General features: G+C 43.6%; 45 protein-coding genes and 1 tRNA gene (1 of these 46 running past the window's edge). 22 read left to right on the plus strand and 24 right to left on the minus strand.

Annotation, left to right across the window (positions count from 1 at the left end):
- Positions 1-212: 212 nt before the first annotated feature.
- Positions 213-779 carry a hypothetical protein gene (locus I3257_RS07575; RefSeq protein ID WP_238049297.1) on the plus strand — a complete coding sequence of 189 codons (567 nt, stop codon included), beginning with the start codon at positions 213-215 and terminating at the stop codon, positions 777-779.
- Between the two features lie 229 nt (positions 780-1,008).
- Here the strand turns inward: I3257_RS07575 and I3257_RS07580 are convergent, their stop codons facing one another.
- The 4 genes from I3257_RS07580 to I3257_RS07595 are packed head-to-tail and all read right to left on the minus strand — an operon-like array spanning position 1,009 to position 3,082.
- A complete protein-coding gene (locus I3257_RS07580) occupies positions 1,009-1,326 on the minus strand; it encodes a hypothetical protein (protein ID WP_238049298.1) in 318 nt (105 codons plus the stop codon).
- Between the two features lie 10 nt (positions 1,327-1,336).
- On the minus strand, positions 1,337-1,630 hold the full coding sequence (locus tag I3257_RS07585; protein ID WP_045454372.1) for a hypothetical protein: 294 nt from the start codon (positions 1,628-1,630) through the stop codon (positions 1,337-1,339).
- Positions 1,627-2,850: a site-specific integrase gene (locus tag I3257_RS07590; RefSeq protein WP_238049299.1), complete on the minus strand. Its 1,224-nt coding sequence runs from the start codon at positions 2,848-2,850 to the stop codon at positions 1,627-1,629. The genes I3257_RS07585 and I3257_RS07590 overlap by 4 nt, the downstream gene beginning before the upstream one ends.
- A gap of 16 nt (positions 2,851-2,866) precedes the next feature.
- Positions 2,867-3,082 carry a hypothetical protein gene (locus I3257_RS07595; protein ID WP_045454368.1) on the minus strand — a complete coding sequence of 72 codons (216 nt, stop codon included), beginning with the start codon at positions 3,080-3,082 and terminating at the stop codon, positions 2,867-2,869.
- A gap of 196 nt (positions 3,083-3,278) precedes the next feature.
- Between I3257_RS07595 and I3257_RS07600 the strand changes: the two genes are divergently transcribed.
- Positions 3,279-3,506 carry a helix-turn-helix transcriptional regulator gene (locus I3257_RS07600; RefSeq protein WP_045454365.1) on the plus strand — a complete coding sequence of 76 codons (228 nt, stop codon included), beginning with the start codon at positions 3,279-3,281 and terminating at the stop codon, positions 3,504-3,506.
- A gap of 428 nt (positions 3,507-3,934) precedes the next feature.
- On the opposite strand, the gene I3257_RS07605 is transcribed toward I3257_RS07600, so the two are convergent.
- Positions 3,935-4,009 (minus strand) — tRNA-Gly (locus tag I3257_RS07605).
- 261 nt (positions 4,010-4,270) lie between these two features.
- Here I3257_RS07605 and I3257_RS07610 point away from each other — a divergent pair.
- The 3 genes from I3257_RS07610 to I3257_RS07620 all read left to right on the plus strand — a co-directional run bounded on the left by I3257_RS07610 (position 4,271) and on the right by I3257_RS07620 (position 8,449).
- Positions 4,271-5,941 (plus strand): thiamine pyrophosphate-binding protein, encoded by a 1,671-nt coding sequence (locus I3257_RS07610; protein ID WP_238049300.1) that lies wholly within the window; start codon positions 4,271-4,273, stop codon positions 5,939-5,941.
- Positions 5,942-6,124: 183 nt separating this feature from the next.
- Positions 6,125-6,460, plus strand: coding sequence for a GlpM family protein (locus I3257_RS07615; RefSeq protein ID WP_227676529.1), 336 nt, complete (start codon positions 6,125-6,127; stop codon positions 6,458-6,460).
- Between the two features lie 213 nt (positions 6,461-6,673).
- The gene (locus tag I3257_RS07620) at positions 6,674-8,449 is read left to right on the plus strand and encodes a potassium/proton antiporter (protein ID WP_087814202.1); all 1,776 of its coding nucleotides are present in this window, start codon (positions 6,674-6,676) and stop codon (positions 8,447-8,449) included.
- A 40-nt stretch (positions 8,450-8,489) separates the two neighbouring features.
- On the opposite strand, the gene I3257_RS07625 is transcribed toward I3257_RS07620, so the two are convergent.
- Positions 8,490-9,389 carry a LysR family transcriptional regulator gene (locus tag I3257_RS07625; RefSeq protein ID WP_201604230.1) on the minus strand — a complete coding sequence of 300 codons (900 nt, stop codon included), beginning with the start codon at positions 9,387-9,389 and terminating at the stop codon, positions 8,490-8,492.
- A gap of 233 nt (positions 9,390-9,622) precedes the next feature.
- On the opposite strand from I3257_RS07625, the gene speB reads away from it, so the two are divergent.
- The 6 genes from speB to I3257_RS07655 all read left to right on the plus strand — a co-directional run bounded on the left by speB (position 9,623) and on the right by I3257_RS07655 (position 18,219).
- The gene (speB, locus tag I3257_RS07630) at positions 9,623-10,591 is read left to right on the plus strand and encodes an agmatinase (protein ID WP_055125012.1); all 969 of its coding nucleotides are present in this window, start codon (positions 9,623-9,625) and stop codon (positions 10,589-10,591) included.
- A 124-nt stretch (positions 10,592-10,715) separates the two neighbouring features.
- On the plus strand, positions 10,716-12,440 hold the full coding sequence (locus I3257_RS07635) for a 5-guanidino-2-oxopentanoate decarboxylase (RefSeq protein ID WP_087814200.1): 1,725 nt from the start codon (positions 10,716-10,718) through the stop codon (positions 12,438-12,440).
- A gap of 50 nt (positions 12,441-12,490) precedes the next feature.
- Positions 12,491-14,302 (plus strand): D-lactate dehydrogenase, encoded by a 1,812-nt coding sequence (gene dld / locus I3257_RS07640; protein ID WP_238049301.1) that lies wholly within the window; start codon positions 12,491-12,493, stop codon positions 14,300-14,302.
- Positions 14,283-15,689, plus strand: coding sequence for a YjiH family protein (locus I3257_RS07645; protein ID WP_238049302.1), 1,407 nt, complete (start codon positions 14,283-14,285; stop codon positions 15,687-15,689). Before dld ends, I3257_RS07645 begins: the two co-directional genes overlap by 20 nt.
- Positions 15,690-15,868: 179 nt before the next feature.
- Complete coding sequence (locus tag I3257_RS07650) at positions 15,869-17,422, plus strand: aldehyde dehydrogenase family protein (RefSeq protein WP_238049303.1); 1,554 nt, start codon at positions 15,869-15,871, stop codon at positions 17,420-17,422.
- Positions 17,423-17,607: 185 nt separating this feature from the next.
- On the plus strand, positions 17,608-18,219 hold the full coding sequence (locus I3257_RS07655) for a TetR/AcrR family transcriptional regulator (RefSeq protein WP_238049304.1): 612 nt from the start codon (positions 17,608-17,610) through the stop codon (positions 18,217-18,219).
- Between the two features lie 197 nt (positions 18,220-18,416).
- On the opposite strand, the gene I3257_RS07660 is transcribed toward I3257_RS07655, so the two are convergent.
- The 10 genes from I3257_RS07660 to I3257_RS07705 form a co-directional block, all read right to left on the minus strand.
- A complete protein-coding gene (locus I3257_RS07660) occupies positions 18,417-19,070 on the minus strand; it encodes a DsbA family oxidoreductase (RefSeq protein ID WP_238049305.1) in 654 nt (217 codons plus the stop codon).
- A gap of 28 nt (positions 19,071-19,098) precedes the next feature.
- The gene (locus tag I3257_RS07665; RefSeq protein WP_238049306.1) at positions 19,099-19,653 is read right to left on the minus strand and encodes a carboxymuconolactone decarboxylase family protein; all 555 of its coding nucleotides are present in this window, start codon (positions 19,651-19,653) and stop codon (positions 19,099-19,101) included.
- Between the two features lie 239 nt (positions 19,654-19,892).
- Positions 19,893-20,702: a sterol desaturase family protein gene (locus tag I3257_RS07670; RefSeq protein ID WP_238049307.1), complete on the minus strand. Its 810-nt coding sequence runs from the start codon at positions 20,700-20,702 to the stop codon at positions 19,893-19,895.
- Between the two features lie 24 nt (positions 20,703-20,726).
- Positions 20,727-21,362 (minus strand): CDP-alcohol phosphatidyltransferase family protein, encoded by a 636-nt coding sequence (locus I3257_RS07675; protein WP_238049308.1) that lies wholly within the window; start codon positions 21,360-21,362, stop codon positions 20,727-20,729.
- A 70-nt stretch (positions 21,363-21,432) separates the two neighbouring features.
- Positions 21,433-22,089, minus strand: coding sequence for an ATP-binding cassette domain-containing protein (locus tag I3257_RS07680; protein WP_238049309.1), 657 nt, complete (start codon positions 22,087-22,089; stop codon positions 21,433-21,435).
- A 99-nt stretch (positions 22,090-22,188) separates the two neighbouring features.
- Positions 22,189-23,976, minus strand: coding sequence for an ABC transporter permease subunit (locus tag I3257_RS07685; RefSeq protein WP_238049310.1), 1,788 nt, complete (start codon positions 23,974-23,976; stop codon positions 22,189-22,191).
- Positions 23,973-25,280 carry an ABC transporter substrate-binding protein gene (locus I3257_RS07690; protein ID WP_238049311.1) on the minus strand — a complete coding sequence of 436 codons (1,308 nt, stop codon included), beginning with the start codon at positions 25,278-25,280 and terminating at the stop codon, positions 23,973-23,975. Before I3257_RS07690 ends, I3257_RS07685 begins: the two co-directional genes overlap by 4 nt.
- Before the next feature lie 51 nt (positions 25,281-25,331).
- A complete protein-coding gene (locus I3257_RS07695; protein ID WP_238049312.1) occupies positions 25,332-27,518 on the minus strand; it encodes a bifunctional TVP38/TMEM64 family protein/FAD-dependent oxidoreductase in 2,187 nt (728 codons plus the stop codon).
- 260 nt (positions 27,519-27,778) lie between these two features.
- Positions 27,779-28,183: a hypothetical protein gene (locus I3257_RS07700; protein WP_055125000.1), complete on the minus strand. Its 405-nt coding sequence runs from the start codon at positions 28,181-28,183 to the stop codon at positions 27,779-27,781.
- A 377-nt stretch (positions 28,184-28,560) separates the two neighbouring features.
- A complete protein-coding gene (locus I3257_RS07705; protein ID WP_238049313.1) occupies positions 28,561-29,094 on the minus strand; it encodes a DUF2058 domain-containing protein in 534 nt (177 codons plus the stop codon).
- A gap of 314 nt (positions 29,095-29,408) precedes the next feature.
- On the opposite strand from I3257_RS07705, the gene I3257_RS07710 reads away from it, so the two are divergent.
- Together I3257_RS07710 and I3257_RS07715 are read left to right on the plus strand one after the other, a co-directional pair.
- Positions 29,409-30,272, plus strand: coding sequence for a universal stress protein (locus I3257_RS07710; RefSeq protein WP_201554036.1), 864 nt, complete (start codon positions 29,409-29,411; stop codon positions 30,270-30,272).
- A gap of 124 nt (positions 30,273-30,396) precedes the next feature.
- Positions 30,397-31,065 (plus strand): cupin domain-containing protein, encoded by a 669-nt coding sequence (locus I3257_RS07715; protein ID WP_238049314.1) that lies wholly within the window; start codon positions 30,397-30,399, stop codon positions 31,063-31,065.
- A gap of 193 nt (positions 31,066-31,258) precedes the next feature.
- On the opposite strand, the gene I3257_RS07720 is transcribed toward I3257_RS07715, so the two are convergent.
- Both I3257_RS07720 and I3257_RS07725 read right to left on the minus strand, forming a co-directional pair.
- Positions 31,259-32,002 (minus strand): siderophore-interacting protein, encoded by a 744-nt coding sequence (locus I3257_RS07720; RefSeq protein ID WP_238049315.1) that lies wholly within the window; start codon positions 32,000-32,002, stop codon positions 31,259-31,261.
- Positions 32,003-32,103: 101 nt separating this feature from the next.
- Positions 32,104-34,317 carry a TonB-dependent siderophore receptor gene (locus tag I3257_RS07725; RefSeq protein WP_238049316.1) on the minus strand — a complete coding sequence of 738 codons (2,214 nt, stop codon included), beginning with the start codon at positions 34,315-34,317 and terminating at the stop codon, positions 32,104-32,106.
- Between the two features lie 355 nt (positions 34,318-34,672).
- Between I3257_RS07725 and I3257_RS07730 the strand changes: the two genes are divergently transcribed.
- Entirely contained in the window at positions 34,673-36,175 is a 1,503-nt protein-coding gene (locus tag I3257_RS07730; protein WP_238049317.1) for a PepSY domain-containing protein, read from the plus strand.
- A gap of 116 nt (positions 36,176-36,291) precedes the next feature.
- On the opposite strand, the gene I3257_RS07735 is transcribed toward I3257_RS07730, so the two are convergent.
- From I3257_RS07735 to I3257_RS07755, 5 genes are all read right to left on the minus strand, one after another.
- Positions 36,292-38,004, minus strand: a complete 1,713-nt coding sequence (locus I3257_RS07735; protein ID WP_238049318.1) for a multidrug ABC transporter permease/ATP-binding protein — start codon at positions 38,002-38,004, stop codon at positions 36,292-36,294.
- Positions 38,005-38,116: 112 nt separating this feature from the next.
- A complete protein-coding gene (locus I3257_RS07740) occupies positions 38,117-40,405 on the minus strand; it encodes a TonB-dependent receptor (protein ID WP_238049319.1) in 2,289 nt (762 codons plus the stop codon).
- Positions 40,406-40,711: 306 nt separating this feature from the next.
- Positions 40,712-41,851 carry a siderophore-interacting protein gene (locus I3257_RS07745; RefSeq protein WP_238049320.1) on the minus strand — a complete coding sequence of 380 codons (1,140 nt, stop codon included), beginning with the start codon at positions 41,849-41,851 and terminating at the stop codon, positions 40,712-40,714.
- A gap of 348 nt (positions 41,852-42,199) precedes the next feature.
- Positions 42,200-43,465, minus strand: a complete 1,266-nt coding sequence (locus I3257_RS07750; RefSeq protein WP_238049321.1) for an HmuY family protein — start codon at positions 43,463-43,465, stop codon at positions 42,200-42,202.
- A gap of 102 nt (positions 43,466-43,567) precedes the next feature.
- Positions 43,568-45,748, minus strand: coding sequence for a TonB-dependent receptor (locus I3257_RS07755; RefSeq protein WP_238049322.1), 2,181 nt, complete (start codon positions 45,746-45,748; stop codon positions 43,568-43,570).
- Positions 45,749-46,228: 480 nt separating this feature from the next.
- Between I3257_RS07755 and I3257_RS07760 the strand changes: the two genes are divergently transcribed.
- The 8 genes from I3257_RS07760 (at position 46,229) to I3257_RS07795 (ending at position 55,954) form a co-directional block, all read left to right on the plus strand.
- The gene (locus I3257_RS07760) at positions 46,229-47,362 is read left to right on the plus strand and encodes a ChuX/HutX family heme-like substrate-binding protein (RefSeq protein WP_238049323.1); all 1,134 of its coding nucleotides are present in this window, start codon (positions 46,229-46,231) and stop codon (positions 47,360-47,362) included.
- A 150-nt stretch (positions 47,363-47,512) separates the two neighbouring features.
- Entirely contained in the window at positions 47,513-48,370 is an 858-nt protein-coding gene (locus I3257_RS07765) for an ABC transporter substrate-binding protein (RefSeq protein WP_238049324.1), read from the plus strand.
- Positions 48,371-48,423: 53 nt separating this feature from the next.
- A complete protein-coding gene (locus I3257_RS07770) occupies positions 48,424-49,410 on the plus strand; it encodes an iron ABC transporter permease (RefSeq protein WP_238049325.1) in 987 nt (328 codons plus the stop codon).
- A gap of 15 nt (positions 49,411-49,425) precedes the next feature.
- Entirely contained in the window at positions 49,426-50,268 is an 843-nt protein-coding gene (locus tag I3257_RS07775) for an ABC transporter ATP-binding protein (protein ID WP_238049326.1), read from the plus strand.
- Between the two features lie 334 nt (positions 50,269-50,602).
- A complete protein-coding gene (locus I3257_RS07780; RefSeq protein ID WP_238049327.1) occupies positions 50,603-51,844 on the plus strand; it encodes an efflux RND transporter periplasmic adaptor subunit in 1,242 nt (413 codons plus the stop codon).
- Positions 51,841-53,115 carry an FtsX-like permease family protein gene (locus tag I3257_RS07785; protein WP_238049328.1) on the plus strand — a complete coding sequence of 425 codons (1,275 nt, stop codon included), beginning with the start codon at positions 51,841-51,843 and terminating at the stop codon, positions 53,113-53,115. Before I3257_RS07780 ends, I3257_RS07785 begins: the two co-directional genes overlap by 4 nt.
- An 88-nt stretch (positions 53,116-53,203) precedes the next feature.
- On the plus strand, positions 53,204-53,911 hold the full coding sequence (locus tag I3257_RS07790) for an ABC transporter ATP-binding protein (RefSeq protein ID WP_238049333.1): 708 nt from the start codon (positions 53,204-53,206) through the stop codon (positions 53,909-53,911).
- A 360-nt stretch (positions 53,912-54,271) separates the two neighbouring features.
- On the plus strand, positions 54,272-55,954 hold the full coding sequence (locus I3257_RS07795; protein ID WP_238049329.1) for an NAD-dependent malic enzyme: 1,683 nt from the start codon (positions 54,272-54,274) through the stop codon (positions 55,952-55,954).
- Positions 55,955-56,516: 562 nt separating this feature from the next.
- On the opposite strand, the gene I3257_RS07800 is transcribed toward I3257_RS07795, so the two are convergent.
- On the minus strand, positions 56,517-57,671 hold the 3' portion of the coding sequence (locus tag I3257_RS07800) for a hypothetical protein (RefSeq protein ID WP_238049330.1). The gene runs 693 nt beyond the window's last position; the window shows 1,155 of its 1,848 coding nt (coding positions 694-1,848); the start codon falls outside the window, past its right edge; it ends in the stop codon at positions 56,517-56,519.

Here is a 57,671-nt window from a genome sequence, read left to right on the forward strand (position 1 = left end):
TACCTAAACTGTTTCATGATATGGGCTGTATCGATTTTATAAAGACTTAACTATACAACTTGTAAAACTTTACTAAAGCTTATCAGGTTATTATTTTAATAAGTAATTTTAGAAAAACTTATTTAATTTAATTGATGTAGAATTAAACAAATGTACTTACCGTACTATAATTTCCATTTTCTGTACTGATCCTTATTAAAAAAGGAGTTTTTATGAAAAAGCTTGCCGCTTGTCTTGGTTTTGCCTTGGCTTGTATCTCTACCTCTCATGCCCAAACCATCGCTGGTTACAGCTTTGAAAAATACCCTGCTAAAATCTATAACGGTAAACAAGCGCCCTTAAAATTAGGTGACTGGAGCTCTTTTCGTACTCGTCTGAAAGCAGCTCATAAAGAGGGTGACATTAACTTCGCGGGTAACTATATCGTAACAACTTGGGGCTGTGGTACAAGCTGTGTGTCAGGGGCTATGATTGATAAACGTACTGGCAAAGTATACGATATTCCACTGGGTGAAACTGAGGATAGTATCACCCCTTATGAAAGTGGCGCAGAATGCTTCGCAGACGGAGCAGAACTCGATGATGACGAACGTTTGGCTTTCTATTCCAATAGCCGCTTATTTATCAGCCGCAATTGTGAAGGCGAGAAAGTCAACGAAACCACCGGTAAACAACTTATCACCTATTATGTCAATATTTGGGATGAAAAGTCCAAGACATTCAAACTAAAAAAGGTTCAGCAATCTAAACTCGTTACAGTGGACTACAGTGAATTTTAAACCAAGTTTTTTCTGTATTTACCTTTTAAAGCCAAGTTTTTAGCCTAAACTTAGCTCATACTACTCCCTATCTTTTTTAGATGCCTTAGTTTGGGCTATCTTGACGAAAGAAATCAACCACCTCAACATTGTAGTAGCACACTAAATTTGGACTGCATTTAAGAGAAGATATATTGCATACGAAAAAGCCAGACAACCTAAGTTGTCTGGCTTTAATATTTTGAACGACTTATCTATGATTAGGTTCCCGCCACACAGCATGCTCACATACCTCACAGCACCAACTGTCTTTTGAGCGCATATAAGGAATGTCTGCTGGTATCTGTAAAGGGCACACATAACCACAGTATTCGCATCGCACATCATCTAAATAAGCAAAACACTCACCGATTGTCTCAAACAGTACTCGAGTGCTTATTCTATACTTCTCACAGATGGTTTCTACATGCACGATATAATCACTTGCGTTATCATATGACCAGTAATCCTCACAGATTCTTAAATCGCGTGCGTTCTGCGTCATATTCGGCTGAAGCTTTACACTCATCACATTCTCCTTAGTAGCCGACATAGTGAGAGTGCGGTAGTAGCTCATAAAGCTCGCTCTGAAGCTGACAACGCATATCCTCAATCACATAGTCAAAACTCACATCCAAGCGCTTCTGTACCCATACACGCATCGCCATATCGTTATCAAAGCAGCATTTCACTCCTAAGAAACGTGCGAGTTGATGACCAGATGAAATATACAACTCACGCATCAATGCATTAGCAATAAGGTTTGCATCTGTACTGATTGCACCATCAGGTTTAAACTCACCAAACAGCTCCTCATAATTGATAATTGTCATATTGACGCCTCCTTGTCAGTTTGTGCATTAGAGCTATTCGATGCGCTTGTCAGTTTCTCCTTACTCGCTAGTAGCAAATTATCCATCGCTGAGCCATCTTGACGGGTGATATCAGGTACGTAGCGGCTATACACCCGAAACAGCATCTCCGTACTACTGTGACCCATCTGGCGAGCTATCCATTCAGGATTCTCACCAGCAGCCAGCCAAAGCGTCGCTGCCGTATGCCGAGTCTGATAAGCCCGCCGATGTTTCAAACCGAGGAGGGCAAGGGTGGGTTTCCATACCCTTCTATTAACATTACGGTATTCCATCGGATTGCCTTGTGAGTTGCAAAACACAAACTCTGACTTACCAAAGGTGCGCGTCTTCTGCTCTAGCAAGGCATCATAGACCAACTGTGACATCGCAATATCACGTTGTGAACCTAACGTCTTAGTCGGGCCCATCTCACCATTTACTAATGCACCACGGATACTGATCTCACGCCGATCAAAGTTAATACAGTCCCACTTCAGTCCATCAATCTCACTGGTACGCATTCCTGTAAAAAAGCGAATGGTGTAGTAGGGCCTATAATCAGCTCGGACATGCTTTAAAATCAGCCATACTTCACTCAGTGTGAACGGGTTTACATCTGGACGAGCTTGCTTGAGATTCTTAATATTTTTATAAGGCATCTCAAACTCATGGCGATCTGACGCTTCTTCTAGTATCATACGAAGAAGTATCATGATCTGATTGATTCGTGCTACTGACAGACTTGACTGACCCTCTTTACCGTAACGAACTTTGGCGAGAGAGCTACGGAAGGTCAGCAAGTCTGGTTTTTTTATGGCATGTACCGCTTTGCCACCAAACTCAGGTAGCAAGTACTTGTTCAAAATAATCTGCGTCTTTTGCCGATAACTCGGCCGCCATTCAATCTTCTTCTCCTCATACCAAATCTCTGAAAACTGCCTAAAGGTAGGGTTGCGACTGATACAAGCTTCCGCTCTATCAGCCAGTGCGGTCATCTCTTTTAAACGTGTACTCTTTGGAAAGTAAGCGCCATAGTCAAAAATGCCTAGGGTTATTTCTGCTTCCATTTTTTTCAAAACAGTCGCTAATTTTTTTCTGTTAGCTGGGTTATCTTCCAAACTAGTCTTTTCTCGACAACGTATACCTAGATAGTAGAAGTCGGCGATTAGTTTGCCAAACCGTCCTTGTATAGTAGCCATAGTAATTCTCCTTTTATTACTGAAGTGCCATACCGTTGATGGCGCTCATAACCGGCTTACACATATCTTCTTCAATACGCTCCCAGACATATAAAATCTTGCGACCGCCGAAAGGGCGGATGTAATGAATGTTCTCAATCAAAACAGTGTCTTTCATTTGATTGCGGATAGTACGTGGGTCGTACTTGATACGTTCGGCTAGCTCATCAGTTGTTAAATAAGTATTGCTCATGATATTTACCTCTTTTCAGTTATTAAGTCATCGCATTAAGTGATAGAATAAAAATTATTTTATTAACCTGTAAAAATGCATCTTGAAGGAATCAGTTAATATTTACCCGCTTAGAGGTAATTAATAACCGATTTGTGTACTATATTATCTTTTTACCTCAATGTAAAGCATTTTTACCCGAAAAGAGGTATTAATTATGATTGTGTCTAAACTTCCTGTGATTCTGGCAGAGAAAAAACTGCGCGTAGCAGATGTTGTAAGAGCAACAGGCATGAGCAAATCAACGCTTCATAAACTATATAATGAAGAGTCCTCAAGAATTGATTTCAATACTATTGACCAGTTATGTGAGTTTTTAGATGTGCAGGTGGGTGACTTATTTATTTACAAGCCAAATGTTAAAGATGATGATGAAGAATCTTGAAAACTATCAAACAGAAAATATATATGCAGAGAAATAAGTGGCAAAGCCATATATACAAGGCACTTCAAAGCATAGAATTAAGGTTGGGGTTATTTTTTATATTTACTTTTCCATGATTTGGTCACGTTTTGGTCACGCTATGAGCTCAATTTATAAAAGCAGTGGAAAAGCAAAAACGATGCTAATAAAATATTTCTTAGCATCGTTTTTTATAAAGGTAAGAATAATAAGTTGGGGTCGATTACAAAATCAGTGTTTATAGCGTGGACACGAAATGGTCACGTTTTGGTCACGGTGCTGATTTTTGAGCTTTTAATATGTTAGTTAAACTTAGCAATTAGACTGAGTCACTCATACTGAAAAACACTACAACCCCCGAAAATTGGATAAAAAAAAGCCTCACTGTTAAGTGAGGCTTTTTAAGTATTTGGAGCGGGAAAAGAGATTCGAACTCTCGACCCCAACCTTGGCAAGGTTATGCTCTACCACTGAGCTATTCCCGCTAATTATCAATTAACTATCGTCAGTTGATGAAGGCGTATTATACGCAGTTTTTTGAACGTGTCAACAGTTAGTATGAAAAAAAACAAAAGATAGTAAATTGGCATATTATCCTAGCCTTCATCTATGATATAACAGATTGTTGTAATCTATATTCCAAAAGCTTTGCTTTCTATAAATAGGCTGGAATACAGTTTTATAATGACTTTAACCATATTAATCATTTTCATGATTTATAAAGATAACACTTAAGGATAAGTACTATGAGTCAACAATATACCATCGCTGATTATTTGTTTGATCGTGTTGCAGAAGCAGGCGCATCAGAGATATTTGGCGTACCTGGTGATTTCAACTTAACGTTTTTAGACAATATTATCGCCTCTGATAAGCTGCGCTGGGTGGGTAACACCAATGAGTTAAATGCAGGTTACGCAGCTGACGGCTATGCACGTGAGCGCGGCTTTGCGGCGATGGTGACGACCTTTGGGGTGGGAGAATTGTCAGCGATTAACGCGACCGCAGGCTCTTTTGCTGAGTATGCACCAGTGCTTCATATCGTGGGCGCGCCAAGTACGGCTCTACAAGATTCAAAGCGCCGCATCCATCACTCACTTGGTGATGGCGTGTTCAATCATTTTATTAAAATGGTAGAGCCGGTCACGGTAGCACGAGCGCAGCTTACCCCTGAAAATGCTGCCTCAGAAATCGACCGTGTGATTCGTCTGATTCTTAAAAAACATCGCCCAGGCTATCTGTTACTATCGCCTGACGTTGCTCGTCAACCTATTTATCCACCGACTACAAAGCTTGTTGATAGCCAAGAAGACATCACCAGTCAAGCAGCATTGGCAGACTTTAAGCAAGCGCTCATAGAGTTTCTGCCAAACAAAACCACGACGCTGATGGCAGATTTGATGGTGCATCGTTTAGGGCTGCAAAATCAGCTTAAGGCATTGATTGCCGATACAGATATTCCTTATACGACGTTGTCATGGGGCAAAACCTTACTTGACGAAAATAGTGAGCGCTGGGCAGGGACTTATGCTGGCGTGGCATCACGTCCCGTGGTCAAGGATGCAGTCGAAAACTGTGAGTGCTTAATAAAAATCGGTGTGCAATATACCGATACTACGACGGCAGGTTTTAGCCAAGATATTGATGAAAGTACAGTGGTTGATTTGCATTATGAGCGCGCGAGCATTGCTGGCAAAAACTTTGCGCCCATTGCCCTAAAAGACGCCCTAAAAACGCTACATGAAGTCTTGACCTCAGATATTAATATTGTGCCAAAGCAGTTCTGTAAAGAAGTCAAGCCGCATGAGCAGCAGGGTAAGGACGATGAGGCTATTCTTCAAGATGATCTATGGCATATCATTGCCGATCATCTAGACCATAATAATTTGGTGTTTGCAGAACAGGGAACGGCGTATTTTGGCATCAGTGATGTGCGTTTACCAGAAGGCGTGACTTGTTATGGACAACCAATGTGGGGCTCGATTGGTTATACGTTGCCGGCAAGTTTGGGTGCGGCTATTGCATCGCCAAACAAGCGCAGTGTCTTATTGATTGGTGATGGCTCAGCATTATTGACCATTCAAGAAATCGCGGTGATGATTCAAGAGCATATCAATCCAGTGATTGTACTGATTAATAATGATGGCTATACCGTGGAGCGGGCGATTCATGGTGAAAACCAGCGCTATAATGACATTCCTAAGTGTAACTGGCAGATGATGCCAAAAGCTTTTGGTGCCACCGATGATAATAGTCTGCTGCTAAAAGCAGAAACAGCAGGCGAGTTAAAAGCGGCTCTTACGCAAGCAGCAGCTGTAAAAGACAAATTGGTTATGTTGGAGGTCATCGCTGATAAGCATGATATCCCGCCACTACTCGCCGATATCAGTGCCGCACTGAAGCCAAAAAATGATTGAGTGAGTAATAGAAAACTCGCTTCATAAAAATGAATAGCCCCATTGCTAGATGGGGCTTTTTGCACGTTTTTATCATATAGATTAATTAATCAGCTATTGCTCTTATGTCGGTTTGCAGACTTTAGTATCATGGTGGATTGGGCTATTTCCAGCCCTTATCATTCCATAGGAGATGACCCCGTCGTGATTTGGTTAAAAATGCTTATTGGTGCTCTAATGGTATTGGCGATTCAATTATTCGCGCAAACCAGATTTTTTTATTTGGCAGCACTCGCGCCACTGTTCCCCACATTTACGTTAATCAGTCACTTTATTGTGGGTACTGAGCGTAGCCCCGCTGATTTAAAAGTCGCATTAATATTTAGTATGCTCGGTGTCATACCGCATCTTATTTATACCTTTGTGGTATTTTTTAGCATCGGTTACGTCAGCTTATATAAGGCATTACTGTTCGGCGTTGTCGCTTGGACAATAGCCGCAGCGATTTTGGTCCTTACATGGCAGTACATTCAGGCTTAGTTGTGGTTAGAAAAAAACGTAAACTCTGTCAAAGAGCAATACATCAAAGGTATATATGAAATTCAGTACATATTTCTACAGATAATTTTTATAGATTCGGTCGTAGATGTTATTCTTAAGAGCGATTTTATGGTGCTACCTGTAGCAAACTAAAATTAGAATTATCGCGATAACTCCATTCATTACAATTTATAAAAATAGGGCTTAAAAAAGATGGATACCTTAAATATCATCTATCTCGTAGGGGCATTGTTAATTTTCGCCAGTATTATGGCAAGTACGTTATCGGCGCGCTTGGGCGTTCCGCTATTGCTGTTGTTTTTGATCGTAGGGATGTTGGCTGGCGAAGATGGTATTTTAGGTATCGAGTTCGCCCAATACGGGCTTGCTAATTTCGTTGGGCAGGCAGCTCTTGCTTGTATCTTGTTAGATGGTGGGCTACGCACATCTTTTAAGTCATTTCGAGTGGGTCTCAAGCCTGCTATTACCTTAGCCACTTGGGGCGTACTTGCGACGGTAATGATACTGGGTATATTCGTCACTTGGCTACTCGATGTTGATTGGCGACTTGGTTTGTTGATGGCGGCCATTGTTGGTTCAACCGATGCAGCAGCGGTGTTTTCGCTATTGCGTAATGGCGGCGTCAAACTTAACGATCGTGTACAGGCTACATTGGAGCTAGAATCGGGCGCGAACGATCCTTTGGCTATTTTGCTGGTGACAGGATTAATCGCTTTAAATGTTGATCCCGCTGGACAGACAATACTGGGCTTTTTAGGGTTGTTATTACAGCAGCTTGGCTTTGGTTTGGGCATGGGCTTACTGTTTGGTTATTTATTGGCAAGGCTATTACCAAAAATACACTTGGCAGAAGGTATGTATGCCATTTTGATCATGTCTGCTGGCTTGGCAGTCTTTGCCGCGACTAATCTGATTGGCGGCAGTGGATTTTTGGCAATTTATCTCACCGGTGTGCTAATTGGCAACCATAAAGTGCGCTCAACTGAGCATGTGATGCGGGTGATGGATAGCTTTGCGTGGTTGTCACAAGCGGTATTATTTGTGGTACTAGGGTTATTGGTGACGCCATCGCATGTGATTGATGTTTGGTATTACTCCGTCGCGATTGCAGCTTTTATGATTTTTATTGCTCGCCCTATTGCGGTCTATACCAGTGTGAAACCCTTTAAATTTAAAGACAGAGAAATCGGCTTTATTTCTTGGGTAGGTCTGCGCGGCGCGGTTCCTATTACGCTTGCCATATTACCGGTGATGGCGGGAATAGACGGCGCTTTTATGTTGTTTGATATTGCTTTTGGCGTGGTGGTTTTGTCTTTGATTTTACAAGGCACGACCATTCCTTTTATGGCAAATTTATTCAAAGTGCGTATTCCTAGTAATAAAGATCCAGAAGAAGAGCATGAGGTTTGGGTATCTGACAAAGCAAGCATTACTTTATATGAGTTTGAAGTAAAGTCAGGGGCATTTGCGATTGATCGTCATCCAATGGCCATCTCTAAGCGCATAAACCCTGATGAAATCAGTGTCTTTGCCTTGGTACGCAGGCAGCATATTATCGTTGTTGATGAAAATACCAAGCTCAAATGCGGTGATAGGGTGTGGTATGCGATGACAGGAAACCACGCCACCCAAATTGCTAAGATTTTCAACGATACGACCCTTGACCATAAAGCCATGGATGATTTTTATGGCGATTGGCTGCTATCTCCAAGCGTGAAGCTTGGAGATTTGCCGTTTTTTACTGGTATTATGGCGTCTGAGTCGCTTGTCGATAAACTCAAATCCAAATCTGAGGACAGCGCCAAAAGCATGTGGGATCAAACGGTCGCTGAATATATCAATGATAGCTTAGAGATAAAGCCAGTATCGGGTGATACGGTCGACATCAATGACGAATGGTCGTTGGTCATAAAAGAAGTGGATGATAAAGGGAAGCTTAGAACCATTGGTTTAAAGCATCTAGAGTGATTAATAGTAGGGTAGCTATGTAGCTATTTGCCGTCATTATTCACAAAAGACGTGTCATTTGACTTAAAAACTCGGCGACTTGTTTGTGTAAGTTTTCTCGATAAGCCCAATGATGCTTGACCTCGTAACTGGCCTCATTGGGCAGTAGTATTTTCATCAGCCCCATTTCTTCATAACGCTTGGCTAAATCATTAGGCAAGTAACCAACATGATGACCCGCCAGAATGAGCTGCGCGGTCGCCTCCATATGATAGGTAGTGGCACTCAAGGTTTTTGGACGGACATGATTGATACTCAAATCGGTAATATAGCCTCGTTTTATCCATGGATAGTTTTGTTCCAAATCCTCAAAAGTTAACCCTTCTGACCCATAAAACAATCGATGCTCGCGTCCACAGCAGACCACCTGCTTTTCAATAAATGCGGGCTGAAAAGTGAGTAGTGGTGGAAAACTGCCAAAATATCCCACACCAATATCACTCTCGTTGCTTAGCAGCTTCTCTAGCATGCTTTCAGGGCTTTGCACATCGATAGAAAAGTGGATAAGGGGATTGTCACGATAGCTAGCAGCCAAGCATTGGCGCAAAGCATCATAAAAAAACGTCGGCATCTGGTCAATGAGACACAGTCGGATATGACCGCCACGCACCGAATCTAATTGGCGAATATAGTGCAATTGATGTTGAAAACTGGCAACCGCTTCGGTAAAACTCAAACAGGCTTCATAAACCGCTGCGCCATCTTCTGTCAGCTTAAAACCTGCGCGTCCGCGATGACAAAGCGTCATACCTAAGCGATCTTCTAAATGGGTCAAATGACCACTAATGACAGAGGTCGTCACATTTAAGCGAGACTGTGCGGCTGTCACGCCCTGACACTCTACAATCGCCATAAAGCTGCGCAAGGTTTTGATGTCTATTTTTATCAATTCATCTAGCATCGGTCATTATTCCTCAGTAGCTATGATGTCTATCAAAATGAATCTTATATTTATCACTTTTCTAACATCAAATTTATATCAAACTTCTGATAATAACGGTTAAATCTAAATTACTACGAAAAATAAGAAGTTTACTTCTAAACTTTACCATGGTCTGACTTCAAATATTTAGGTATTGTCAAAGCATATAAAAAATTGCCTATTTTAAACAAACTGAAACAAGGATGTGATTTATGAAATTCAATCAACCATTAAGCGGCAACGATATGCCAAGATTTGGCGGCTTTGCTTCTATGATGCGCTTGCCGACTCAAGCTGATGCAGAAGGGTTAGATGTGGCGTTTGTGGGTGTGCCTTTAGATATTGGTGCGTCAAACCGTAGCGGTGCGCGATTGGGTCCACGACAAATTCGTGATGAATCACGCATGATTCGTCCCTATAATGTCGCCACTCGTGCAGCGCCTTTTGAGTCTTTACAAGTTGCTGATATCGGCGACGTGCCTATCAATACTTTCAACTTGCTAAAAAGCATTGATATCATCGAAAAATTCTATACTGATAAAATCGTGAATCATGGTGCTATTCCATTGACGTTGGGCGGCGATCATACCATTGCCTTGCCTATCTTACGTGCGCTTGCCAAAAAACACGGCCCTGTCGGCATGGTGCATATCGATGCGCATGCAGATATCAACGATGAGATGTTTGGCGAAAAAATCGCTCATGGTACACCGTTCCGCCGTGCTGTCGAAGAGAACTTAATCGATGGTAACCGCGTGGTACAGATTGGCTTACGTGGTACAGGCTATAGCGCCGAAGAGTTTGATTGGTCAACCCAGCAAGGCTTTCGTGTGGTGCCTGCCGAGGAATGCTGGTACAAGTCGCTGACGCCATTGATGGCAGAAGTACGCGAAAAGCTCGGTGATGGCCCCGTCTATTTAAGTTTCGATATCGATGGTATTGATCCTGCGTTTGCACCGGGTACGGGCACTGCTGAAATCGGTGGCTTGACCTCAACGCAAGCGATAGAAATCATTCGCGGTATGCGCGGACTTGATGTGGTGGGTGGCGATTTAGTAGAAGTGTCACCGCCGTATGATCCATTTGGTAACACCTCAGTATTGGCGGCAAACTTGCTGTTTGAGATGCTATGTATCTTACCGGGTGTGCGCTATGACGATAAGGTAAAGGCGGTGTATTAAGAATAATTTATAATCGCAAACTGCTTTTTATCAAGCTGCTTTTTATAAGGGATTAAAGGGCAGCTTGGGTTTAACACTGAACAACTTATTTAAACGCGATTGAACTTTTTAGGATGATTAACTCATGACGCAAACGCTTCAAACATCTTCTTCAGCGCCCGCCAAGCCGTCTCTGACATGTGGTGAGCTGCTCGTACAGTGGCTAGAGTATTATGGGGTAGAGACCGTATTTGGTATTCCGGGTGTGCATACGGTCGAGCTATATCGTGGTCTACCAAACACCAACATCCGCCACGTGACGCCGCGTCATGAACAAGGCGCGGGGTTTATGGCTGATGGCTATTACCGAGCGTCTGGCAAAGTCGGGGTATGCTTTATTATCACAGGCCCCGGTATGACCAATATCATGACAGCCATGGCGCAGGCGTTGGCAGACTCTATACCGATGCTAGTGATTTCTAGTGTTAATAAAGTGGCAGATACGGGCAGCGGTGAAGGGCACTTGCATGAATTGCACGATCAGCAAGGCATGGTCAGTAAGGTTACACTCATGAGCAAAACTATTTGGCAGCCTGAATCGTTACCCAAGGTCATCGCTGAAGCGTTTGCATTATTTAATGGCGCACGTCCGGGGCCAGTGCATATCCAGTTGCCCATTGATGTGATTACCGCCGATGCCAGTCATGTTGCTAAGCCCTCTGATTATTTAAATAACTTTGTAAAAAAATCGACTGATGCACATGGTTTAACGTTACCTCAAGTAATGAGACCGCTGCCCAATCTTGCGCAATTAGATTTGATCGTTGAATCTCTAAAAGCGGCAAAAAATCCAGTGATACTTTATGGTGGTGGCTGCGTCGATGTCGATCATGACGCGCAAACCCTAGCAGAGCTTATCGATGCACCGACGTTTTTGACCATTAATGCCAAAGGTTTGCTGCCACCTAGCCACCCATTAAGTTTGGGTAGCAATCAGTCATTAGAGGCAGGTCGCGCCGTTATTGCTGAGGCTGATTGGGTATTGGCGATTGGTACTGAGCTGGGTGAGACTGATTATGATGTGTTCTTTAATGGTGAATTCAAAATCAATGGCACGCTGATTCGTATCGACTGCGATGCCCAGCAATTACAGCGTCCTTTTAGAGCCGATATCGCGGTATTGTCCGATGCGCAAATGGCTATAAGTGGGCTGTGTAGCCGTTTAGAAAACCACGCGTTAAATCATCAAGCGGCGGTACGAGTAAACGAGGCAAAACAGTTACTTATAGAAGACATGACACCAGACTTTGCTGGGCAAAATGCGCTACTTCAATTGATTCGAGATGAAGTGAAAGACGTCATCTTCGTTGGTGATTCAACGCAGCCTGTCTATAGCGGCAATCTTGGTTTTGAGGCGTTAGCCACGCGTCGATGGTTTAACTCATCGACTGGATTTGGCACGTTAGGTTATGGTTTGCCTGCTGCCATTGGTGCCATGATTGGCTCAAACAGTCCAGTGGTCAGCTTGATTGGCGACGGCGGTATTCAGTTTACGATTGCAGAACTCATCTGTGCCGCCGAGCTTGAGCTGCCATTGATTGTGCTGCTGTGGAACAACCAAGGCTATGGCGAGATTCGTCGTTATATGGAAGAGGGTGGATTGCCACTAATCGGGGTTAATATTAAGACGCCGAACTTTGAGCCATTAGCCGCAGGATTTGGCGCAGGTTATCGCAGAATCACAGCCAAACAGCAATTGCTCGATGCTTTAAAAGAAGATATCAAGGGCAAGCAACCCATCATCTATGAAGTTGATGAAGCCGATGAATTTTTGATTGAAATGGGTAAAACATTCACCTGCTTTAGCTAATGTTAATACGTCAAATATAATAAAGGCTGGTCGCTCAAGGAAGAACGTCTATGATGCCACATGCTAACCGCTCGTCTGGTCGCTTGAGCACCTCGCTGGCAAGCTTATTAACGGATTTATCCGCGATTGTTGGCGCGACCAATGTATTGACCAAACCCAGCCAGCAGCAGTCGTATACACAAGGGGCGATTGCGGCTATCACGAATGCTGTCGTGGCAGTTGTGATACCAGACTCTCTTGTGGCACTATGGCGCGTCATTAATCTCTGTGCAGCGGCTGATGTGATTATTATTGCTCAGGCTGCTAACACAGGGTTGACCGGAGGCTCGACACCGTACGGAGAGTACGATCGAGCAGTCGTCGTGATTTCTATGCAACGATTGGGCGGTGTTCATCTGCTCAATGATGCAGCAGAGCTGGTTGCCTTGCCAGCGGCTAGCCTCCAGCAGTTGGAGTCTGAGCTTGCGCCGTTAGGGCGTGAGCCGCATTCAGTACTGGGCTCAAGTTGTGTTGGTGCTTCGGTGATTGGCGGTATTTGCAACAGCTCTGGCGGTATGTTGGTGCAGCGTGGTCCGGCGTATACCGAGATGTCGCTATTTGCCAAACGTAATGCCATGGGTGAGTTTGAATTAATCAATCACTTAGGCATTGATTTAGGTGCAGGTCCAGAAGAGATGCTTAAAAACTTACAAACTGGCACGTTCAATAAAAATCCAGAGAGTGCCAACAGTAAGTCCTGTACAAACCACCATTATCAACACAAGGTGCGTGATTGCGAGGCAGACACACCTGCCAGATTTAATAATGACCCTAACGGATTATATGAAGCCTCTGGTTCAGCAGGCAAAGTCATCGTCTTTGCGGTTCGAGTCGCGACATTTGCCAAACCGACGCAAGAACAAACGTTTTATATCTCGACCAATGACGCCGATACTTTGACCACACTCAGGCAACAGTGGTTAAAAAGCGAGCTAAACCTGCCTATTTTGGCAGAATATATGCACAAAAATTACAACGATATTACCATGCGCTATGGTCGCGATACTTGTTTGAGTATGCGAAAACTACCAGCCAGTAAAATAGGAGCGTTGTATCGGTTACAAACCAAGATTGGCTACTATTTGGATAAATGGCGACTGCCTCAGACTTTACCAGATCGGATGCTACAAATGACTGGTGTTTTCATGCCGCCGTCATTACCCAATTCTTTGGCAGAGCAGGCGAGCTCCTATCGTTATCATTTAATCATTAAAGTCGCGGATGGCAATAATACGGACGATGATAATAGCAATGATAACCGCAGTCATGGTCATATTGTCGCTGCCCAAGCATTTTTACAGTCCCATATGCAGCAGCATCAAGGCGTCGTACATCTTTGTACAGCAGCAGAATCCCAAGCATTATTGGTGTTTCGTAGTGCGGCAACCGCTGCCATGTTTCGTTATCACAACCTTAACCACACAAAGTTTGGAGAGCTGTTGTCTACCGATATTGCCTTACCAAGGAATGCCGTAGATTGGGATGAAGTGCTACCTATTGACTTACAAAAGCAGGTCAGTAAAACCTTTTATTTGGGGCATTTTTTCTGTCATGTCATGCACCAAGACTATCTGCTACACCCTGAGGTAGATGCAAAAAAATTCAAGGATGAGCTGTTGGCGTTTTATGATCGACGTCGTATCGAGTACCCTGCTGAACATAATGTGGGTCATGTCTATACCGCAAAACCTGCACTACATACTTTTTATAAAAAACTAGATCCGACCAATTCGCTAAATCCAGGCATTGGTCAGACAGCAAAATGGAAAAATTGGCGATCGTCGCCCATCAAGGAGGAATTAAATGACGAATTATCTCGATAAGTCGCAGCAACCGATATTAGGAAACGATGTTGTCGATTCAGAAACGCCGCAAGGAGAGCAGTGGCGTGCGTCAATGTGGAAGTTTTTATTGTTTTCAGCACTGGGCATTGCACTATTTATTATTCCGTTTCAATGGGACGGAAAGGTTACGATTTTATTGGGTGTGTTAACGGACGCTTTGCAAGCTTTGCTGGGCGGTTCTGTCGTTTATGTGGCAATGGCAATCGTGACGACTTCCTTTCTTGGGGCGTTGGCTGTGAAGGTGTTAAAACCCAACCTGCATGAAGACTCTATGGTCAAAAAACTCTTCGATGTTGATTGGTTTTGGCTCACCGCCCGATTGCTAGGGATGGTGTTTGTCTGGATGATTTATCTGCAAGTCGGCCCTGAGTTTATTATTAATCGTAATACAGGCGGCGTTATTTTCGAAGATTTGATTCCAATTTTGATTCCTTTGTTTTTCTTCGCCATTTTATCGTTGCCGTTTTTGACAGATTTTGGTTTGATGGAGTTTTTGGGCACACTGGCGAGCAAAATATTTGTCAAACTGTTTAAGTTGCCAGGACGCTCAGCGGTAGATGCGATGTCCTCTTGGTTTGGCGCGGCTTCTATCGGCTTGCTAGTCACCATGCAGGAGTATGATAAAAGCTACTATAGCCAGCGTGAAGCGGCGATTATCGCGACGACTTTTTCGGTGACTTCGATCGCTTTTACTTATGTCGTCGCCAAAACCATCGGCGTGGACGATAACTTCGTTTATTTTTATCTGACCATTGCTTTAACAGGCTTTATCGCTGCGATTATTATGCCGCGTATACCGCCACTTTCCTTAAAGCCTGACACCTATCATTCTGGCAAAAGTATGCTCGATGAAGGGATTCCTGCTCAGTACACGACCTACCAATGGGCGGTCAATCGTGCTGTGACGCGCGCACACTCAATGCCAAGTCTGGGTCAAGTGTTCAAACGTAGTGTAAAGAATTTATTCGATATCTATTTTGGGCTAATCCCCGTGATTTTCGCAATTGGTACGATTGGTCTGGGCTTAGCCGAATATACGCCTGTGTTTAAATGGTTGTCTGCACCGTTAGTGCCATTGCTTGATTTGTTGCAGATTCCAGAGGCAGCAGAGGCGGCTCCAGCGATGATTATGGGCTTTGCGGATATGTATTTGCCAGCCTTGGTCGGCAAAAGTATTGAGAGTGAGATGACAAGATTCATCGTTGGTGCATGTTCTATTACTCAGATTATTTATATGTCTGAAGTGGGCGCGCTGATTTTGAAATCAAACATCAAGCTTAATGTGTTAGAGCTGTTTATGATTTTTATTCTTCGTACTCTGATCAGTTTGGTGGTGATTACCTCCGTGGCGCATTTACTTTATTAGCCATGTAGCCAATATCAACCCAGCCTCTAGCATAACGATAATGTGCCAAATAATTGGTTTATCTAACTAAAGAATAAACCGATTACTTAGCCAATGATTGACAGAGGCACTTATAAATACAATTAAAGACAATAGGTGTAACAACAATTATATCAAACCATATAAGGTGATTGACCATCATGGAAATGACGAATGCTAACATTTTAACGAGAGAACGCGCTATACAAACGGTTAAAGATGAAGTGATGTTAAATGCAGCCTATATAGATGGCAAATGGATGACTATTGAAGCACCTGCTACCGATACTGCTGATGCTGATGCTGATGCTGATGCTGATAGCTATGATTCGAATTATGATTCAAGTTATGATTTATATGATTCAAATTCGGGAACAATCATCGCTACCACTCGATTGTGTACCAAGGTACAGGTAGAAATGGCAGTCAATGCGGCTTCTGCGGCGTACCCATCTTGGTCGCAAACCGCTGTAAGCGAGCGCGCATCGTATCTCAATGCCATTGCCGAGAAGATGGAGCAGCAGTTTGACAAATTGGTGGGATTGTCTGTATTAAATAATGGTAAGCCCATTGAAGAGGCAAAAATAGACGTGAGCGATGCCATTGCCTGCTATCGCTATTATGCCAATCTCATCACAGCACAAGCGACTTGGTCGGAGGTATCTACTAGCGAGTCAGGCATACGTTTGCTAAAAACGTATGCACCTATTGGTATTTGCGCCCTTATTGTCCCGTGGAATTTTCCAATGGTGACCACTGCTTGGAAGTTAGCTCCTGCATTGGCTGCAGGCTGTACGGTGCTATTAAAGCCCTCCGAGGTGACATTATTGCCAGAGTTGATGCTGGGCAATATATTGTCTGCTATTAAACTACCGAAAGGAGTCGTTAATATTTTACCGGGTGCAGCTGAAGTGGGCGCAGCCATGACCTGCCATCCATTAATCGACAAAATTTCTTTTACTGGTAGCAACGCCGTTGGTGAAAAGGTAATGAGCCAAGCGGCAAAAGGTATCAAAGATATCAGTCTAGAGCTGGGCGGTAAGTCAGCCATCGTCGTATGTGCAGATGCTGATATCGACCACGCTTGTGATTTAATCATCGGTGGCATATTTACCAATGCCGGTCAGATCTGTTCAGCCACCTCAAGACTGCTCGTTCATGAAAGCATTGCTCAGTCGTTGTTCGATACATTAAAAGTTAAGACAGAAAATTTGCAAATGGGTGATGGCTTTGACACTGACACGCAAATGGGTCCACTGGTTAGTGAGCAGCAACTAAATCAAGTAAAAAAATATTTCGACCTTGCTACTGCCGAAAACCTGATTTGTCTCACAGGTGGTGAGGTCTTAAATCGGCAAGGGTATTTTGCGATGCCGACGATTTATACCAATGTTCCAGTGACCAGTCAGTTATGGACAGAAGAGGTTTTTGGGCCGGTCTTAGTGAGTCAAACGTTTACCGACCATGCCGAGGCGATTGCTTTGGCCAATGATAGCCAGTTTGCTTTGGCCGCGAGCATTGTCAGCGCTGATGAAACGGCGGCCGTAGAGATGGCGCTACAGATTCAAGCGGGTCATATCTGGATCAATGAACAGCAAATTGTACTGCCAGAATCAGGATGGGGCGGGTTTAAGCAAAGCGGTATCGGTCGTGAGCTGGGTGTAGATGGCTTGTCTGCGTATCAAAAAAGTAAGCATGTGCTGTTGAGTCATTAAACGTTGGGTGCTTTCATATCTTATTTAGCCAGTGACATTGTTACCAATGGCTAAATAAGATATTTGCTTTGTAAATTAACTTTACTGGACTAAGAATGCCATTCGATATAAAATTGAGCAATCATTCAAATTTTATCGCTGTGCTTATTTTTATATGAGATTACAGCTTTTGAGATGGAAAAACTATGTCACGTACCGTACTTTATAACCGTCAGGATGCCTTAGAACGCGCGTTACAGCTTTTTTGGCAAAAAGGCTTTCATGCTACTTCGTTAAAAGACATAGAAGAGGCGCTCGATATGCGTCCAGGAAGCATTTATGCTGCGTTTGGCAGTAAAGATGGATTATTTCAAGAAGCGTTAGACTACTATGCTCGCCTAGGTTTGAGTGAGCTTGAGCGGGTAATGGGCGCTTATCAATCGCCGCTGTTGGGGTTAGCCGCTTTCGTGCGTCAGCTGGGCGGTATTCGTGATAAAGGGCTGCCGAGTCAGGCTTGTATGTTAGTCAAAAGTTTACTGGAGCTTGGTGCTCGTGAGCAGACAGCGCTACAAAAAGTTGAAATGCTGCTGGCAGGTATGGAGCTGCGTTTTATAAATTACTTTACCGAAGCACAGCGGCTGGGTGAATTGGATACTGAGCTCGACGCGACTAGACTTGGACGACGACTACAGGCGGAAATCATGGGGCTGCGTGCTTTTGCGCAGCGTGATGTCGAGAGTGCAGCGGTGCAAGCGTTGGCTGAAGATATGGCGCTCTCTATAGAAGCGCTGCGTATTGATAAACCTGTTGGCGAGTAGTGCATGTTGACCATTTGCAAATAAGCACTGCTAAAGGGTTATTGCCGATGCTGCTAAAGGGTTATTGCCGATTAAGTAAGGCTGATTGCTAAGATATTTTTGGTATGAAAAAAGGGTTTTAGAGTTACTGTATAGCCCGAGACTATATAGTAACTCTAAAACCCTTAGTCTTGAAAACTCAACCATCAACAGATGGTTTAGTCTGGCATGTCAGCCAACTGCTGCAATATGCTTTTATAATTCTCAACACCTTGAGCACCGCTAATTAAATGACGCTCATTGAAAACCATAGATGGCACACTTTGAATGCCTTGTTGCTGCCAATGCTGCTTTTCTTTTTCTACCGCTGCAGCAAATTGCTGGTCTTCTAAGATCGCCAGTGCTTCGCTACGATCCAGTCCAACATCGGCCGCAACATCGGCAAGCACACTATAATCTGATATATTTTGATTATCGACGAAGTGTGCGACGAACAATGCTTGCTTTAGCTCGTGCATACGCCCTTGTTGATCGGCCCAATGCAGCAACTGATGCGCATTAAAAGTATTGTAAGTACGAAAGTCATCGGTAAACTGAAAATTAAATCCAGCTTCAGCACCTGCTTCGGTCATTCTAGCTCGGTTCTCTTGAATGTCTTCAGCAGTCGTACCGTACTTCTCCATGATATGCTCACGATAGTTTCGTCCTTCGTGCGGTGTATTAGGATTTAACTCAAATGGATGCCAGTGAATCTCGTGTGGAGTGTTGGTTTGTTTTAATGCCTCGGCTAGTTGACTATAGCCGATAGCGCACCAAGGGCAGACCACGTCCGACACGATATCTATTCGTAATGGCTTTTTTAAATTACTCATAGTGGCTCCTTATGTGGTTCTTATATAATTAGACAGCTTTATGCCATTCAAACTTTTGGAAAGGCTTGTCGATTGGCGTGTTGGCCAAATGGTTAGTGTAGTTACTCATCACTTTTTGAGCCGCTGCAAGAACCACTTCCAAAATCTGACGTTTAGTAAAGCCTGCATCTAAGAATGCTTGCACTGCGTCATCATTTACATTACCACGATCACGAACGACCGATAGCGTAAAGTCGCGTAATGCTTCTAGTTTTGGAGTTGGTAGTGGTGTCTCATTACGTAATGCATCAGTAATGGCGTCGTCTACTTTCATGCTTTTTGCGATACCAGTATGAGCGGGTACACAGTAATGGCACTCATGCTCTACGTTGATGGTTTGCCATACGACCGTGACTTCCTCATCATCAAAACTGCTGTCTAAAAACAGTTGATGTAGCTGTTGGTAGCCTTCGAGCAAGCCAGGCGCTTCAGCCATGACGGCATGTAGATTAGGTACCATGCCAAATGCTTTGATAGATAAATCAAGCAAATCTTTGCTTTCTGCTGGGGCTGTGTCTTTGTTGTGTAGGGTAAGTTCAGTCATGTGAAAATCCTTATGAGAATTATTAGTGAATTGTTGTAAAAGTAAGTGTGTATAAGCGGCTTGAAAATTTATTATGTAGTTGAGTGATTGCTCAATTTTATAAGTGAGATTTTTGTGAGTCGCTCAACAACTGCAGCCACTATAATCCATTTTGAGCAATCGTTCAAATAATATTTGAGTGAATGCTCAAGTTGTTTGTAACTTTGACTTACATTCAAAGCTAGACGGCATCGCGACAGTTATTTGTTTTTCTTAACCAAGTCATTGCTAAATGGCATTGTTAACAATCCCCATAGCGAGGCATTTTGTTTGGCTGCTGGGTATTCTTTTAGTCCAATATCTAGCTCATTATCAGACTGCTTTGCTTTACCCTTATAACTACCAAAAATCCAATCCCACCAGATGACACTAAAGCCATAGTTTGAGTTGGTCTCACTGACGCGTTGACTGTGGTGAATACGGTGCAAAATCTGGGTCATTAATATTAAGCGCAGCGGTTTTTCAAGCGCAGGTGGCAGGCGAATATTGGTATGGTTAAATATTGCTAAGCCATTTAACGCAATCTCAAATATCAATACGGCGATGGCAGGAACACCCAATAAGCTGACGGCAACGAGCTTTACTAGAATGCTTAAAACGATTTCAATGGGATGAAATCTAAGCCCTGTACTGGCATCGACATGTGCATCAGCGTGATGGACTTTATGTAAACGCCATAGCATAGGCACGCGGTGAAATAATCGATGCTGCCAGTAAATGATGATGTCGAGCAATATCAAGCTTAGTATGATGACTAGGATACTTGGCAAATTGATGATATTAAATAGACCAATGCCATGCTGCTGATTATACAGCGCCACAGCCGTTAGACCGACAGGCACCGCTAGACGAGCAATAACTGACGAGATAAAAACCAAGCCAAAGTTAGCGAACCAGCGTTTGCTGCTTTTGATCGGTGCTTGACGTGCAGGCATGCGCCATTCTATCAGCATCATAATCACTAAAATGCTTAAAAAGAACCCAAGCCGCCACCATACTTCGTTAGTCATTAGCTGCCTCTTAACTTATTCTATTTATATACTGTTTTTATCTATTTCTAGCTGTTTAAGGGTATGGTAGCCGCCATGGATACGGGTAAAAATCGTAATCGCGCAGGCAGTGGCAAAAATGCTGGCAAGTAATACAAAGTGCTGTGGCCACAGGCAAAAAGCAACAAACAGCGCAATGGTTTCGGTGCCCTCAGTCAAACCGTTTAAATAATAAAAGCTTTTATATTTAAACTGTGGTTTATCCAGTGTAAACTTTTCCGCAGCAATGGCAAACGCTAAAAAGCTAGAGCCTGTGCCAATAAAGGTGGCGAGTAATAAGGCGCCAGCAATGGCATTCTGCTCAGGATTCGCCAAGATGAATCCCAGCGGAACTGCTGCATAAAAGAGAAAGTCGAGCGTAATATCTAAATAGCCGCCTGCGCTAGAGCTTTGCTTTGCATAACGGGCTAAAGCGCCATCGAGACCATCAAAAATACGATTCAATGCAATGACTGCCAGTGCGCCATACCAAAGCTCAAATGCGAGTAACGGCAAGGCTAACATACCGATTAAAAAGCCTGCCACCGTGAGTTGATCAGCCGTAATACCGCGTTTGTGCAAGACAACGACGACAGGGCTTAGTATCGGCTTAATCATGGGCGTAATAAATTTATCTAGCATGCGCTTACCTTTTGGATTTCGCTTTGATGTTTAGATCTAGAGCTACAAGTCTAAAAGTATAAGCCTAAAACTACAGGTCTAAATGAATAACTTTACCGTTTGCGGCCTCAGCATCGCTATAATCGTGCGTGACCATGATGGCGGGAAGTTTATGAGTGCGGATTTGCTCAAACACCAGTTGCCGCGTATCTACTCGAAGTTGGGTATCAAGCTTGCTAAAAGGCTCATCGAGTAGTATCGCTTTTGGTGCGCTGAGCAAAGTTCGCAGCAGCGCCACGCGTGCTTGTTGTCCGCCTGATAAATTGTCAGGATGGCGATTTCCCATACCTGCTAGACCAACTTGTTCAAGTGCCTGCTCTATTTTTTCACGGCGCTGTTTTTTATTGAGCTTCTCAGCGCTATTCTTATTGTCTTGAGGCATCGCAAAAGCAATATTACCGGCGACCGATAAATGCGAGAACAGTAGCGCATCTTGATACAGTACCCCAATATGACGCAGGTGCGTCGGCAGATGGCTTACCTTTTCATCATTTAACCAGACCTCACCAATAGCGGTAAAACCATTTGGTAAAGTGCCTGTTAGCCAGTTCAATAAGCTTGATTTGCCACTACCAGATGGGCCCATGACAGTCAATATTTCACCACCAGCAATCTGCTCATCTAGGCTCAGTAATAGCTCGCCTTGTCGATATAACTGCAAGTTTTTTATCTGTAAAGAGGATTGCATCAAGAGCCCTTTATCTGCGTTTTTATAGTGAGTTGTTTTTCAAAATCAGTGCTATTTAGAGTCAGTGCTCTTCAAAACGAATATATTTCAAAAAACGTTTTAACGGCTGCTATTTTTACCACTTTTAAAGAAATATTTGGGCAATATCCAAGCCAATATAAAACCAATTAACGGTAGCGCCATTTGGATGATGGCATACACCGCACTGGTGCGTCTACTGGCACCATTGGCAAGGGTCACCGCTTCTGTGGTAATAGTGGCGATGCGTCCGCCGCCTGCCAATAATGTCGGCAAGTATTGACCAAAGCTAATCGCCAAACCAAGAGCGATAGCAATCAAAATCGGCGCAAACAACTGCGGTAATTTCACCTGTAAAAATACTTTAGCAGGCGTTGCACCAAGGCTCGCGGCTACATGAGCGAAACGCGGGTCTAGACGCCTGTAGCTGCTGGCGAGCGATAAAAACACATACGGCAGTACAAAGAGCAGATGGGTAAATGCCACATTAAAAAACGCCGTTTGATTATTAACCAGTTGTTGTAGCCAAACCAAACCAAATAAAAAGGCAATGCTGGGCACTAACAGCGGCAAATAGATAATGAAACTGGTAAATGTTGAAAGTGGTTTTTGATTTAATTGCTCCGCTTCTAAACACAACAAAGTCAGCACAATGGCAAATATCGTACTCACGATACCGATAGTAACGGTATTAAATAACGGAGTACCCATTTGTGTAAAGGCGTTTTGAAAATGCAATAACACCAACTGCTCTGGCAAGACGGCTGGAAAGCGCCAGAAACCAGCTACTGACCACATTAACAGACCAATGAGCGCCAGCAAGATAAAGCCAATCACCACAGTGGTCAACGCTGCCGTGATTTTTTGCCACAGTGCATCGGCATAGTTGCGCTTGCCGTTTATCAAGGTGCCATTAAAGCAAGTTTTTATCGCTCTCTCAGCGCCTAGCCACAAGCCGATTAAACCACCCGTCAAAGCCAGCTGTAATAACGCGCCTGCCGAGGCTTTTATGCGTAAGTTTAAATCAACATCGTTAAACCATTGCATGATAGTGACCGCCAGTGTTGGCGGCGTGTTCGGACCCAATATCAATGGCATCTCTATGCTGGCACTGGCATAGGCGAGCACGGCTAAGATAGGCAAACGTAAAAAAGGATAGAGGACAGGCAGTACCGCTTTAAAAAAGGCAGTAATGGGGTAATAGCCGAGATTTAACGCGACCTTATACTGCTGACGTAGCTTTTTACCAAGCTCTGGTTGTGCCAAAGCACCTAGTGCCATGAGTAATAAAAATGGCAGCTCTTTCAACGTCAAACCAAAGATAATACTGATACCGTAGGGATCATGTGGAAATATACCGTCTGGAGCCAATTCCCAGCCGCTTAGCCATGGTGAAATGAAGCGTGAAAACATACCAGAAGGCGCAATTAAAAAACCAACCGCAATGGCTGCTGCTGCATGAGGAATGACCAAGATTGGACTCAGTAAACGCTCAATACGGGTCAGCCAAACACTATTAAAAAACGCCGCCAAAATCATTAAGGTCATGACAAAAGCGAATAGCGTGCTGATTAATCCAGTAGCGATGCTTAAAGCGACCATTTGAGTAAGACCAGGCGTCTGCCAGAGGTCTTGGAATCCTTGTAGATTAACAGTCGTTTTCTCAAGTGCAGGTACCCAGCTAAAGGCAGGCAACAGCACGCAAACCAAACCACCGAGTACCGGTAATATCAGTAGCAGCAGTAAAAATGTCGGACTCAAGGAGACGATACGCGTAAATAAATCTGTTTTATAAGGCGCGGTTATGCCAGTAATTGTTGCAGAATGAACTTTTTCTTTTGCCGTTTTATTATTAGTATTTTTGCTCATGGGCTGACCCCATAGCGTGTTTGCCAGCCTTGCTTGATAGCATCGACCCAGCTTGGATGTGGTTCACTCACGGTACGTTTGATGCTATCAAAGGGTAGGGTGCTAGGGTGCGGTTTACTGTCTTTAAATAGCGCTTGTTGCTCGGGGCTGAGCGTAGATGGAATGAGTACCGTTTTATCACCCCATACCGCAGGCGTTTGCTTTTTTGCCTGTGCTTCTGGACTCATTAAAAAGTTTGCAACTAGCTGCGCGGCTTGCGGATGGCTGGCGTTATAAGGAATGGCCACAAAATGAGTGTTACTCAAACTGCCATCGCTCATCGCATAGCTACGAATGCTCTCGGGTAAATCATACCGCTGCACGGCCGCGGGCACTTCAGGTGCAGAAAAAGTAAAGGCCAAGCTAAGCTCGGTATCATCGACCAAACGCCGCATGTGCGCGCCCGTTTGCACAAATTGCTCACCCTTACGCCATAGAGTGGGATGTAAGTCATCTAAAAATGCCCATAAAGGGGCTAATACCATATCTGTATTTTGCTCAGTGGCTGGCAGGTTGAGCTGTGCCTTAATATTTTTGCCTGTCTTAGCATCATTTTGCTCGTGCAGCATGACTAAGGCGTATTTTAAAAAGCTCATGCCTAAAAAGTCAGGCGGCTTTGGATAACTAAAGCGTCCAGGATTTTGCGCCGTCCAATTGACCAGCTCATTTAAAGTGGTTGGTGGCTTGTCAGTTGATAAGCTGTCGTAATAAAAGGTTAGTGAGGCTTGACCCCATGGCGCTTCCATACCATTGGTCGGCACACCAAAATCAAAGTTAACGGCAGGGTTGTTCTCTGGATCAGTCAACGCAAAGTTAGGCAGCTTATTTGCCCATTGTTTCAGTAATAATGAATTCTCACTCATGGTGGCAAAGTTGGCGCCATTTATCCAGATGAGATCCACGCTGCCTTTATCATTGTTGTTGGCGGACTTTTCTGCAAGTACACGACTGACGGCTTCACTGGTGTCGCTCAATTTCACATGGACTAAATTAATATTATATTTATCATCGACTTGCTTGGCAGCCCACTGTAGATAGGCGTTGATCTGTGGATCACCGCCCCATGCATAAAAGTAGACGTCTTGATTGCTACCTTGCGCCTCTATTTGCTGCCAAGATGATAAATTTTGATTAAGGTTACCAGTAGTGGGTGAGGCAGTGCTTGCTGATATACCAGCACAAATGCTAAGCACCATAGCATAGGTGCTATAGCGGCTTAGGTTTTTTAACGTGGTCAAAGCGGGCAGAGATTTGATAACGTACATTTAAGTTTCCGTTATGATGATATGTTTTTAGCGCAGTGAATAAAAACCCACCTAACCTCGACGCCATGTATGGTATTTCTCAAGCCAGTTTAATATCGTTTCGGGCGCATGATTGCGTTTCCATTCACCAGCCGCGTATTTGTTAGCCTCTGCCCATGTCGGGTACATATGAATGGTGCCGAGTATTTTGTTCAGCCCTAAACCGTGCTTCATCGCCAGTATGAATTCTGGCATTAAATCCCCAGCATGTTCAGCGACAATGGTCACGCCAAGTATTTTATCTTTGCCTTTAGGGGTAATGACTTTGATAAAACCATGATTGGCACTTTCCGTCACCGCGCGATCTAAATCTTTAAAGTCGTAGCGGGTAATTTCAAAATCGATACCTTTTTCGATAGCTTCTTGCTCATTTAAGCCCACGCGTGCGACTTCTGGATCGATAAAGGTTGTCCACGGAATCACACGGTAATCTACTTTAAACTTCTTTAAATGTCCAAACAAACCATTTACGGCAGCGTACCATGCCTGATGGGAAGCCACATGAGTAAATTGATAAGGGCCAACGACATCACCTGCCGCGTAGATATTGGGATAGAGGGTTTCTAAATAGTCATCCGTCTCGATGGTACGCTCCGTTTCGATGCCCAAATCTTCAAGACCATAACCTTCTAAGCGGGCACTACGTCCAACGGCACAAAGCAATTCGTCATATTCAATAGCGATTTCTTGCTTGTTTTGACGGTCTTGCTTAACGGTACTGCTGCCTTGCGCTTCAACGATAATGAACTTTTTACCATCGCGCGCTTCACAACGAATCGCTTGATGCGAGGTTAAGACATTCACGCCGCTCTCAACGAGGACTTTCTGTGCAAATTCAGAGACTTCCACGTCTTCTTTTTTCATGAGACGCGCGCCTCTTTCGATCTGGGTCACATCGGAGCCTAAGCGTGCAAATGCTTGCGCCAGCTCAGAGCCGATTGGCCCACCACCAAGGACCACCAGCTTTTTCGGTGCTGCTTCTAATTCGGTAAATTTATTCCATATGGTGTCGCTGGTCACGTAGCCGGTTTCTTCCAAACCCGGCAAATCTGGGATAAATGGGCGCGCACCAGTAGCGATAACGATGGAACGTGCGGTGAGTGTTTGCGTGCCGCCATCGTTTAACGCAATCTCTACCGTCCACGGGTCGATGAATTTGGCATAGCCTTTTAATACTTCGACACCCAAGTCCGTATAACGCTCGACGCTATCATTTGGGGCGATGTCAGCGATGACTTTATGGATGCGGGTCATGACGTTCTTAAATGAAAATTCTGGTGGGGTATTTTCTAAGCCGTAACGCTCAGCATGGCGCATTTGTTCTGCCACTTTTGCGCTTTTGATGAGGGCTTTACTGGGTACACAGCCATAGTTTAAGCAGTCACCGCCCATCTCGCCCGCTTCGATTAAGGTTACTTTTGCTCGGACGGTCGCCGCGATATAGCTAGTGACTAGCCCGCCAGCACCTGCGCCAATCACGATCATGTTCCGGTCGAATTTTTTAGGTTTGCTATAGTTTTTATAGACGCGGCGTTTTTTTAGCATATTTAATATGCCTTTTGCGATTAATGGGAAAAAACCTAACAACGCAAATGAGACGATTAAATTAAACGATAAAATCCCCGACAAACTGTCAATTTGCGCCAATTGCGTACCAGCATTAACGAATACAAAAGTACCCGCGAGCATACCGATTTGGCTTACCCAGTAGAATGTCCTCGCTTTAATCGCGGTGACACCCATGAGTAAATTAATCAAAAAGAACGGAAATATCGGCACTAAGCGCAGGGTAAATAAGTAAAATCCGCCTTCTTTTTCGACGCCAGCATCAAGGGCTGCTAAGCGCTCAGGAAAGCGCTGTTTAATCGTATCACGCAGTAAATAACGTGAGGTTAAAAAGGCGAGTGTCGCACCAATACTGGAGGCAAATGAGGCGACCAATAAGCCTTGCCATAAACCAAATAATGCGCCAGCTGCCAAGGTTAAAATAGCGGCACCCGGTAAGGATAGGGCGGTGACGACGATATAAAGTAAAAAGAATCCACCGATAATCAATAGTGGTGATTGCATTTTATAGTCGTTAAATTGTGCCATTGAGCCTTTTAAGCCGTCAAGCGTCAGTAATTGATTGAGGTCAAAGTAGAAAAAGCTTGCTGCTAATATTAATATTAACAGTATTAACAATATTCTTTTAATCATAAAATATCCGGCTAAGTAGTAGAGCGAAGGCTAAAGTCATCGTCATTCTTTTATGATTAAGAACCTTGACCATGTTAGTGGTAATGACAAGTTAGTGGTAACGATAATTGCGTTAAGTTTTTTGCATGGTTTGTGCATTTATATACAATAAAACAGCTAACTCAATAGTCTTCATAGTATAGAGCTTGAGTTTCGGAGGCTAGTATTTATATTTTTGCATGTTCAACCCAGCCCAATCTAACGATAAATATGACTGATATTTAGGCTAAAGAAACTTTTTTGCCCAAGGTTAAGGTATCCCAATCTCTCATTAAGAAAAGCGCCAAACACGCAGCCAACATCGGCCATGCTGCAAAGAACAACAAGTTATCAAAAGGCTTGAGATATAAGCCAAAGGTTGAGAACGTTGAAATCGCATGAAGTAGCAAGATAATGCCGTAAGTCCAAGTTTTGAATAATCCTGTGACAAACAACAGAATGAGGATGAATTGAGCCGCGCCAATGACATAAAACACGGTGTCGCCTATACTTTCAAAACCATAAAAACTAGAAAAGACGCCTGCGGCATGATCAGGATTAATCAGCTTATCTAAAGTCCAGACTAAAAAAACAATGAAAATACCCAGTCGAAGCAATAACAGTGAAAGAGGGAGATGTTTTGGCATAAGTTATTTCTTCTTAATAAGCGTTAAAAGTGAGTGCAAAAGAGCTTGGTAAGTCTAATCAATGACATATATGGCAATGACTACTATTGTCAGGCAGTAAGCATGAATAAAGTATTTATTTTGAGTGATTACTCAAAATTAGACAAAATATTACCACTGAGTAGGTCAATAAACCGCATTGTAGTTGTTATTGAATGGTTGTTCAAGTTCGTAGCCTCAAGCATGCTACTGTTCCAGAGCATCGTTACGTTTTTCAACCAAAGCAGCAATGCTTGGTTAAAGGTGGTCGCTTTTCGTACAATAAAAAGCCTTTCATGGACTATTTCAGTCCATGAAAGGCTTTTGACCTGCATCATAAGTATGATGAAATTAAGCGGTTACCACATCAAGTCGTCTGGAATCACATAGGCGGCATAAGGATCATCTTCTGCCAGCACTTCTTCTGATGTATCGTTAGACACGACCATGAAGCCCTCCATTTTTGCATCGATGCGATCTGCCAACGGACGAGGAAGGAGTGCGTAGCCTTCTTCTAAGCGTGCAATCACCACATGACCGGCGACGATTTGGTCATATAGTTTTTGAGTGACAAAGATTTTTTTAACCTTAGCATTATCGACAAATTGATAATTGACATCGCCATTGGTATCGGCAATCTGATGCTGCTTAATCATCTGTACGATATTAGCCTTGAGCATCTTCGCTTCTAAAATACGTTGCTTTTCTTGATTGAGCTTTTGATCTTTCTCTAGTTTTTTCGCTTGGGCTTCTGCCAACGCTTTTTTCGCTTCCATGCTTTCTGAGTCACCAGTACGCTTGGCATGCTGAGTCTGCTTGCTGATTTTCTTGGCTTTTTTGCTATCCACCAATCCCGCTTTTAATAACTGAGCCTGTAGGGCATTTTTTGCCATAATTCCATCACCTAGATAAGGATACTTAAATCATAAATGCTAAAAAAACCATTGTAGCAAAATTCGCTACGGCATGTTGTTAGACGATAACAAGACTTTTTTTAATTATGGTAGAAGTGGACACACATCGCTGGCTGAAGCCATTTAAATTGGTTATTATCAAGGCAGTGGATACGCTTTTTTTGCCGTTATATTTTTTGGTAACCATGTTTTTTGGTAACCATGTTCTTTGGTAACTATGTTTTTCGGTGACCATATTTATAATGGTTATAGAAAGCTGTATAGGATTAAATCGTTAAATTTAAGGACGGAATATGACAACATCACAGCACATTTTAGCCTGTATAGACGGCTCGGCAGTGACTGAATCGGTTTGTGACTATGCAGCATGGTATGCCAGTAAGTTAAATTTACCTGTAGCGTTGTTGCATGTGAGTGAGGTTCCAGCCTCGACCAGACGCGATTTGTCAGGCGCAATAGGAGTCAATAGCCGCCAGTTTCTATTGGAGGAATTGACACAGTTAGACGAGCAAAGAGCGAAGGTGGTGAACAGTTATAGCAATGCTTTGGTACAAGACGCAAAAAGCCATATCCAAGGTAACTTTACTCAGGTCGATATTCGTATTTACCAACGTCGCGGCAAGCTGTTACCAGCCATTGAGCATTTTAAAGCAGAAAATCGTGCCATCGTCATGGGACGCCGAGGTGAAGATCACAAAAGCAGCCGTATTAATATCGGTAGCCAAATCGAAACCGTTGCCCGCGCATCTGACGTTCCTATATTGATTTGCTCAGAGACGTTCAAAGAACCCAGCTCATATATGATAGCTTTTGATGGTAGCAAAACCGCTATTAAAGCAGCATGGATGGTTGCGAGGAGTCCTGTGTTAAAAGGTTTACAAGGGCATATCGTCATGATAGGCAATCATAACGACGCGTCAAAACAAAGCTTAAGCGCCGCAGCGGCACAATTGGAGGACGCAGGTTTTAGCGTAGCGGCACATCATTTATCTGCCTCCGATGCCGTCGACGGCTTGTTAAGGTTTCAGGTAGAAAACAACATTGATATGATGGTGGTGGGTGCTTATGGACATTCGAAATTGCAACAATTATTCCTTGGTAGTACCACGACAGAAATTATCGCCAGCACGCTATCTCCTGTAATTTTAGTACGTTGAAAACTCGGTAAGGTTTATAATAGTGAGGTGCAATCATTGCGCCTTTAGCTGTCGATGACGTTCAGTGAGCATATCTGACGTTTGCTAAAGGATCATCTCATCATACTATTTTTGGACATGGTTTATGCTTATTCATGCAGACTTTACTCGCCGCGCTGCCCTTACACCTGAGCAACACCAGTGGATTAAGTCACCACAAAATGGGGTAGAGCGCGTGATGCTTGACCGTGTGGGTGCAGAAAAAGCACGTGCCACTAGCCTTGTACGCTATGCGCCCAATTCTTATTTTCCGCATCATCTACATCCGGGTGGTGAAGAGATTTTAGTATTGTCAGGTACTTTTTCTGCAGATGACAAACATTACCCAGCAGGTTGGTATTTGCGCAATCCACCGACCTCAGGACACAAGCCTTATAGTGATGAAGGCGCAGTGATTTTCGTCAAGCTACGTCAAATGCCAGTTGATGAACCTCATTATGTGGCTATCGATACTAAAGATAAGGCTCATTGGCAACAGCAGGGCAGTCGTGATGTTTGTCCTCTATTCTCAGGTGATAATGAGCAAGTGAGTTTGCAGCGTATCAAGGCAGGCGAGTTACTGTTTAATGAGGCAGTCTGTGGCGGTGCAGAAATACTGGTGTTAGAAGGCGAGTTGATAGATGAGGGTCAAGTTTATCAGCGCGGCGGCTGGATACGTCTGCCAGCAGGTAAGCATGCGCAAATACAGGCAGGATCTGAAGGAGCTACGGTGTATCTCAAGACAGGGCATTTAATGCAAGTGATAGGGTTGTAAGGGTAGTGATCACATTTTATGAGCAGCTCACCAGCTGCTCATATTCTACAATGTCACTATATTTTGCCACTATACTTTTATTTAGCCAACAAAAGTAGATAAGAAGTGGAGTAATGATTAGTAACACAAAATTTATCAATCATTACTCAAACCGCTTTCAAAACAGTTCAAAAATACAAAACGTCATTGCTTATCATTCTATACTTTGGGCATCCTCTCGTTTGACAATTTTATGCTGGTCTTCTGTACTATCGACTTTCCAATAGCTAGATATGTACAAATACGTTTTTGGTATTGGGCGATCTACCTTAAAATAATGGCGTAGAGCGCGCATACTATGGAACTCGCAAGCTGCCCAAACCGCAGGCTGTTCCTCAAGCCAAGTCAATGATTTGACGCAGTCAAGTAACGGGCTGCTTTCTGCATTTGGATGTGCATTTATTACCCAACGAATGTCAACGTTGTCTGGCTTCTTGAGTAGTTGCTTATCTGCTTCAGTGGTAATCTCAAGGACTGCATAGCCGCGTGCGTCAGCAGGTAGCTGGGTAAGATTGACGGTAATCGCCGGCAGCGCTGTCATATCACCGATCAATAAAAACCAATCAGCCTCATTGTTAATCAGCTTCTTTGGTCCAGGGCCTCCTACCAATATTTGCTCGCCCACTTGAGCGTTACGTGCCCATGCTGAAGCAGGGCCTTCTGTCTCATGCAACGCAAAATCGACATCTATTTCGTCATCACGTTGAACGCTGACGGTATAGGTGCGCATCAATGGTCGAGCCTCATCGCCTTGAGGGAATATCAGCTTAATGTACGCGCTTTCTTGATCTGCCGGAAAATCAGTCAGTCCAGCACCGCCAAGCGTGACACGGCACATATGTGGCGTGAGGTATTTACTGCCAATCACATCTAGCATTCTTGGGGTAGGTTTTGCCATATTAATACTTTCCTTTATTTAACTGTTTCATATTTTTAGCCCATTTATTAGATTTGGTTCAGATTGAGGACATTCTCTAGTAATGGTAAGTTCTACATTGCCTAAAAATTGGCTTTTAGGCTGACGGACATTTGGCGCTCAGGTCCCATCCAGCAATTGTTAATATCATAACAAGCGCCAACGTAGGTTTTATCAAAGAGATTGTTGACACTCGCGCCGACAGTGAGCATCGGATTGATTTGATAATTACCGCCAATGTCTACCAACGTCACGCTTGGTAATTCGTCTGAGTTTTGCTTATCAAGTTGCATACCGCCTTCATAGCGCACGCCAGCGTTGAGACTGAGCTTGTCTGAAGCATAATAATCTGTCCACAATGTTGCCTTGTGCTTAGCCGTTTGCGCAGGGGTATTGCCAACCACATCAGGGTTGAATTCATCTTCTGTAATTTCAGCATCGGTATAGCTGTAACTGGCGGCAATATCTACCCAATCATTAAGCATGTGGCTGCCCGAAACTTCAAAGCCTTTAGAGGTGATTTCACCGGTTTGTGTTTGACTTCTATAATTGATTTCATCAGCCACCACGACGTTTTTTTGAGTGATATCAAATACTGCTAATGTTCCTTGTGTGGCGCGATTGGCAGAGAGATATTTGACACCAGCCTCTAGCTGATCGGCAGTCGTTGGCTTAAATGGCGCATTGGTAATAAAGTTACTACCGACCACTGGCTGAAACGACTGCGAGTAGCTTGCATAAGGAGATAGCCCATTATCAAAGTCATAAATGGCTGCGAGACGACCACTGGTTTCTGACGCATCATTGTTAATTGTTTTTTTATTATAAATGACGCCTTTAGTGGCTTCGGTTTGCTCAGTACTACTATCAAAATTATCGTGACGTAAGCCTGCTACTACTGTCAAATCTTGCCATTTCATCTCGTCTTGTACATAAAAACCAAGCTGGCTTTGTTCAATGTCTTCATTTTGACGATAAGCCTCTAAAGGCAACGTATCAGCATGGATTTGTGAGTAATCTGGATTGGATAAGTCAAGATTTGGCGTGCCATCTGCGCCAGCATCATAATAAGTGGCGCTACTGTCTGTCTCTTGATATTCAACACCGAACAGTAGATTGTGTGAGGTGTTGGCAGTATTGAACTCATAAGCAAGTTGATTGTCCGTGGTCCAGTTGCTCATGCTCTCATCGGTGGTGTAGGCCACGCGATTTAGTATCTTATCACTACCGCTTACAAACCCGCTGTTGTACATATTACGCTGTTGCGCGTCGGCGTCGGTATAGCGCAGAATGTGTTTAAAGGTGAGCGTATCATTGATGTCCCAGTTCACCGTGACACTCGGCATAAATACTTCTTTGCTGAAGTGATTCCACTCATCGCCGGCATAGGCGTCACTGCCCAGTTTGCCATAGCTGGCATGGTAGACAGTGCCAACGGCAGGCAGTGGGGTGGAAGGCACCATTTCTGGATCATCCTGATAAAACAGATTGGCAAGAACGGACACATCTTTTGTCGGTTGCCATTGCAGTGACGGATTGATCAGTGTGCGTTCTTCTTCTGTGGTCTGCATCTGCCCATCTTTTTGTCGTTTTAACGCCACCAGTCGATAATTGAGCGTGTCTGAGATAGGTCCTGTCGTATCGACCGCCACTTCTTTTAGGTTTTGATTACCCACTCGCAACTGTACCTCAGATGCTTGAGTGCTTTTTGGGGTTTTGGCGACTTGATTGACCATGCCACCTGGAGATGCATAGCCATAGAGTGAGGATGCTGGCCCTTTGACCACTTCGACTGCTTCTGTTGCGTAGATATCGACTTGCGGCATTAGATTCCAAGCCCCATCGTAGGGCAGTCTTAATCCATCGTAAAAATTGGAGTACGTTTTAAAACCGCGAATATTGTATTCATCAAAGATGGACACCGTACCGCGACTCTCAGTGCTCACCCCTGGCTCATAACGTAACGCTGAATTGACACTGTCTGCTTGACGTTTTTGTAACAGCGCTTGATCGATTCTCGTATAGCTCATGGGCGCATCATTAGGATCTAACGCTGTTTTGGTGCCCGTACTACGATAGTTGTCGGCATAGACAGTAATGGTATCCAAGGTTGTCGATGGTGTCACGGTCTCATCATTACCAACATCATTATCGACGTCGTTCTCAACTCTATTTTCGATGTTATTCGGCATCGTCTCAGCATAAGCTGCGTGGCTCAAACCCATTGCCAATCCCAATTGCACCGCGAGAGTTAAACGTTTTTGACGAATGGATGTAGACGTTGAGATAAAACGCATCATATTTCCTTGTAAGTTATCAAATGCCGAAAGCGAAAGAAAAGGAATAATAACATTAATGATTATCATTATCATTAAAAATTTACAAACAAAGCGTTCTTAGTAAGATGTCGAGTGAAGTAGCCTCATTTTTAGCCATTAAGATGACTATGATGCAAACATGAAAATTGAAGAAACGCCTTAATATGACGATAATTTTTGACTATAAGCAATGGTGTTTACAAGGCTTTTCTCGTATGATGCAGCCGTCTATTTGGAATCAACTTTTAGATCAACAGACAGACAGGATTTATTACTACTATTAATAGGTCTAGGTCGTTCATTGAGCAACCAAAGATTGTTAAAGGTCATATTTATGAACAGACATACAAGTCAATCAACCAATACTCAACGCTATTTTACGGTATGGCGTTGGCATTTTTATGCGGGAATGTTTATAGCACCTTTCCTAATTATCCTAGCTTGCAGCGCACTTGGCATGCTGTTGATGTCTAACATAGCAGGTCGTGATGATGATCGCCCCACCATTACCACCCCAGATTCAGCGGTGACGGCCCCTATTTCTACGCAAGCTAAAAACGCGTTGAACACTTTACCTAACAGCACGCTGGTGAAATATATCGCGCCTCGTGATACGGACACCGTTGCCTTGTTTCAAGTTAAGTCAGCCAGTCATGAGAATATGGTGGCGGTGAATCCTTATACGGCTGATATCGTCAAAAGCACGCCGGCTAATAGTGGTCTGTACTATACCTTTAATGATATTCATGCTGATTTACTATTGGGCAAAGTCGGTGACTATATCCAAGAAACCACTGCCTCATTGACGATTTTAATGATTCTAACGGGTTGGTATCTGTGGTGGCAAAAACGCAAATCACTCAAGGCCATGCTTATCCCCAATGATGCTGTAAATAATAAGAAAAAACGCTCATTCATACGTACCATTCATGCGACATTGGGCAGTTGGATATCTGTGTTGCTACTGTTTTTCTGTATTTCAGGAATGGCATGGGCAGGCATCTGGGGCGAGCGTATGGTACAGGCATGGAGTCAGTTTCCTGCGGGCAAATGGGGCGTTGCGCCAATGCCGCTTTCTATTGATCACAGTCAACATCATGTTGGTATGGATATGAATAACGCTGAAGCCACGCCGCACGTTCATGGAACAACACCAGTCACAGCACCCACGCATGGTGATGCACTAAATACGGGTAGTACCAAAGATGTGCCTTGGGTGCTTGAGTTGACACCAATGCCAGCATCTGGCACTGTCGCTGGCAAGGATGGTATCGCGTCCAATATACCGATTATGATTGATACCGTAGATCGATTTGCCCGTGAGATTGGTTTTGTCGGACGTTACCAATTAAATCTGCCACAGGGTAGTACGGGCGTCTGGACGATTAGCCAAGACTCAATGAGCTATGATATGAAAAATCCAATGGCTGATCGTACGGTACATATCGATCGTTATTCGGGCAATATTTTGGCAGATATCCGATTTGATGATTACAATGCTTTTGGTAAATTTATGGCGGCAGGCATTGCTATTCATATGGGGACGCTTGGATGGTGGAGCGTACTGGTCAATGTCCTATTTTGCTTATCGGTTATTGCTATTTGTGTGAGCGGTTACATCATGTGGTGGCAACGCCGTCCACGTCATACCAGTGAAAAGCTTGGACTGAATCCACCAGCGCGTGGTCTCAGTTTTTCTATATGGTGGCCGTTTGCCATTCCTTTGTTAGTAGTGGCAATCATATTCCCGACCGCCATCATCGCGATTGTCGCTATCGGATTACTAGATTTCTTAGTCATTTCACGGGTTGGGTTTTTACAGAAACTATTATTTTAAAATTAAATAAAAGAGCCATTCAAAAAGTTATTCTTATCTAAATAAAATCGGGGCAGCTTTCTAAAAGATGCCCCGATTTTTTATTGTTCGCCATTAACTTTTTACTAAGCCAGTATTTACGCCAACATAGCAATGGCATCGGCACTAGCACGTTGCCGTTCTTCAGCATTTAACTCAATGAGTCTGCCTTCTTTCATCAGTAATAATCGATCTGCATGTTCAAAATAGCCGTCATCATGACTGATGATAAACAGCGTTTTACCCAAGGCTTTGAGTTCAGGTATCAGTGTTTGATAAAACACGCGGCGAAAGGCAGGATCTTGGTCAGCCGCCCATTCATCGAGTAGCAGTATGTCTTTTTGTTCAGCCACGGCAATGAGCATGGCCAAGCGCTTGCGTTGTCCTTGTGATAGCTTGTCTGTCGATAATTGGTTGTCAGTCACGCTGACTTTATCTTGCAAATTGAGCTTGTGTAGCCATGTATTTACGAGCGCTTCATCGGGTTGCTGTCCCTCTCTACCAATCAGCTGTTTAAAAAGATGCTGATCGCTAAAAATGGCAGAAAAAAGCTGTCGATAATCGGCATTATTCTGTGAATCAACGCGCTGGCTGTCGATATGTACCGCACCCGTGGTAGGGGTAAAAATACCTGTAATAATCTTGGCAAGCGTAGACTTGCCGCTACCATTTGCCCCGATTAAAAACACCACATCGCCACGTTTCAAAGTCAGATTAACCGATTTTAGGATATCGCTAGCATGCTCATTTTCTTTAACCGCTAGCTCATTTGCATCGGTATCAATACTTGCATAACGATAGCCAATATCATTGAATGATATGGACTGCCAGCTGTTTACCACAATATCCGTTATAAAGGTTGATTGGTACTGCGCCAATTCTAACGATTGTATTTTATCCAGCGCCACTTGTGCCGTTTGTAAGGTCGGGTACGCGCCGACGGCATGGAGGATGGGTGATTGCATGAATAGAATGGTTAAAGAGAAAGTGGTGGCAATACCCATTGGAATAGCAAGATAATTTGACACGGCAAACACCACACCAATGGCTGCGAACATCATAATATTCGACCAATTCACGGCGGATAAATGATATGTATCCGATTTAATCACTCGATGTTGATAAGACTTGGCATGATTTAAGAAATCATTTTTATAGAGTTTTTCAGCGCGGTGTTGATTAAGCGCCAGCTCTTTGCGACCATCTATAATGGATTGATAGTCCTCATATAAAAGATCATTGATCTCTCTGAGCTCTCTTAAATGAGTATAGACATGCTTCACTAAAATGGTGCTTATCCAAATCGTCATCGCAATCCAAAACATGACAATCAATAATAATGGCAGCGACAACCAGCCTAAATAAAGGGCGACACCAACCGATAAAATAACGCCTTGCACCAGCTCTGGCATACGCACAAAGGCGACGGTAATTGATTGGATGTCTGAGGACAGGCTGGCGAGTAATCGTGCGCTACCCAAATGATCTATTTGCGGAACTTTAGTGTCGATGATTTGTTTGACCAGCTTGGTTCTAAGCTCGTAGACGAACTGATGCCCCAAACGAGTCAGTGCATATTGTGATGCGAAGGTCGTGACTAACAGCAGCACCACCAAAGCTGAAAATTGACCCAAGCTCGCCCACGATAAGGTATTAAAAACAGGCTGACTGATAAAGGTGTGATTGATATAGGCAATGATGCCCACACTGACCGCCGCATTCACCAAATTAAGGAAAATAACTTTAAGAAAGGGCAGGCGATAGTGTGCCCAAATCATCTGATATAAAGAAACGGTGGCGTGAGAGGACATAATGGCTCAATAATAGAATGGTTTTTTGCGTATTTTTGATGGCATAAAAGGGAGTAGGTTGTGCCTAATCCCTTTTATTTAAGTCTTATAAACGTGGTTTAATCTGCATGTCTTAAAAGTCGAAAGTCGCTGATACTTTTAGGGCAGTAGGCTCACCGGCATTTAAATACCCAGCACCCGCATAACCACCCACTGATTGCCAATAGTCTTCACCAGTAATATTAGTAACTACTCCTTTTAGCGTCACGTCTTGTCCAGCGAGCATGGTTTTGTAGCGAGCACCTAGATCTAGCGTGGTATAACCGTCAACTTTTAAGCTGTTGGCGGCATCGGCATAACGTGCGCCTGTGTGAATGATATCACCGGTCACCGTCAATCCTTCAACTGCTGCTAAATCATATTCTAGGTTGACGTTGCTTTGTAGTGTGGGCAGTCCGATGACTCGGTTGCCGTCGAACGTCACATCGCCCGTGTCTTTTTGCTCAGCATTTAAGTAAGTAACACCAGCATTGAAGCGCATGTTTTCGCTTGGGCTACCAAATACAGTCAATTCCACCCCTTGATGTCGATTTTCTCCAGCAGCGGTAAACGTATTGGCGTCATTGAAATAAGCACGCGGCTCATTAGTGCGGAATATTGCCAAACTACTGCCAATCAAACCATTGTCATACTTAACGCCAACTTCAGTTTGCTCACTCACATAAGGGTCTAAATTTTGACCACCATTGGTGACAGCACCACCATTATTAGTCAGAGGTGCCCTTGCACCTGGCGCTAGGCTTTCGATATAGTTACCATAAACAGACCAGTCCATGCTCGGTTGATAGACAATACCAATACTTGGTGTCCACTCGCTTTTATCGTAATCAGCAGTTTGTACTTGAGTATTAGGATTATAGCTGGTGGTTTTTAGATTCTGATGACGCACACCTAAAGTAGTTTTTAACTTGTCATCGAACAATGATATGGTGTCGGCTAGCGCAAAGCTCTGGAATTGCTTCTCATTGGTCAATTTTGGATTGTCTAAGTTGCCACCAAAGGTTGTTGTGCTTGTAAAAGGTACCTCAGCGTAGTCGGTGGGATGGTACAAATTGGTCACGGGTTGATTACCAAAATCATAGGCGAAGGCCCCTTTTTCTTCTTGGTCATAGAGATCCGCTGCTAGTACCCAATTATGAGCCACTTCACCTGTTTGCCATTTACCACGCAGACCGAGCTCAGCACTTTGTACCAAATCTTTTCTAGAGTTATCAAAGCGATAAAACGTACCTGCACCATCAACATTGTTGACGGTTAGATTGGCCAGTGAGTTTTCTTCCTCACCACTTCGCACACCGTAAGCACCATAAGCGGTAATATTATCAGTAAAATCATATTCTCCTCGAATGGTACCAAAGACATCTTCTTCATCTGAATACGTCCAAGGCTGCGCCCAATTCTTTGAGCCGTCTGGTGCTTTTGGTACTCTAGAAACACCAGCAAGTGTGACACTAGGACGGGTCTCTTTGAGTTTGTTGTCTTGCCAGCCCAAATCAGCTGATAGTCGATACTGATCGCCTCTATAATCTAATCCTAACGCTGCCAGACTCAGTGTTGAAGATTCATCATCAATCGCGCTGTCGCCATCTTGATAAGCGGCATTAAAGCGAACGCCAAACGCATCATCAGTACCAAAGCGATCACTGACGTCTACGGCAACTTTGCCTTGATCGCCCTGACCATAACCGAGTGTCACCTTACGTAGCGGGTCATTGCCAGCTCGTTTGGGCAGCAGGTTAATCGTACCACCGGCGTTACCACCACTGGGTGCTGCGCCATTGAGCATGGCGGATGCCCCGCGCTGAACCTCAACACGCTCGAACAATTCCGTTGCGATATACTGCCTTGGCAGTATGCCGTATAGACCGTTATACATGGTGTCATCAGAGGTTGTGACAAAGCCACGCATAAAGTACGCTTCTTGAAAGTTGCCAAAGCCTCTAGCGACACGAACAGTTGGGTCTTTTTTGAGCAGGTCGCCCACACTTTGGGCTTGTTGATTGCCGATATACTCATTGGTATATGAGGTAGTGGAGAACGGCGTGTCCATGATGTCTTGATTGCCCAAGATTCCGACACGGCTTCCTGTCGCTACTTGACCACCTTCATAGGCATCTGGCAGTCCATCGGCTGACGCGTCGGCGCTACTGGTCACGACAATCTCATCGAGTACCACGCTTGGGGTATCGGATTGAGCGTCAGCACTTAAATCTGTTTGTGCCCACGCGGCTTGGCTTGCACCCAGTAGTATTACCGATGTGGACAGACAAGATGAGCACAGTGATTTTAATGACAAGGGATGGCGAGACATATTCAATAGAGTAGGGCGAAATAAAGCAGAGTATAAGCGAGACAGTTGCATGAATATTTCCAGCACATAGATTAAATGCTTATTATAATGATAATCATTTTCATTACAATATATTACTGGATTAAATCTCAATATATTTTTATCGTGTTAAGTGTACGTTTTTGTTAGGCAAAGTAGTAAGTCGTCTAAAGTTGATTAGTTACGCTATGACAGCAGCAAAGATTGCTAATCGCTCAATTTAGCAGTCAGCACAAGTGGTTGGTAAGTGTCTAAATGCTTTCTGCTTATAACTAAATGTTTGCTACTTATTAAATGCTTGCTGTTTGTAAAAAATGCCACTTATGAAAAACATAATGCTTATTGCGCACGCCAATAGACTTTAATGACCATATCCTGACGTGATAACCCAAGGGTTGCCTTTAGTTGCTGTCGTAATGATTTGATATCCGCTGCTTCCAGCGCGCCCCATACCTTGTCAATATTGACAGGCAGTCGCGCAAATTGTGTATTTAATAATGCCATTATTTGCTCAGTAATATCAGTTGTTGGGGTATTAACCAGCTGGCACACATTATCTTGCAAAAAATGCGCATTATGGCGTAGTGGATTACTGAGCGTTAGGGTGTGTAGATAACTGATATCCTCTGGATCATTAGTGATGGCAATGACGAGGGGCGGCAATGGATTCTGCCAGTTTTCCAATAGATTGGCCACCGTAGGCAAGGAGGTTTCATCACAGATGAGTAAGCACTGACCAGTGCTGAGATGTTCTATTTTCTCTGGATATTCACGTACTGTTTTGATTTGACTGTCACAGTTAAGTGCGCGCGCCCAATTGCCTCCTGCCGTGTCGCCGTGAATGTAGACATCTATCCACGCTTGGACGGACGAGCTGCTCGAATCTCGCCATGCTTTTCGCAAGGTATAGTAGCGCTGCAAAGGTTTGTCACTATCTCTTGAATGGTCTTTTGACTGGTTGTTTGTAGCAGATAGACCGTCCGCATTTAGCTCAAACAAATACGCGTAGCCCGGATGAGTGAGTGGCGTAGTATCGGGTGCGGTTACCAGCAGTCGATACATATTGGGGCTGGCATAATAGCCATTAATGACTGTAAAACGCTGTTCTTGAAGCTTAATCGTGCGCTTGCCAAGCTTATTGGCAGATGTTTGCAATAGCGTTATATATTGCTCTTGTAGCGTCATAGAGTCACTAATAGGAACTGTAAAATCGATAAAATATTGACGGCTGAGCTTGCTGCTGTTTGTTAAGGTATCGTTGTCATGATGGGCAGTTGTGACATCCATTAGTATCCCATCAGTATACAGCTCTGCTATCGAGGCGATCTCGTGCTCACTCACTGCCGTGGTAGTAAAGGCATTGATAAACATCGCGAGTTCATCTTGATGCTCTTCATTGACATGACTCATAAACTGGGCTTTGTCAGCCATGTCGAGCGGCGTTTTATCGAAATCGTACTGAGTAAGTGGTTGAGCCATAAAATGTCATCCAAGCCAAAATTCAAATAATTGTTCAGCAAAATTTTTAATTAATAAATGATTGGCTGCTGATTAAGGGCAAGATGGAAATATAATAGTTAATAAGCATAAAACATGCAAATGTTAATGATTATTAATATCACCTATATTTTTATTACGATAATATACCATAGGTTAATTTATTTACAATCATAAAAGGACAGGTGTTATCGAATGACTAATATTTTTCTTGTAATTATTGGCAGTGGTGACTCTTAGACTGTATAAACGTGATCGCCCAACCTATTTTTGCAAGGTTTGATAGCTTACAAAAAAGGATTGGGCGAGCTAAAGTCGAACAGTAGAGTGTTAAGGAGCAGGTTGAATGTCTATTTTAAATTCCCATGAGGTCGCAGTCGTCGCTGAGCTATCAGGGTAATTGATTTTATCCAAACGCACGCGGGCATAGCTATTGCCTTCAGCGGATCTAATGAGCGCGCCTTGAGCGCTGTCAACCGCTTTGGCATTTAGTTGATGGGTCATGCCATTGTAGGTATACCAGCCAAAGTCTAGGTTCGGGAAATTACCTGTATAAGCAGGATTGAGATCCGAGCCTTTACTATCAATGACCCAGCTTCTGGCACTCATCGGTTCATCGTACACAGCGGTGTTGGTAAGGTCGGTTAAAGTCGCTGCACTACCATCGGTCATAAACTTGCTGACAATGGGCTCACCTTTATCATCATAATACCCTATTGGTGTTTTTGATAAGAAGCCACCAACTTTGCCTTTATTAGTGCCGATAGCAGAATCGCCACCATTTAAAATGACGCTATTACGCTTAAAGCCAATATGCCAAGTGCTGTTTTTATCGGCGCTACTTTGTCCCGTGGTTAGATCAAAATAGACCCAGTTATCATTGTTTGAGGCATCGATGGTTTGCGTCTGCACCTTGTTCGGTAGCGCAGTATCAATCCAGCGCAGAGTAGGGTAGCCGGAGGTTCCAGCATTATTATAGTAGTTGGTAATCTGCATGGCATAAATAGGCTGCTGTACGCTGCTGTCTGTCATGGCACTGCTATTATCTGTGGTGACAAGGTAGACACGATTGTTCGGGTAGAGCTGATGGTTGTCTTTTAAATTGTATTCAAACCAAGGCTGCGCATCAAAAATACCGCCACTATGGTCTTCATTGTAGTGCATGGTAATATCACGACTGGTATCAGGATCTTGAGTTGCATTGCTATAACGGCTCAAATCTGACCAATCGATTAAACCAAAAACGCCGCCTTTGCCAGTGCCAGAATCACCGCTATTTGACCAAAGCTTGACCGAACGCGCTTGATTATCAAACTTGATATCCCATTTATCTTCAGCACACGAGCTTTCAGCTTTGGTATCAAAGTCATAACAGGTCGCAGTATTAGGCGCTAGATTGGTGACTTGCCAAGTAGCCGTTTCGCTAAAGCTGGCACTGCTCACAGGCGGGGTAGTGCCGCCATTACCGTTACTGTCACTACTGGTGCCATCACCGCCACCACCGCAGCCAGTCATGCTGAGTGCTAAAATACTGCCACTAAACAGTAATGCCAATTTGGTCGGCTTGGTGTGAATTGCTGGGGAAATGGGGGTCATATCAGCTTCCTTGAAGGTTGTGGTTTCAGATAGAGGGTACAAAATAAGGGTAAAAATAGCGGTACAAATACACTTGCTTTAGAATGATTGTGAATCAAAGGCTTACCAATGGTAGCTGGCGCCAAGTAACCACTCGCGATTATCAATGGGACGGTAGTCACTGGTATCGGTGACATCACGCTGCACATCAAAGATATTATTAATCGCTGCATACAAGCTCAAGTTTGCAGTGGCGTCATAATTGAGCTTGCTATCGAGTGTCCACCAAGAGGGTGAATACGCTTGCTCGCTGGTACTAATCAGCTGTTTGGATTCATAATTGAGGCGCGGGATCAGCTGTAATTTGTCATTGATTTGATAATCTAGTGCCAGCATCGCTTTGTGATTGGGCTTATAGGTCAGCTCGGTATCGGTGACATTGTTATGCGTCTTGAGGTAAGCGTAGCTGGCTTGTAGTTTGGCGCGCTCGTCCACTTGCCAGTCAAGGCCAATATCGCCGCCATAGGTTTTGGCACTATCGACATTCATATATTTATAAATGGCGATATTTCCCTCAAAGCTCGCATTGTCTTCATCGGTCTGAATCAGATCGTTCACGTCGTTATAAAAACCATTGACCGTCAAATTCACGGTGTCGCTCAGCTGACCTTGATAGCCGATCTGGTAACTGGTTGAAGTCTCAGGCTGCAAGTCAGGATTGCCCATGACTTTATAACCCAAATTGCTATGGTCAAAGACGTAGTAGCGTTCTTTCAGGTTGGGCACGCGATAACCACCGCCAATACTGCTACGAAAGACATGGTCACGACCGCTGGCATCCAAATGGTTGTATTTAAGTGATACTTTCGGCGCCGTATGACCACCAAAGTCTTCATCGTTTTGATAGCGAATACCGCTCAACACTTCCCAGTTATTGCCGATCAGCCAATCATCTTGTAGATACAGCTCACCGACATCACGGCTGACGTCATCGCTGATAAGCTCGCTGACTTGGTTTTTCGTTTGGCTTAACTTGTCTTGCTGAACCTGACCGCCGACTTGGATAAGATGAAGGTGCTTATCGGATAGCAATAGCTCAGGTAAGTCGAGCTGGGCTTGCGCCAACGTCGTACTAATCTCTGTATCACGGGCACTAGTGATGGCTTGCTGTGTTTTAGTATTGGATTCGCTTTGATATTCCTCATGCAGCGCTTGAGCGGACAATCGATAAGTCTTGCTGCGATCATCGACATGCGGCGCGATATCAGCGCGTGCACCGATACTAAAGCGCTGCTTGCTGATGTGCTCATCTCGTTGCTGTGCCAAATAGCGCGGTGCCACATAATAATTAAAGCGACTAATATCGTCTTCTTTATAGTGGCTGGCTTCTAGCCAATATTGAGAATTTTTGACCAGTCGGCTATCGTTGCGGTCATTGTTATTACCTGATGTGTCGTTACCGTCAGGGCGGTAGCTGAGGCGGGCACTGACTTGTGATTGCTCGCTGGCATCTTTTAATCTGGGCCATGCTTCATGGTCTAAGCTTAAGCCATCATTGTCCAGATACGAGCCTGATAGACGCGCGTGAAAGCGCTGGTTTTTATCTAACGCCCCTTCCACGCTGGCTTCTACATAGCGCTTATTGGCATCTAGCTTTTTACCAGATGGATTTTGCTGCCCATTGCTGGCAATCTCGGTGGTGATATGTCCTGTTGCCGCGCCAATGGGTTTGGTGATGATATTAATGACGCCGCCCATCGCCGCGCTACCAAACTGCGCTGACGCCGCTCCTTGCACCACTTCTATTTGCTCAATATCCATATTCATATATTGATTCAAATTTACTGTCGAGCCAGTGCTGGCGGTGATGGGTAAGCCATCAATCAACACCAATACTTGATCACCTGTGAAGCCTTGCATGCTGACTTCGTAACCTGTCTTGCCGTGGACTTCGCGTAAGTACACATTGGGCAACAAGGCTAGCGCTTCTTTTAAAGTATGAGCATGGTTGTCATCTAGCTGCTGGCGGCTGAGTACTTGCAGGGCAACTGGCGCATCGCTTAATGCACGCTCAGAGCGTGTGGCCGTTACTACGATAGGATCTAAACGTGTGCTCGGCATGGCTGCATCGTCGGTCATATCAACATTAGTCTCTGCGAGAAGCGGCGCTGCTTGGACTGAAACTGACGTGAATGCAAACAATGCTAATGCCACACTGATGGCTAATGGGCTATGACGCAGTGGTGAGGGATGGGTGTTTAGTCCCGTATGAGTCAACGATAAATCAAACGCTAAAATTGACATAAATAAAACAGCCATCGTAAAAAGAGAGAGTAAGAAAGTCGTGTTACTTAAAGACCTTTTTCTACAAAAAGAGCGATTTAAAGCGACCATTTCATAGTATGAATTATTAAAGGTTTGGTTACTTGATTCACTAGATTAAGCAACAAAGCCCAGACATAGTATTTCAAACGATAATAATTATCAAGATGTAAATGATAAATATTATCGTTTACAAAGTGAAAAAATGTTGCCATAATGATTTCGTCCGAAGCCTAGAGACAAAATTATAAATGATGAACTAGCAGCGATAATTGCTAAAAGTCTGCTTGATAAATACACCCTTGCTGCATCATTGCAAGCCCTATAGTACAGCATGCATTTGTCTTATCAAATATCAATCATAGTCATCGTCTCTGCTATTTTCTAAAGATATTCATATCTCAATACTACATAGCCAAGATCATTGGCTTTTTTACTGCTATTTATTTTATGGAGACCCTCATGAGTCACCCGTTATCGTTAAGCAAAAAAAATACTGAGCTGTGGCAACAATACCAAGCATTAAAAGTAAAAATACCGATGCTGTTTCCCACAGAAGGGGCGACTGCGCTAGGTGTCAGCGAGTTTGAGCTGATGCTTGCATCTCCTTATAGTCAGTATATTGGAGATCAGTGCAAAGCTGTTTTAAAGCAGTTTGAGACGTTTGGTGACATGGAAAGCATCGTTAGAAACGAGCTGGCCGTGCATGAAAAAACGGCGCCGTATCACAATCTTAAGCTTGGCGAAAAAATGGGCTTGGCACTCAATGTTGGTGGTCTAGATTTGCGATTCTTTATGTGGCAATGGCAGCATATGCTGGCGGTAACGGATACCAGCCGCGCCGATAAGCCATCTTATAGTATTCAGTTTTATAACGCCCAAGGTGCTGCTATCGACAAAGTGTATCTACGAGAGTTGAGTGATGAGAATATCAGCCGTTGGCAAGCGATGATTCAGGAGCAGCAGCAAACGGTCAGTAATGATACGCTGACATTAGAAGCACAAGAGCCGCTAAATGACTGGCGTTACAAGGCATTAAGTGAAGATGCGCGCGCGCAGTTACAGCAAGGCTGGCAAGCGATGACAGACGTGCATCAATTCCACTCATTATTAAAAAATCTCGATATCGATCGTGCTAGTAGCTACCGTCAAGCACCAGAGCAGATGACGCAGCAGCTTGATATTAGCGCGGTCGAAGCGGTATTTGAGCAAGCGCGTGATGCCAAATGTCCGATTATGATATTTGTTGGTAATAGCGGACTCGTGCAGATTCAGACTGGCACCGTGCAGACGCTCAAGCGCATGGGCGATTGGTTCAATATTTTAGATAAAGACCATAATGACTTTACGCTGCATTTAAAAGACAAGGCATTGGCGCAACTGTGGAGCGTTAAGCGCCCAACCAAAGACGGTATCGTGACTTGTATCGAAGGTTTTGATGGTCACGGCGTCAGTATTTTTAGCGTGTTCGGTCAGAGAATTGAAGGCACGCCTGAGCTTGAAGCATGGCAGCAAATTGTCTCGACGATCATCGAAACGCATTCGTATGCAGAATCCTTAGCAGCAGTTGCAATGGCTGAAGCAGAGAGCGTGTAAACCCGTCATAAAAAATCAGCAAATTTTGCGATATTGACACTCACATAACGGATAAGTCATAGCTGTTGTGTGAGTTATTTGGGATGCTTAATACACGTTAATGGTTCTGTTAATAGTGTCATTTTTTACGTTAGCAAATTAGGAATGCTTATGTCTTCTGAATTATCAAAAACAGTAATCACTCACTCAGTGATAAATAAAAAATTGATGAGTCGTGCTATCAGCACTGCGGCTATTATTGGCGCATTTGCCGTGCCTTCGCTTTCTGCCCAAGCTTATGAGCGTGTTGTCGCCATGAGTCCAGATGTCGCAGATGTGGTCGTGGCCCTAGGAGCGACCAATAAGTTGGTCGGTAAAGATGCGACCAATAATAATCCAGCGTTAAAGAATGTACCAGCCGTGGGTATGCACCGTAATATCACTGCCGAGTCAGTGTTGGCGGTAAAGCCAGATTTGGTGCTCGGCAGTTATATGGTACAGCCGGTGAGCATTTATCAGCGCTTAAATGGTCTAAATGTTAAAGCCGTCAATGTAGCGCCTAAAGAAGAAGTAAATACCTTTGCCAATAGTATTAAAACAATTGGCAGTTACGTGGATAAAAAATCTGAAGGGTCGCAGCTTGCTAAGCGTTGGAATGCAGGAATGAGCCCAATGGCAAAAACCGGTAAGCGCTATTTATTAAGTTACGATGGTCGTATCGTTGCAGGTAAGGGCACGGTAGGCGATGAGTTGATTCGGCGTGCTGGTGGAATCAATGCGGCAAACGTATCGGGGTTAAAACCTATGTCACGCGAAGGCTGGCTGGCTGCTAAGCCCGATGTCATTATCATTGCTGATCATAATCAGGCAGTGGTTGGCGGTGTCAGTCAATTTAGTAAACGTCCTGAGGTTGCGGCAAGTGCGGCTGGTAAAAATGCTGGCGTCCACTTTTGGCCAGCAGATGACTTTTTACGTTATGGTCTGAATTCACCGCAAGTCTTAAAAAAGCTGAACGCTGTAGCAAAATAGCTCAAGCAATATATAGCATAACCTCTTTTATATTCAATAAAACGATATCTCACATGGCAAATACGATTTCCGCTTCTATCCCTATACAAACTGGAAAATACAGACATAGCATCTATTATGTTGCCGCTACTGTCGCATCTGTGCTGCTAATTTGGTTGGCGCTTGGTATTGGCTTTGGCGAATGGTCAAGCCCTAGCCATCTTGACGATACTATCTGGCAGCTACGCTATCCGCGCGTAGTGACGGCATTGTTGGTTGGCATGGCGTTGTCAGTTAGTGGTGCAGCATTACAGGCTTTATTTGAAAATCCTTTAGCGGATCCAAGTTTAATCGGTACGTCAGGTGGCGCAGCGCTTGGTGTTGTTTTGGTTCTGGCATTGGGGTTTGGGGGCATTGGGATACCGCTTGCAGCGTTTACCGGAAGCGTATTGGTGTGCTTGTTTATTCTCGCTTGTCATCGGTTTTTGGGTGGTGGGCAGATGGGCTTGCTGATATTGGGATTTGTCATCAGCGCTTTTTGTGCGGCGGTGGTTAGCCTGATTTTATTTATGTCTGATGACATGGTGCTGCGCTCGGCGACCATTTGGCTGTCAGGTAGTATGGCGGAAGCGGGCTTTGTGCCGCTGCGTTATTCGATTGTCTCTATGATTTTAGGGCTGGCAATTTTATTACCATTAGGTCGGCAGTTGGACGGGTTGATGTTAGGTGAGGCAGCCGCTAAATCCTTGGGTATCAAGGTGGGTGTGGTTCGTTGTTTGGTGGTGATTGCTTCGGCATTATTGACAGGGGCGGCGGTGTCTTTAGCAGGCGTCATCGGCTTTATTGGCATGATGGTGCCAAACCTGCTGGCTATTCTGTTTGGTGGCGGACGTATGCGCCTCATGATTTGGTCTGGCTGGCTTGGGGCGATATTATTACTCGTCATTGATGGCGCGGCGCGACATGTTGCTTATCCAGTGGATGTTCCCGTTGGTATCGTTTTAGCGTTGCTTGGCGGTCCATTCTTTATTTGGCTGTTTGTGCGTAGTAGCCGCCGTTAATTGGAGAGAGTGTTTATGTTTCATTCATTTTTTACGGCTACATCAAAGACATCGCTAGCGAATCAAGATAGTCGTATAAATAGTAGTAATGCAGGCGAGCTGTTGTCGATGCAAGATATTCATATTTCGCATGGTCATAAAACATTGTTAAAGATAGACAAGCTAACCGTGCCAAGCCAAAAACTGGTCGCCTTTATCGGACCAAATGGCGCGGGTAAAAGTACGTTGCTGCATACGGTTTTAGGTCAGCATACGGGAACCGCGCTTAAAACGGATGGTCACATTACGATTTACGGTCAGCCGATCAACGAGGTCATGAATGATGGTCATATCGCTTGGGTTGGACAACATGAGCGCTTTGAGCTGCCGTTAACGGTATTGGATTATGCGCTGTTAGGAGTCTCGCCAAATCTTGCATGGTATCAGCGCCCAAATAGCCATCATGTTGAGCGCGCGCAACGTTTGTTACAAGATTTTGAATTATTAAGTTTGGCCAGTGCCCGTGTGCAAACCTTATCAGGCGGTGAAAAGCAGCGCTTGGCTATCGTAAGGGCGCTAATGCAAGACACTAAAATCATGATGTTTGATGAGCCGACCAATCATCTTGATATTCGCCATCAGCGTTTTTTACTGCATTATTTGCATAATTTGGTGCGACATCAACGCAAAAGTATCTTGGTTGTGTTGCATGATTTGACCCATGCGCATCGCTATACTGATGAAGTGGTGCTATTAAGCGGTGGACAAATTGTTGCACAAGGAACGCCTAGTGAAGTGATGACACGCTCGCAATTAAGCGATGTTTATGATGTCGATATTAAGGTGCATCAAACTGAAGATGGCTTGGTGTTTATATGATTCTGAGCAGTTGAGCCATTATTCTGACTTTACGATAGGCATTTGATGATCAACTTGGCTTTTTAATTTGTATATATTGCACTGATTTATTCGGCAGTAAAAACCCCTTCATGCTATATAAATAATAGCATGAAGGGGTTTTTTTTACATCTTAAATATTGTAGTGAATCAAATATTTTTAATATAACCATGCAAAATATAACCATACCAACAGGATGATTTTCAGTTAATAAATAATTTTAAACCTAAAAAATTTTGCAGTAAACTCGCATAACGATCGGATTTAGTAGAAACTGTAAACCACTAGGTATTTGTTCTGAACGGGAGAAACTCATTGCGCGCTATTCCTTATAAACTGATTGTTAGCGCACTACTGCTCATCATTGTTGCGGGCTTTTTTGCCTTTCGCTGGTGGCAAGGACCACTATTACCAAGCTATAGAATATCTTCGATGCCTTTGGTGCAGACGGTCGTAGCGACTGGACGGGTCGTTGCCGTATCAAATACTGACATTGGTAGCGAGATATCAGGTGTTGTATTAGAGCGACGAGTAGCAGAAGGCGAACAAGTCGCAGCAGGAGATTTATTATTGGTACTAAGCTCCGATGACGTTGCAGCCCAAGTGCGGCAAGCAGAAGCCGAGTTGGCGGAATTGATTAGTAGCACTCGTCCACAGGCAGCAGTAGATTTGGCAAATGCCGAAGTAGCGTTGGCGCAAGCTGACCGTAATGTCGAGCGTAGGCGCGAATTGGCTGCTATCTCGGCCATCTCTGATGAGGAAATGGAGCAAGCGATTCAAGCCCAAGCCCAAGCACGCAATGACCTTGAAAATGCACGCCTGAGAGCGAATGCACTCTCCTCTGGTGGTGTTGAAGAAGATTTATTACGTGCTCGTATCGCCGCATTGCAGGCTCAGCTTAACAAAGCGCAAGTACGTAGCAAAGTATCAGGCACTATTCTGACCCGAAATGTAGAAATAGGCGATTTGGTACAGCCAGGTCAGAGCTTGTTTACTATTGCCCTCGATGGTAAGACTGAAATAAGAGTACCGCTTGATGAACGTAATTTATCTCGATTGGCTTTGCAGCAACCATCAGTCGCTATTGCCGATGCCTATCCAGATAAACCGTTCCCCGTACGTATTAGTTTCATTGCACCAAGTATAGATCCGCAACGCGGTACAGTAGAGGTGAGATTGTCCGTCGATCCTGTACCTGATTTTTTGCGTCAAGATATGACGGTATCAGTGAATATCGAAACGGATCAACGCGCAAAAGCCTTAGTCATTCCTAATGATGCACTAGCCAATGTTAAAGAAGACAGCGCCGAAGTATTATTATTGCGTGATGGTAAAATACAACGTCGAGTAGTGAAATTAGGGTTACGCGGGCTATCAGCATCAGAGGTGCTCTCAGGACTGAGCGCAGGTGATGAGATATTGGTTGATGCCACAGTCTCACTGGCTGATGGAAAAAGAGTGAGAACCGCGCTTCAAGCAGCACCTTTTATCGCTGCTGATGCTGACAAGATAACGACGGTAAGTGATAAGAGCCAAGCAGCGGAGACAGTCAATTGACGGCTTTTTTCGGTAGACTTTGGATTGATGCCACTATTGCCATCAGTTTTTTACGTGAGGGACGCATACAGTCGTTGATGATTACTCTGGGAGTGGCGATAGGTGTTGCCGTTATTATATTTATCACCGCACTCATCCAAGGATTACAGACCAACCTTATTGACAGCACCCTCGGCAGTCAGGCACATATTCGCTTAGTAGCGCCAGACGAAGTCAACCTAATAGCGCCGTATGCTGACGATACGCTGCAACTGATACAAGAAGACAAGCGTCCACAGCGGCTACGTTCTATTAATAATTGGCAGCAAATCACTGATACGCTAGATCAACTGCCCTTGTTAACTGCCGTATCGCCAAACGTGTCTGGGCCTGGGTTCGTCCGGCGTGGTGAGGCATTAGAGTCGGTGATACTAGTAGGTACTGACTTGGCGCGCTATCAGAATATAATCCCACTTGATGAGTACTTAATCAGTGGTGAGCTGCGAGTGGGCGCAGATAATGTATTGATTGGTAGTGAACTGGCTAAAGATTTGGGTGTAGAGGTCGGCAGCAAATTACGTTTGGATACGGGTCAAGACAGCAGTAGCAGCAATAATCTGAGTAACAGCCTTGGTAGCAAAATCAGTAACAACAGCGCTGTAGTCAATATCGCTGGTATATTTGAGCTCGGCGTACGAGAGCTTGATGCGCGCTACGTGTATCTAGACCTAAAACAAGCGCAGTCATTACTCAACCTACCGGGCGGTATCACAGTCATTGATTTGACGGTTGAAGATATCTTTGAGGCGGAGGAAATCGCTGCACAAGTGGGTCGTTTGACCTCATTGCAAGCAGAAAGCTGGATTGAAACCAACGCCCAACTGCTGAGTGGTCTCACGGCTCAAAGTTTATCTAGCAATATGATTGTCGTTTTTGTGGCGATCTCGGTGGCTTTTGGCATTGCCAGTGTGCTATCGGTCAGTGTGGTTCAGCGTACGCGCGAGATTGGTATCTTACGAGCCATGGGTGCAACTCGTCAGCAAATCCTACGAATATTCTTAATTCAAGGGGCTATATTTGGCTTGCTAGGCTCGATTGTCGGTAGTGGTGTCAGCTATGTATTGGTCTGGTCTTTTAATACTTTTGGACCCGACATATTTACAATTCCCATATCGATAAACCTGATCTTAGTGACTATGTCGTTAGCAACGCTAACTGGTGTGATAGCAGCTGCTATTCCAGCGCGGCGCGCAGCAGCACTTGATCCAGTGGTGGCTATTCGTTATGTCTAATCATGATTCTAGCGACACTTTTAACAATGACTTTAACAGTGACTTTAAAGATGTTGCTGCCAATCCTTTTAATAAGACGTTAACTCCTATGTCCAGTCAATCTCACGAAGTTCTGCGTTTAGAGGCACTAAAAAAGTCTTATAACATCGGTCAACCTAATGAGATTGAGGTGCTGCACGGTATTGACTTAACTATCAGCACTAACGACTTTGCCGCCCTGATTGGTCCTTCTGGTTCAGGTAAAAGCACTCTACTAAATGTACTAGGGTTACTAGATCAGCCAACCAGCGGTGAGCTATATCTATTGGGTCAAGCGACCAGCGCTATGAATGATGCTGGTCGCACCGCTTTACGTGGTAGTAGTATTGGCTTTGTCTTTCAATTTCATCATCTGATTCAAGCGTTTAGTGCATTAGACAATATCTTAATGCCGCTAACATTGACAAGGGGTCGTCCAAATAAGCTTGCTATCCAAAAAGCGCGCGAGCTACTGGCAGCGGTTGGGTTAGAGCGCTTTGCTGACAGTAAGCCTAACGAGCTATCAGGTGGTCAGCAACAGCGTGTTGCGATTGCACGTGCCTTGATAACCGAACCGGCATTGCTATTGGCTGATGAACCTACAGGTAATCTGGATACCGTGACGGCTGGCGAAGTGTTTGAGCTGTTCCGAAAAGTCAATCAGGAACGTGATTGCGCGGTATTGCTGGTCACCCATGATCCACGCTTGTCAGCATCTTGCGATCGCACGATTAATTTGGTTGATGGTCGTATTGATAGTGATACGTTGAATAATTGAAAAATATTGTAGTGATAATAAAAGTCATATTGGCGGATTACTTATCTGCTTAACAAGGATTCCTATAAATCCCACCGTCAATACTGACATCAATAAAGGTAGCGGCTTTGATTTTATGAAATCTCATGTAAAACAACCGATAATCACAAACCCTTTTTTATAAAAATTTAAGGTAAAAGCTAAATACCTCTATATTTCTAGGTCAATGTATCCGTGCCATCACCTTTAGAGCCATGTTCATTCAAAATGATTTTGTTATCTATTGTTAAATACCAGTAGATGCTATGTATAATGCAGCACTAGCATAGCTTTCACTCAGTATGGCTTTCACTCATATGCCTTTAATAAGAAGATTACATTATGTCAAACAAGCGTCCTTTATATATTCCCGTTGCAGGCCCCGCTCTTTTAGAGACTCCTTTACTAAATAAAGGCAGTGCTTTTTCATCAGAAGAGCGTGATAGCTTTAATTTAACTGGGCTATTGCCTCATAACATTGAGACAATTGAAGAGCAATCACTACGCGCTTATCATCAACTGCGCTCATTCACTAGCGATATGGATAAGCATATTTACTTGCGTAACATCCAAGATACCAATGAAACCTTATTTCACCATCTAATTGAGCAGCATATTGAGGAAGTCATGCCGCTCATTTATACGCCAACTGTGGGTCAAGCATGTGAAAAATTCTCGCAAATTTATCGCCGTAAACGGGGTTTGTTTATCTCATATCCTGAGCGTCATAAAATCGATGACATGCTGCAAAATGCCACCAAGCAAAACGTGAAGGTAATCGTTGTCACTGACGGTGAACGTATATTAGGTTTAGGGGATCAAGGCATTGGTGGTATGGGTATTCCCATTGGTAAATTGGCTTTGTATACCGCTTGCGGCGGCATTAGCCCTGCTTATTGCTTACCAATTTTGTTGGATGTTGGTACCAATAATCAACAGCTACTTGACGATCCTATGTACATGGGCTGGAGAAACCCACGCATTTCTGGTGATGAGTATAATGAGTTTGTCGACTTGTTTATTCAAGCCGTTAAACGTCGCTGGCCAGAGGCATTATTACAATTTGAAGATTTTGCCCAAGAGAATGCGACACCATTATTGAATAAATATCGTGACCAATTATGCTGCTTCAATGATGACATTCAGGGTACTGCTGCGGTTTCAGTCGGTACCTTGATTGCCGCGTGCTTAAATAAAGGTCAGAAACTTAGCCAACAAAAAATAGCATTTTTAGGCGCAGGGTCTGCTGGTTGCGGTATTGCTGAACATATCATTCGCCAAATGCAGCGTGAAGGGTTAACGGAGGCGCAGGCTCGCAGCCAAGTATTTATGGTTGACCGCTATGGTCTGCTTACTGATAACATGACGGAGCTACAAAAATTCCAAGAACCGTTAGTACAAAAAGAATCCGCTATTGAAAGCTGGGATAAAAGTAAGAAACTCGGTTTAGCGCAAGTGGTTAAACAAGCAAAAATAACTGTATTGTTTGGTGTCAGTGGGCAAAAAGGTCTGTTCACCCAAGAGGTGATCGAATCCTTGTGTGTTAATACTGAGCATCCTATTGTATTACCACTTTCAAACCCCACGTCTCGTGTGGAAGCGACACCGCAAGAAGTGACTAATTGGAGCAAGGGTGAGGCAATTGTTGCAACAGGTAGCCCTTTCCCTCATACCACTTTTGAAGGTCAGTCTTTCGAGGTTTCTCAGTGTAATAACAGCTATATTTTCCCCGGGATTGGTCTGGGTGTTTTAGCAGCACGGGCCACGGGTATCAGCGATAATATGCTCATGGCGGCAAGCCAAGCCCTTGCAGATATATCAATGGAATACGAAAAAGCCCCTGGTGCCATCCTACCGCCTATTAAGGTGATCAGAGAGATCAGTGAAAAAATAGCGTATGCAGTGGCATTGCAAGCGGCTCAAGATAAGCTAGCACTACCTATCACAGCGGAGAATTTACAACGTCGATTAAAAGCGAATTTTTGGTTACCTGAATATCGTAATTATCGCCGTACTTCTTTCTAATGTTAGAAATTAGATATAATAAATTCTAATATTAAGCACATTATCTAAGTAAAATACTAAATGAAAAAAGGTTGCTAACGCTATATTACATATAGTGTTGGCAACCTTTTTTACTGCTATCCAATCTATTAGTTTAGCAAGTTTACTTTTACCGGTTTTTCAGCACAGCTCAATGATTGTTTTTTATTAAATTCTAGACAACAAAAAACCCTTACAAGCAAATGCCTGTAAGGGTTTGAATTTGGTGGGCCCAGTATCAACCACATAAATATTCCAAGTTATTGATTTAAATATTTTTATTTAAAAATATTTTTTCTTATACCAACGGTTATACCAACAATTGAATCGAATTATAGATCGATTTTCCAGCCAATATTACAGTATGTTTGGTCTTAAAATTAATTGTTATTTATTGTTAGATATAAGTAATATGCTAATTGAAGAATATAAATTATTCTAACGCTACCTTAACATCATTCAGATAATATGTGGGGAAGGAAAATGCTAAGAAGTCATGTATATATTCTTACCCCATAGTGGTAGGTAGTGAGTAAAATATTGTCTATTCTAGTGAGAATTTAATATTCCAACGACCAGCTTCCTTATATTCACCTTTAGCATTCAATTTAAAATATCGGTTCTTATCAGCATCTGAGGTTAGCTGATAGGTTACACCACATTGCGAGTTTAAGCATTGCGCGATAAAGGTACGATTTGTTGCTCTTGGTTCAAATGTGGATAGTTGATGACATAAAGGGCAGTGCTTCAAAACTGCTACTTCTTGATTTTTTTCTAGCAGACTCGCTTTATCTGTATGACGCAAGTAGCTTTCAATTTCTTTTTTACTATTAATAGATAACTCATTTATTAATTGATAGCTACTGGCGTTCTTATGGATACTATTAGTCTCTGCTAGACTTTGTAGAGCACGACTGGAGATTTTATTAAATGGTAAGTCACTGGCATATCCTGTTAATATGTCAACGTATAGCCATTCTAGCAGTCGAGTAATAAGGCGCTCGGTAGCCATAAAATTAAGTGGATTAGCTAGTATCGCATTGTTTGTGACAGGCTTATTCTCTGATAGGTCAATCTTTGACTCTAAAAGATGAATAACGATCAGATGGGGATTACTTTTTATATCATGATTTAAGGTATCATCAATTTGATTGGCGATGGAAATAATATTTAATAGGTTTTTCGAATATGTATGAGTCAAACGCCAGTTATGTGTTTGTTGATCGACTTCAACAGTTACTTGCCAGTTAAGTTCATCGTTTGCTAGAAGTATACTACCAGTAGTTTTTTTAATAGTATTAAAATTCAACTCTTCGAGTGCCCTTAATAAAATTAACAAAGCATATTGATTGTACTCTTCTTGGAACTGGCGCTTTTTTTCCAACGCTTTAATTAAATCTTTCACTTCTTGAGACTGTTTATTGAGTTTTGTCCATAAAATACCCACATGTCTATAGTGTTGGTCATGCATCAAGATATTTGTCTTGTGCAACTGGTTTGAAATATTCTTATGGGCTTGAGGGATTTTTAAGTAGAGTCCAAAACTTTGTAATCTAGTTATGTTATCTTGCAATGCTAAGTTTTTTTCACTAATTGTCATTAGCTCTTTGCGTTTTTCGGCGGATTTTTCATCACTGAGATTGCTTGCCCATAAACTACAAAGAAGGCTGGTTAGTTTGTAATAGCTTTCATGCGCTTT

The sequence above is a fragment of the Psychrobacter sp. Ps7 genome, assembly GCF_022129225.1.
GTDB classification, from domain to species: domain Bacteria; phylum Pseudomonadota; class Gammaproteobacteria; order Pseudomonadales; family Moraxellaceae; genus Psychrobacter; species Psychrobacter immobilis_A.

Coding starts and splice junctions, on each gene's coding strand:
- I3257_RS07735 (WP_238049318.1), bottom strand. CDS start 38,004: ATGTCCTCTCACGCCACCGTTTCTTTATATCAGATGATTTGGGCACAC.
- I3257_RS07730 (WP_238049317.1), top strand. CDS start 34,673: ATGAACAGACATACAAGTCAATCAACCAATACTCAACGCTATTTTACG.
- I3257_RS07685 (WP_238049310.1), bottom strand. CDS start 23,976: ATGAGCAAAAATACTAATAATAAAACGGCAAAAGAAAAAGTTCATTCT.
- I3257_RS07660 (WP_238049305.1), bottom strand. CDS start 19,070: ATGAGTAATTTAAAAAAGCCATTACGAATAGATATCGTGTCGGACGTG.
- I3257_RS07635 (WP_087814200.1), top strand. CDS start 10,716: ATGACGCAAACGCTTCAAACATCTTCTTCAGCGCCCGCCAAGCCGTCT.
- I3257_RS07610 (WP_238049300.1), top strand. CDS start 4,271: ATGAGTCAACAATATACCATCGCTGATTATTTGTTTGATCGTGTTGCA.
- I3257_RS07795 (WP_238049329.1), top strand. CDS start 54,272: ATGTCAAACAAGCGTCCTTTATATATTCCCGTTGCAGGCCCCGCTCTT.
- I3257_RS07705 (WP_238049313.1), bottom strand. CDS start 29,094: ATGGCAAAAAATGCCCTACAGGCTCAGTTATTAAAAGCGGGATTGGTG.
- I3257_RS07725 (WP_238049316.1), bottom strand. CDS start 34,317: ATGCGTTTTATCTCAACGTCTACATCCATTCGTCAAAAACGTTTAACT.
- I3257_RS07745 (WP_238049320.1), bottom strand. CDS start 41,851: ATGGCTCAACCACTTACTCAGTACGATTTCGATAAAACGCCGCTCGAC.
- I3257_RS07585 (WP_045454372.1), bottom strand. CDS start 1,630: ATGACAATTATCAATTATGAGGAGCTGTTTGGTGAGTTTAAACCTGAT.
- I3257_RS07755 (WP_238049322.1), bottom strand. CDS start 45,748: ATGTCAATTTTAGCGTTTGATTTATCGTTGACTCATACGGGACTAAAC.
- I3257_RS07710 (WP_201554036.1), top strand. CDS start 29,409: ATGACAACATCACAGCACATTTTAGCCTGTATAGACGGCTCGGCAGTG.
- I3257_RS07580 (WP_238049298.1), bottom strand. CDS start 1,326: ATGAGTGTAAAGCTTCAGCCGAATATGACGCAGAACGCACGCGATTTA.
- I3257_RS07760 (WP_238049323.1), top strand. CDS start 46,229: ATGAGTCACCCGTTATCGTTAAGCAAAAAAAATACTGAGCTGTGGCAA.
- I3257_RS07715 (WP_238049314.1), top strand. CDS start 30,397: ATGCTTATTCATGCAGACTTTACTCGCCGCGCTGCCCTTACACCTGAG.
- I3257_RS07575 (WP_238049297.1), top strand. CDS start 213: ATGAAAAAGCTTGCCGCTTGTCTTGGTTTTGCCTTGGCTTGTATCTCT.
- I3257_RS07675 (WP_238049308.1), bottom strand. CDS start 21,362: ATGCTAGATAAATTTATTACGCCCATGATTAAGCCGATACTAAGCCCT.
- I3257_RS07720 (WP_238049315.1), bottom strand. CDS start 32,002: ATGGCAAAACCTACCCCAAGAATGCTAGATGTGATTGGCAGTAAATAC.
- speB (WP_055125012.1), top strand. CDS start 9,623: ATGAAATTCAATCAACCATTAAGCGGCAACGATATGCCAAGATTTGGC.
- I3257_RS07765 (WP_238049324.1), top strand. CDS start 47,513: ATGTCTTCTGAATTATCAAAAACAGTAATCACTCACTCAGTGATAAAT.
- I3257_RS07600 (WP_045454365.1), top strand. CDS start 3,279: ATGATTGTGTCTAAACTTCCTGTGATTCTGGCAGAGAAAAAACTGCGC.
- I3257_RS07590 (WP_238049299.1), bottom strand. CDS start 2,850: ATGGCTACTATACAAGGACGGTTTGGCAAACTAATCGCCGACTTCTAC.
- I3257_RS07625 (WP_201604230.1), bottom strand. CDS start 9,389: ATGCTAGATGAATTGATAAAAATAGACATCAAAACCTTGCGCAGCTTT.
- I3257_RS07655 (WP_238049304.1), top strand. CDS start 17,608: ATGTCACGTACCGTACTTTATAACCGTCAGGATGCCTTAGAACGCGCG.
- I3257_RS07790 (WP_238049333.1), top strand. CDS start 53,204: ATGTCCAGTCAATCTCACGAAGTTCTGCGTTTAGAGGCACTAAAAAAG.
- I3257_RS07680 (WP_238049309.1), bottom strand. CDS start 22,089: ATGCAATCCTCTTTACAGATAAAAAACTTGCAGTTATATCGACAAGGC.
- I3257_RS07695 (WP_238049312.1), bottom strand. CDS start 27,518: ATGATTAAAAGAATATTGTTAATACTGTTAATATTAATATTAGCAGCA.
- I3257_RS07650 (WP_238049303.1), top strand. CDS start 15,869: ATGGAAATGACGAATGCTAACATTTTAACGAGAGAACGCGCTATACAA.
- I3257_RS07690 (WP_238049311.1), bottom strand. CDS start 25,280: ATGTACGTTATCAAATCTCTGCCCGCTTTGACCACGTTAAAAAACCTA.
- dld (WP_238049301.1), top strand. CDS start 12,491: ATGATGCCACATGCTAACCGCTCGTCTGGTCGCTTGAGCACCTCGCTG.
- I3257_RS07620 (WP_087814202.1), top strand. CDS start 6,674: ATGGATACCTTAAATATCATCTATCTCGTAGGGGCATTGTTAATTTTC.
- I3257_RS07740 (WP_238049319.1), bottom strand. CDS start 40,405: ATGCAACTGTCTCGCTTATACTCTGCTTTATTTCGCCCTACTCTATTG.
- I3257_RS07670 (WP_238049307.1), bottom strand. CDS start 20,702: ATGACTAACGAAGTATGGTGGCGGCTTGGGTTCTTTTTAAGCATTTTA.
- I3257_RS07770 (WP_238049325.1), top strand. CDS start 48,424: ATGGCAAATACGATTTCCGCTTCTATCCCTATACAAACTGGAAAATAC.
- I3257_RS07750 (WP_238049321.1), bottom strand. CDS start 43,465: ATGACCCCCATTTCCCCAGCAATTCACACCAAGCCGACCAAATTGGCA.
- I3257_RS07665 (WP_238049306.1), bottom strand. CDS start 19,653: ATGACTGAACTTACCCTACACAACAAAGACACAGCCCCAGCAGAAAGC.
- I3257_RS07700 (WP_055125000.1), bottom strand. CDS start 28,183: ATGCCAAAACATCTCCCTCTTTCACTGTTATTGCTTCGACTGGGTATT.
- I3257_RS07775 (WP_238049326.1), top strand. CDS start 49,426: ATGTTTCATTCATTTTTTACGGCTACATCAAAGACATCGCTAGCGAAT.
- I3257_RS07645 (WP_238049302.1), top strand. CDS start 14,283: ATGACGAATTATCTCGATAAGTCGCAGCAACCGATATTAGGAAACGAT.
- I3257_RS07595 (WP_045454368.1), bottom strand. CDS start 3,082: ATGAGCAATACTTATTTAACAACTGATGAGCTAGCCGAACGTATCAAG.